The 57,671-nt window shown below is 68.3% G+C and carries 47 protein-coding genes (2 of these 47 cut by a window edge); 22 read left to right on the top strand and 25 right to left on the bottom strand.

What is annotated here, in order from left to right; genetic code table 11:
- The 5 genes from DIE17_RS08300 to DIE17_RS08275 all read right to left on the bottom strand — a co-directional run.
- Nucleotides 1-1,568 carry the 5' portion of a site-specific recombinase gene (locus tag DIE17_RS08300; protein WP_124487983.1) on the bottom strand. 556 nt of this gene lie to the left of the window's left edge, so the window shows 1,568 of its 2,124 coding nt (coding positions 1-1,568); it begins with the start codon at nt 1,566-1,568; the stop codon falls past the left edge of the window.
- Nucleotides 1,569-2,081: 513 nt separating this feature from the next.
- Complete coding sequence (locus DIE17_RS08290) at nt 2,082-2,819, bottom strand: membrane integrity-associated transporter subunit PqiC (protein WP_044844013.1); 738 nt, start codon at nt 2,817-2,819, stop codon at nt 2,082-2,084.
- Entirely contained in the window at nt 2,819-4,435 is a 1,617-nt protein-coding gene (locus DIE17_RS08285; RefSeq protein ID WP_044844014.1) for an intermembrane transport protein PqiB, read from the bottom strand. The genes DIE17_RS08290 and DIE17_RS08285 overlap by 1 nt, the downstream gene beginning before the upstream one ends.
- A complete protein-coding gene (locus tag DIE17_RS08280) occupies nt 4,428-5,057 on the bottom strand; it encodes a paraquat-inducible protein A (RefSeq protein WP_124487981.1) in 630 nt (209 codons plus the stop codon). Before DIE17_RS08280 ends, DIE17_RS08285 begins: the two co-directional genes overlap by 8 nt.
- Nucleotides 5,054-5,719, bottom strand: coding sequence for a paraquat-inducible protein A (locus DIE17_RS08275; protein WP_124487980.1), 666 nt, complete (start codon nt 5,717-5,719; stop codon nt 5,054-5,056). Before DIE17_RS08275 ends, DIE17_RS08280 begins: the two co-directional genes overlap by 4 nt.
- Before the next feature lie 258 nt (nt 5,720-5,977).
- Between DIE17_RS08275 and DIE17_RS08270 the strand changes: the two genes are divergently transcribed.
- The 4 genes from DIE17_RS08270 (at nt 5,978) to DIE17_RS08250 (ending at nt 9,209) form a co-directional block, all read left to right on the top strand.
- Nucleotides 5,978-6,538, top strand: a complete 561-nt coding sequence (locus DIE17_RS08270; protein WP_044844017.1) for a cytochrome b — start codon at nt 5,978-5,980, stop codon at nt 6,536-6,538.
- An 8-nt stretch (nt 6,539-6,546) separates the two neighbouring features.
- Nucleotides 6,547-7,107, top strand: a complete 561-nt coding sequence (locus DIE17_RS08265) for a YceI family protein (protein WP_124487979.1) — start codon at nt 6,547-6,549, stop codon at nt 7,105-7,107.
- A gap of 66 nt (nt 7,108-7,173) precedes the next feature.
- A complete protein-coding gene (locus tag DIE17_RS08260) occupies nt 7,174-7,755 on the top strand; it encodes a YceI family protein (protein WP_044844018.1) in 582 nt (193 codons plus the stop codon).
- Nucleotides 7,756-7,931: 176 nt separating this feature from the next.
- The gene (locus DIE17_RS08250) at nt 7,932-9,209 is read left to right on the top strand and encodes an MFS transporter (protein WP_124487978.1); all 1,278 of its coding nucleotides are present in this window, start codon (nt 7,932-7,934) and stop codon (nt 9,207-9,209) included.
- Nucleotides 9,210-9,229: 20 nt separating this feature from the next.
- On the opposite strand, the gene DIE17_RS08245 is transcribed toward DIE17_RS08250, so the two are convergent.
- The 7 genes from DIE17_RS08245 to queA all read right to left on the bottom strand — a co-directional run bounded on the left by DIE17_RS08245 (nt 9,230) and on the right by queA (nt 17,656).
- On the bottom strand, nt 9,230-9,718 hold the full coding sequence (locus DIE17_RS08245; RefSeq protein ID WP_124487977.1) for a hypothetical protein: 489 nt from the start codon (nt 9,716-9,718) through the stop codon (nt 9,230-9,232).
- Between the two features lie 70 nt (nt 9,719-9,788).
- Complete coding sequence (locus DIE17_RS08240) at nt 9,789-11,360, bottom strand: S41 family peptidase (protein ID WP_185500315.1); 1,572 nt, start codon at nt 11,358-11,360, stop codon at nt 9,789-9,791.
- 160 nt (nt 11,361-11,520) lie between these two features.
- Nucleotides 11,521-12,471: a protein translocase subunit SecF gene (gene secF, locus DIE17_RS08235; RefSeq protein ID WP_044844020.1), complete on the bottom strand. Its 951-nt coding sequence runs from the start codon at nt 12,469-12,471 to the stop codon at nt 11,521-11,523.
- An 18-nt stretch (nt 12,472-12,489) separates the two neighbouring features.
- A complete protein-coding gene (gene secD, locus DIE17_RS08230; protein ID WP_124487976.1) occupies nt 12,490-14,520 on the bottom strand; it encodes a protein translocase subunit SecD in 2,031 nt (676 codons plus the stop codon).
- A gap of 106 nt (nt 14,521-14,626) precedes the next feature.
- Nucleotides 14,627-14,950: a preprotein translocase subunit YajC gene (gene yajC, locus DIE17_RS08225; protein ID WP_006476868.1), complete on the bottom strand. Its 324-nt coding sequence runs from the start codon at nt 14,948-14,950 to the stop codon at nt 14,627-14,629.
- Between the two features lie 231 nt (nt 14,951-15,181).
- Entirely contained in the window at nt 15,182-16,381 is a 1,200-nt protein-coding gene (tgt, locus tag DIE17_RS08220) for a tRNA guanosine(34) transglycosylase Tgt (RefSeq protein WP_124487975.1), read from the bottom strand.
- A gap of 207 nt (nt 16,382-16,588) precedes the next feature.
- Nucleotides 16,589-17,656: a tRNA preQ1(34) S-adenosylmethionine ribosyltransferase-isomerase QueA gene (queA, locus tag DIE17_RS08215; protein ID WP_124487974.1), complete on the bottom strand. Its 1,068-nt coding sequence runs from the start codon at nt 17,654-17,656 to the stop codon at nt 16,589-16,591.
- 167 nt (nt 17,657-17,823) lie between these two features.
- On the opposite strand from queA, the gene recG reads away from it, so the two are divergent.
- The 6 genes from recG (at nt 17,824) to ubiA (ending at nt 26,056) form a co-directional block, all read left to right on the top strand.
- Nucleotides 17,824-20,181, top strand: coding sequence for an ATP-dependent DNA helicase RecG (recG, locus tag DIE17_RS08210; RefSeq protein ID WP_124487973.1), 2,358 nt, complete (start codon nt 17,824-17,826; stop codon nt 20,179-20,181).
- A gap of 137 nt (nt 20,182-20,318) precedes the next feature.
- Nucleotides 20,319-21,278, top strand: coding sequence for a hydrogen peroxide-inducible genes activator (locus DIE17_RS08205; protein ID WP_044844025.1), 960 nt, complete (start codon nt 20,319-20,321; stop codon nt 21,276-21,278).
- A gap of 552 nt (nt 21,279-21,830) precedes the next feature.
- Entirely contained in the window at nt 21,831-24,017 is a 2,187-nt protein-coding gene (katG, locus tag DIE17_RS08200; RefSeq protein WP_124487972.1) for a catalase/peroxidase HPI, read from the top strand.
- Nucleotides 24,018-24,121: 104 nt separating this feature from the next.
- The gene (locus DIE17_RS37325; RefSeq protein WP_185500316.1) at nt 24,122-24,277 is read left to right on the top strand and encodes a hypothetical protein; all 156 of its coding nucleotides are present in this window, start codon (nt 24,122-24,124) and stop codon (nt 24,275-24,277) included.
- 120 nt (nt 24,278-24,397) lie between these two features.
- Entirely contained in the window at nt 24,398-24,886 is a 489-nt protein-coding gene (gene dpsA, locus DIE17_RS08195; protein WP_044844027.1) for a non-specific DNA-binding protein DpsA, read from the top strand.
- A 297-nt stretch (nt 24,887-25,183) separates the two neighbouring features.
- On the top strand, nt 25,184-26,056 hold the full coding sequence (gene ubiA, locus DIE17_RS08190) for a 4-hydroxybenzoate octaprenyltransferase (protein WP_124487971.1): 873 nt from the start codon (nt 25,184-25,186) through the stop codon (nt 26,054-26,056).
- Nucleotides 26,057-26,158: 102 nt separating this feature from the next.
- Here the strand turns inward: ubiA and proC are convergent, their stop codons facing one another.
- The 6 genes from proC to DIE17_RS08160 all read right to left on the bottom strand — a co-directional run bounded on the left by proC (nt 26,159) and on the right by DIE17_RS08160 (nt 33,583).
- Nucleotides 26,159-26,971: a pyrroline-5-carboxylate reductase gene (proC, locus tag DIE17_RS08185; protein ID WP_124487970.1), complete on the bottom strand. Its 813-nt coding sequence runs from the start codon at nt 26,969-26,971 to the stop codon at nt 26,159-26,161.
- A gap of 50 nt (nt 26,972-27,021) precedes the next feature.
- Nucleotides 27,022-27,720, bottom strand: a complete 699-nt coding sequence (locus DIE17_RS08180) for a YggS family pyridoxal phosphate-dependent enzyme (protein ID WP_124487969.1) — start codon at nt 27,718-27,720, stop codon at nt 27,022-27,024.
- Nucleotides 27,721-27,856: 136 nt separating this feature from the next.
- Entirely contained in the window at nt 27,857-29,083 is a 1,227-nt protein-coding gene (gene glcF / locus DIE17_RS08175; protein ID WP_044844030.1) for a glycolate oxidase subunit GlcF, read from the bottom strand.
- A gap of 290 nt (nt 29,084-29,373) precedes the next feature.
- The gene (gene glcE / locus DIE17_RS08170; RefSeq protein ID WP_124487968.1) at nt 29,374-30,462 is read right to left on the bottom strand and encodes a glycolate oxidase subunit GlcE; all 1,089 of its coding nucleotides are present in this window, start codon (nt 30,460-30,462) and stop codon (nt 29,374-29,376) included.
- A 180-nt stretch (nt 30,463-30,642) separates the two neighbouring features.
- Entirely contained in the window at nt 30,643-32,136 is a 1,494-nt protein-coding gene (locus DIE17_RS08165; protein WP_044844032.1) for an FAD-linked oxidase C-terminal domain-containing protein, read from the bottom strand.
- Nucleotides 32,137-32,173: 37 nt separating this feature from the next.
- Nucleotides 32,174-33,583 carry an FAD-binding oxidoreductase gene (locus tag DIE17_RS08160; protein ID WP_124487967.1) on the bottom strand — a complete coding sequence of 470 codons (1,410 nt, stop codon included), beginning with the start codon at nt 33,581-33,583 and terminating at the stop codon, nt 32,174-32,176.
- A gap of 140 nt (nt 33,584-33,723) precedes the next feature.
- Here DIE17_RS08160 and DIE17_RS08155 point away from each other — a divergent pair, with 140 nt between their 5' ends.
- Nucleotides 33,724-34,275: a cob(I)yrinic acid a,c-diamide adenosyltransferase gene (locus tag DIE17_RS08155; RefSeq protein ID WP_044844034.1), complete on the top strand. Its 552-nt coding sequence runs from the start codon at nt 33,724-33,726 to the stop codon at nt 34,273-34,275.
- Between the two features lie 93 nt (nt 34,276-34,368).
- A complete protein-coding gene (hmpA, locus tag DIE17_RS08150) occupies nt 34,369-35,577 on the top strand; it encodes an NO-inducible flavohemoprotein (protein ID WP_124487966.1) in 1,209 nt (402 codons plus the stop codon).
- 114 nt (nt 35,578-35,691) lie between these two features.
- On the opposite strand, the gene aroG is transcribed toward hmpA, so the two are convergent.
- A complete protein-coding gene (gene aroG, locus DIE17_RS08145; RefSeq protein WP_059465445.1) occupies nt 35,692-36,765 on the bottom strand; it encodes a 3-deoxy-7-phosphoheptulonate synthase AroG in 1,074 nt (357 codons plus the stop codon).
- 42 nt (nt 36,766-36,807) lie between these two features.
- Between aroG and DIE17_RS08140 the strand changes: the two genes are divergently transcribed.
- Nucleotides 36,808-37,053: a hypothetical protein gene (locus tag DIE17_RS08140; protein ID WP_185725004.1), complete on the top strand. Its 246-nt coding sequence runs from the start codon at nt 36,808-36,810 to the stop codon at nt 37,051-37,053.
- Nucleotides 37,054-37,163: 110 nt separating this feature from the next.
- Here the strand turns inward: DIE17_RS08140 and tldD are convergent, their stop codons facing one another.
- From tldD to DIE17_RS08125, 3 genes are all read right to left on the bottom strand, one after another.
- Nucleotides 37,164-38,630: a metalloprotease TldD gene (tldD, locus tag DIE17_RS08135; RefSeq protein WP_059451318.1), complete on the bottom strand. Its 1,467-nt coding sequence runs from the start codon at nt 38,628-38,630 to the stop codon at nt 37,164-37,166.
- A gap of 92 nt (nt 38,631-38,722) precedes the next feature.
- Nucleotides 38,723-39,550, bottom strand: a complete 828-nt coding sequence (locus DIE17_RS08130; protein ID WP_124487965.1) for a carbon-nitrogen hydrolase family protein — start codon at nt 39,548-39,550, stop codon at nt 38,723-38,725.
- A gap of 51 nt (nt 39,551-39,601) precedes the next feature.
- The gene (locus tag DIE17_RS08125; protein ID WP_124487964.1) at nt 39,602-43,801 is read right to left on the bottom strand and encodes a YhdP family protein; all 4,200 of its coding nucleotides are present in this window, start codon (nt 43,799-43,801) and stop codon (nt 39,602-39,604) included.
- A 227-nt stretch (nt 43,802-44,028) separates the two neighbouring features.
- On the opposite strand from DIE17_RS08125, the gene glnE reads away from it, so the two are divergent.
- A complete protein-coding gene (gene glnE / locus DIE17_RS08120) occupies nt 44,029-46,830 on the top strand; it encodes a bifunctional [glutamate--ammonia ligase]-adenylyl-L-tyrosine phosphorylase/[glutamate--ammonia-ligase] adenylyltransferase (protein ID WP_124487963.1) in 2,802 nt (933 codons plus the stop codon).
- A gap of 261 nt (nt 46,831-47,091) precedes the next feature.
- Here the strand turns inward: glnE and recN are convergent, their stop codons facing one another.
- Both recN and DIE17_RS08110 read right to left on the bottom strand, forming a co-directional pair.
- A complete protein-coding gene (gene recN, locus DIE17_RS08115; RefSeq protein WP_124520278.1) occupies nt 47,092-48,741 on the bottom strand; it encodes a DNA repair protein RecN in 1,650 nt (549 codons plus the stop codon).
- A 19-nt stretch (nt 48,742-48,760) separates the two neighbouring features.
- Complete coding sequence (locus DIE17_RS08110) at nt 48,761-49,663, bottom strand: NAD kinase (RefSeq protein ID WP_124487961.1); 903 nt, start codon at nt 49,661-49,663, stop codon at nt 48,761-48,763.
- Between the two features lie 130 nt (nt 49,664-49,793).
- On the opposite strand from DIE17_RS08110, the gene hrcA reads away from it, so the two are divergent.
- From hrcA to DIE17_RS08095, 3 genes are all read left to right on the top strand, one after another.
- On the top strand, nt 49,794-50,816 hold the full coding sequence (hrcA, locus tag DIE17_RS08105; protein WP_011544637.1) for a heat-inducible transcriptional repressor HrcA: 1,023 nt from the start codon (nt 49,794-49,796) through the stop codon (nt 50,814-50,816).
- Between the two features lie 137 nt (nt 50,817-50,953).
- A complete protein-coding gene (gene hemH, locus DIE17_RS08100) occupies nt 50,954-52,018 on the top strand; it encodes a ferrochelatase (RefSeq protein WP_044844045.1) in 1,065 nt (354 codons plus the stop codon).
- Between the two features lie 5 nt (nt 52,019-52,023).
- Nucleotides 52,024-52,431 (top strand): RNA-binding S4 domain-containing protein, encoded by a 408-nt coding sequence (locus DIE17_RS08095; RefSeq protein ID WP_124487960.1) that lies wholly within the window; start codon nt 52,024-52,026, stop codon nt 52,429-52,431.
- Here the strand turns inward: DIE17_RS08095 and DIE17_RS37320 are convergent.
- Complete coding sequence (locus DIE17_RS37320) at nt 52,403-52,564, bottom strand: hypothetical protein (RefSeq protein WP_006476841.1); 162 nt, start codon at nt 52,562-52,564, stop codon at nt 52,403-52,405. The genes DIE17_RS08095 and DIE17_RS37320 overlap by 29 nt on opposite strands.
- Before the next feature lie 350 nt (nt 52,565-52,914).
- On the opposite strand from DIE17_RS37320, the gene grpE reads away from it, so the two are divergent.
- The 5 genes from grpE to DIE17_RS08065 form a co-directional block, all read left to right on the top strand.
- Nucleotides 52,915-53,460: a nucleotide exchange factor GrpE gene (grpE, locus tag DIE17_RS08085; protein WP_044844047.1), complete on the top strand. Its 546-nt coding sequence runs from the start codon at nt 52,915-52,917 to the stop codon at nt 53,458-53,460.
- Nucleotides 53,461-53,470: 10 nt separating this feature from the next.
- On the top strand, nt 53,471-53,911 hold the full coding sequence (locus DIE17_RS08080; RefSeq protein WP_124487958.1) for a thioredoxin family protein: 441 nt from the start codon (nt 53,471-53,473) through the stop codon (nt 53,909-53,911).
- Between the two features lie 147 nt (nt 53,912-54,058).
- Nucleotides 54,059-56,002: a molecular chaperone DnaK gene (gene dnaK, locus DIE17_RS08075; protein ID WP_044844049.1), complete on the top strand. Its 1,944-nt coding sequence runs from the start codon at nt 54,059-54,061 to the stop codon at nt 56,000-56,002.
- A 264-nt stretch (nt 56,003-56,266) separates the two neighbouring features.
- Nucleotides 56,267-57,403 (top strand): molecular chaperone DnaJ, encoded by a 1,137-nt coding sequence (dnaJ, locus tag DIE17_RS08070; RefSeq protein WP_044844050.1) that lies wholly within the window; start codon nt 56,267-56,269, stop codon nt 57,401-57,403.
- Nucleotides 57,404-57,407: 4 nt separating this feature from the next.
- On the top strand, nt 57,408-57,671 hold the 5' portion of the coding sequence (locus tag DIE17_RS08065) for a chorismate-binding protein (protein ID WP_124487957.1). It continues 1,674 nt past the right edge of the window; only the first 264 of its 1,938 coding nucleotides appear in the window; the start codon lies at nt 57,408-57,410; its stop codon lies beyond the right edge, outside the window.

The raw sequence follows: 57,671 nt of genomic DNA, 5'->3' as shown, positions 1-57,671 counted from the left end.
GCATAGAACGGGGTCGGGCCCAGCAGCGAGAACGAATGCAGCGTCGCATGCGCCTTTTCCGGCGAGATCAGGTTCGCGTGCAGCAGGTTGCCCGCGAACAGCTGCACGAGCAGACAGACGGGCAGCACGACGAGCACGTTGCCGGAGATCGCCGCGGCCTGTGTGCGGATCAGCGCGATCACCGACGCGACGAACGCCTTCACGCCTTCCTCGTGACCGGTGTCGTCGAGCTCGCGCGCGAGCGTCGGCGCGGTCATCGCGGGCTGCTTGGTCGCGAGCGTGAAGTGCAGGAAGTGCATCAGCATGAAGCTCGCCGCGTAGTTGACGCCCGCGAGCAGCCCTTCGAGCATCGACTGCAGGTGCGCGCCCGTGATCGCGAACTTCACGCACACGGTCACGACGGTGACGAGCCCGCCGCCCGCGGCCATCCGCAGCATCTTCAGGTACTCGGCGCGGCCGCGCGAGATGTAGTGCTCGCCGGTGTCCGCGTTGGTCTCGACGAGCTTGCGCGCGAACAGCGAGAAGTTGCTGCGCACGAGGTGCGACACGCTCTGGCTGTTCTGGTTCGCGTCGACGAGTTCGGCCGTCAGGCGCGCCATCCCGCGCAGGTCGTCGCGTGCCATCCACGCGTTGAGCAGCAGTTCCGCGCGCAGGATGCGCATGCGCATCCGTTCGACCTGGAACACGATGTCGACCGACACGCCGTTGCGGTACAGGTGCGCGAACACGTCGTCGACCGCGATCCGGCATTCGTCGAGCAGCACGCGCAGGTAATTCACTTCGTGCAGCAGCTTGCTCGGGTCGCCGCCGTCCTCGACGGCCGCGTGGGCGGTCTCGACCGCGAGCATCGCACGCGTGAGGCGGTAGAACGGCTGCGTTTCGAGCGGCTTGCGCGCGTCGTCGTCGGACAGGCGGCTGCGCACCGTCTGCGACAGGCCGGTCGAGCTGATCTGGCAGGTCAGGTTGTGCAGCGCGGCCAGCAGGTCGCGCGAGAACGAGCCGGGCTCGTGGCGTTCTTCGTCGGTGACGTCGAACGAGATCAGCTCGGCGAGGCGGGCGAGCAGGTCGTCGGGCAGTGCGTCGATCCATTGCGCGTCTTCCGGCGTCGGGAACATCAGCGTGAACAGCGCCGTCAGCTCGCGGCGGTTCGGCGCCGGCGGGATCAGCGACGAGTCGATGCGCTCGAACAGCGCGCCGAAGAAACCGGAATGCACGGGCATCCCCGCGTCGCACAGCAGCGAGATGCCGTCGCATTCGCGCAGGATCCCGCGCAGGATGCGCGCCGCGTGCGATTTCCATGCCGGGTTGCGGTCGAGCACGTGGAACAGGTAGCGCAGCCGCGCGTGCGCCGGATACGCGCGTGCGTCGGCATCGCGTGCGGCCGGCGTGTCGTGCGCGGCCTGCATCGCGCCGTTGCGGCGCAGCCAGTGCGCGAGCTCGATCAGCCATTCGCTGCGCTCGGCGTACGGCGCGTCCGCGTCGGCATGCGCGAGCAGCGCATCGAGCTGGTGGCCCGCATTGCGCGACGCGCGCCACTTCTTGATCAGGGTCGTCAGGGAATGAAACATAAACGGAATAGCGATAGCCCTGGACGGGCGGGTTCGGGATGCCGGCCGGGAACAGACGGCGCGGCGCCGGCGAGAACGGTGAAGCTGGTCGGGATGCCGGACGATGCGCGGCGACCCGCGATGCGGCTGCCCCGATGCGGTGCACGCGAACACGCGTGCGAGCCCCGGGAGACGCGGCGGCCGGACCGGACACAACGGGCGGATCGCCGCCGGCTGGCGCGCGCGACAGGCGGCACGCGGCACGCGCCGGAAAGTGCGTAGGATCGTCAATCGGGCGCGAAAACGCAAGCCGACCGCATTGCATGGCGCCGGTTCCGGCGGATTTTGACAAACACTGCAAAGCGGCCGTCCGGCCGATGGATGCCGTGCTGCGTCGGCCGTGGCGACGAGGGCGGCGGGTTCGCGTGCGCGGCGGCGCGCGCACGCGGATCGATGCCGACGAGGACTATCGGGCGGCGCGTGCCGAATCCGGTCGCGGGCGCGCAGGCACCGGACGCCGGCCGCGCGCCGCGCTTACGCGCCGGACTTGACGCTCGCGCTCGCGTCGCCGCCGGGCGTCGGATTGGCCGGGCAGGGTATGACGGGCGCGGCGGCCGCTGCCTTGCCGGACGCGGTCGTCGACGGGGTCGAGGCAGCCGTCGAGCCGCGCCGCGCGGCGAGCGCGCGCACGCCGGACGCGGCCTGCGATGCAATCACGTCGAGCGCGCGCCGGTGACCGGCGACGAGCGCGTCGTAGCCGTCGGCGACCGGTTCCGCGACGCTCGTGCGGCAGGTCATCAGTGCCTGCGTGCCGACCGCGCGCACGCTCCACACCGCATCGATCGCCGCACGCTTGCCGGGCCACGACTCGAAGCGCTGCACGTTCACGCTGATCCGATAGACGGGCACGCCGGCCGGATACGCGGAATTCGCGACGTCGATCGTGCCGAGCTGTGCGGCGAGGTCGTCGGACAGCGCGCGGCGAATCTCGTCGGCGGGCGGCGCGGCCCAGCGTTCCTGCTCGAGCACGTCGACCTGCGCGGCGTTCTTCTGCACGACGAGCTGGTTCTTCGCGACCTGTTCGGGCACGCCGACGGACGGCACCTCGATCAGGAACGGCGGGTTGGCGGGTGCAGTGCGCACGGGCGCCGCGGCGTCGGCCGGGCTCAGCGTATAGAACCGCGCGGGCGGCGAGCTGCACGCGGCGAGCGCGAGTGCGGCGAACACTGCCGCCGCGCCGCTCGCGAGGACGTTCACGCGTGTCGTCGTCATTATCGATCTCCTGATTTGCCCTTGAGCAGCGATTCGGGATGGCGCTCCAGATAGTCGGCGAGCGCGTTCAGCGATTGCAGCGTGCGCGTGAGTTCCTTCAGCGCACCGCGCACGTCGGACTGCAGCGGCGAATCCTGCTGCAGCGTCACCTCGGCGGTCGAGAAGGTCTGCCGCGCGGCCGACAGCGTGTCGCGCGCTTCCGGCGCGACCTGCGTGTCGAGCTGCTTGAACAGCTTGTCGGCATTCGACAGCGCGCTGTTCAGGTTCGCACCGATCTGGTCGAACGGCACCTTGTCGAGCTTCTTCGCGATGTCGGCGACCTGCAGCTGCAGTTCGTCGAGCGTGTTCGGCACTGTCGGCAGCTCGAGCGGCTGGCGCGCTGTGTCGATCTTCACGGCCGGCGCCTTCGGGAAGAAGTCGAGCGCGACGTACAGCTGGCTCGTCAGCAGGTTGCCCGTGCGCAGCTGGCCGCGCAGCCCGTGCTGGACCAGGCGCTCGACGATCTCGCGGCGGGCCGGTTCGCCCTTGCTTTCGATCGTTTCGCGGAAGCGCGGTCCGAGCCGCTCCGGATATACGTTCATCGTCACCGGCATCAGGAAGTTCTTGGTCTTCGGATCGAAGTCGATGCCGATGTTCGTGACTTCGCCGAGCACGATGCCGCGGAAGTCGACCGGCGCGCCGACCGCGAGCCCGCGCAGCGACTGGTTGAAGTTCATCACGACCTGCAGCGGCTGGCCGTCCGGATCGCGCATCGCGTCGGCCTCGTCGGAGCCGAGGCGGAAGGTCGTGTTGTTCGGCGCCGTCGCGCCGCTGTCCTGGTTCGGCGGCGTCTGGAACGCGATGCCGCCGAGGATCACCGTCGCGAGCGACTGCGTATTCAGCTTCAGGCCGCTCGAATCGAGCCGCAGGTCGACGCCGCTCGCCTGCCACCAGCGCGAGTTCACGCCGACGTACTGGTTGTACGGCGCATTGACGAACACGTTGAACGTGACGCCGGTGCCGTCCTTGTCGAGCGAGAAGCCGACCACCTGGCCGACCTGCACGCGGCGGTAGTAGACGGGCGAGCCGATGTCGACCGAGCCGAGCGAATCGCCGCGCAGCACGTACTGCGTGCCCTTCTGGTCGCCGGTCACGGGCGGCGGCGTCTCGAGGCCGGTGAAGTCGGTCTGCGTGTCCTGCCCGTGGCCGGCATCGACGCCGATGTACGCGCCCGACAGCAGCGTGCCGAGCCCCGACACGCCCGTCGCGCCGATGCGCGGACGCACGATCCAGAAGCGCGAGCCCTTGATCGCGAAGTCCTCGGCTTCCTTCTTCAGCTGCACCTGCACCAGCACGCGCGACAGGTCTTTCGACAGCTTGATCGTCTTGACCGTGCCGATCTCGACGTCCTTGTACCTGACCTGCGTCTTGCCCGGCTCGAGCCCTTCCGCGCTGTGGAAGCTGATCGAGATTTCCGGGCCGCGCTCGCGCACGGACTTGATCACGAGGCCGATGCCGATCAGCGCGGCGATCAGCGGCACGAGCCAGACGAGCGACGGCAGCCAGCCGCTTTTCGTCGAGATCGCGGGATCGGGCGGCCGGGACGCATCGTGCTGCGGGCCTTGCGGACTATTCATGGTGTTTCCCTGAGGTTTCGACTGGATCCCAGATCAGGCGGGGATCGAACTGCATCGACGCGAGCATCGTCAGGATCACGACCGAGCCGAACGCGAGCGCGCCGGGGCCGGCCGTGATGACGGCGAGCGAACGGAAATGGACGAGCGCGACGGTGAGCGTCACGACGAAGATGTCGAGCATCGACCAGCGGCCGATCCGCTCGACGATCCGGAACAGGCGCGTGCGCTGCAGCGGCCGCCACGTGGCGCGCCGCTGCGCGCTGGTGACGAGGATCGTCAGCACGCCGAGCTTGAGCATCGGCACGAGGATGCTGGCGACGAACACGACGACCGCGAGCGGCCAGTCGCCGGACGTCCAGAAATAGATGACGCCGCTCATGATCGTGTCTTCCTGCGAGCCGACGATCGACGACGTGTGCAGGATCGGCAGCAGGTTCGCCGGGATATAGAGGATCGCGGCCGCGATCAGCAGCGCCCACGTACGCATGATGCTGTTCGGCTTGCGGATGTGCAGCGCGCTGCCGCAGCGGGCGCAATGCGCGTGCGGATGGTCGATCGTCTGCACGAGCCCGCATGCGTGGCAGCTGGCATAGCCCTCGCGGGCGGCGGTCGGCGTCGTCATCGGCGGGGGGCTTCCGGTCGCGGCGGGGCGTTGTCGGGCCGCACGGGCGAGCGCCCGGCGCGCAGGTCGTCGGCCATGTCCCACAGCGTGCGCGGATCGAACATCAGCACGACGGCGGTCATCAGCGTGAGTGCGGCGAACGCGAACAGCGCCGCGTCGGGCACGACGCGCGCGAGGCTCACCATCTTCACGATCGTCACGAGGATCCCGAGCATGAACACCTCGATCATCCCCCACGGCCGCACGAACTGGATCATGCGCAGCACGAAGTTCAGGCCCGGCGGCACGACGCCACGCCGGATCGGCAGCAGCACGTAAAGCAGCGCGGCCATCTCGACGAGCGGGAACAGCACGGTCGAACAGAACACCATCACGCCGACGATCTCCATGTCCTGATGCCACAGCGCGTCGATCGCGCCGATCAGCGTCGTCTGCACGCGGGTGCCGTTCAGGTCCATTTCGAGGATCGGGAACCCCTGCGCGATGATGAACGTGACGAGCGCCGCGACCGCCAGCGCGCTGATTCGCTCGATCTGCGTGGTGCTGTCGCGATAGAGCAGCGCGTCGCAGCGCGGGCAGCGTGCGATTTCGCGGCGCGCGAGGTGCGGTTTATGCAACAGTGCGTCGCATTCGTGGCAGGCAATCAGGTCGTGTCGTTGCATGGGAAAAGCGGTTGTGCGACGGGCGGGAGACGCGTCGACGGGGCCGGAACCCGCGCCAATCTTACCAAAACGGCTTTTTCGACGTGTCAACGCCCGGTTGCCGCGTGACCGGTCGGTAACATGGCGTAAACCTGGCAGCCGGCTGGCGCGCGTGTCCTCAGAGTCCGCGCGTGGCAAAAGGTTGCGGTAGCATGGCGGCCTTGACAAGCGTCGGACGAATGGGCCGGCGCAGCCGTTCGCTCAACTGAGGAATCCAAGATGGCATCGAAATCGCCGCCGGCCGGGCCGGCACGCTACGCGCACACCGCGATCGCGCTGCACTGGCTGATCGCGCTGCTGATCGTCTGCGGCTTCGCACTCGGCTGGGTCATGACCGACATCCCCGGCTTCACGCCGACGAAGCTGAAGTACTTCTCGTGGCACAAGTGGATCGGCGTGACGGTGTTCGCACTGGCCGTCGTGCGCGTGCTGTGGCGCGCGACCCACGTGCCGCCGCCGCTGCCGGGCGACACGCCGGCGTGGCAGCGCGCGGTGTCGCACGGCGTGCACATGCTGCTGTACGTGCTGATGATCGTGATCCCGGTAACGGGCTACCTGTACAGCTCGGCGTCGAACATCCCGGTCGTCTACCTCGGCATCGTGCCGCTGCCGCGCCTGATCGATCCCGATCCGGTGCTGAAGGAAACCTTCAAGACGCTGCACGTGTCCTTGAATTACATTCTGCTTGCGCTCGTCGCCATGCACGTGCTCGCGGCGCTCAAGCACCAGTTGTTGGACCGCGACGGCCTGCTGTCGCGGATGCTTCCCTCCGCCAAATGAAGGATCCCATGAAAGTGTCTTTCTCCCGCTCCATGCTGACCGCGTTCGCCGCGGCGTCACTTGTCGCGTCGGCCGCGGCGCATGCCGACGTCGATCTCTCGAAGAGCAAGGTGTCCGCCGTGTCGAAGCAGATGAACGTGCCGACCGAAGGCGCGTTCAAGAAGTTCTCCGCGCAGGTGAAGTTCGACCCCGCGAAGGCGGCGCAGGGCAGCGCGCAAATGTCGATCGACATCGCGAGCTTCGACCTCGGCGACAAGATGTACAACGAGCAGGTCACGGGCAAGGACTGGTTCGACGCGAAGGCGTATCCGCAGGCGACCTTCGCGTCGTCGGCGATCGCGCCGGCCGGCGGCAACAAGTACAACGTGACCGGCAAGCTGACGATCAAGGGCAAGTCCGAGACCGTCACCGTGCCCGTCACGGTCACGCAGAGCGGCGCGACGCAGACCTTCGACGGCGTGCTGCCGATCAAGCGTTCGGCGTTCAACGTCGGCACCGGCGAGTGGAAGGACACGTCGATCGTCGCCGACGAAGTGCAGATCAAGTTCCATCTCGTCGCCACGAAGTAAGCGGCGGGCTGTCGCATCACCCCGAATGCCGCGCGAGGGCGCGGCGCTGTTCCAAGGAGAAAGCATTTGAAAAAGCATCTGATCATCGCCGCGGGCGCGCTGGCCGCCTCGCTGTCGTTCTCGGCATTCGCCGACAGCGCGACGTACCAGTTCGACCCGAGCCACACGTACCCGAGCTTCGAGGCCGACCACTTCGGCGGCCTGTCGGTCTGGCGCGGCAAGTTCGACAAGTCGAGCGGCAGCGTGACGCTCGACCGCGCGGCGAAGACCGGCACGGTCGACGTGACGACCGACGTCGCGTCGATCCAGACGGGCAGCGCGAAGCTCGACGAGCACCTGCAGACGGCCGAGTTCTTCGACGTCTCCAAGTTCCCGCAGGCGAACTACAAGGGCACCATCAAGTTCGACGGCGACAAGCCGGTGTCGGTGGTCGGCAACCTGACGCTGCACGGCGTCACGAAGCCGCTCACGCTGAAGATCGATTCGTTCAAGTGCATGCCGCATCCGATGCTCAAGCGTGAAGTGTGCGGCGTCGACGCGGTCGGCGAATTCAGCCGCGACGATTTCGGCCTCGACTACGGCAAGCAGTACGGCTTCAAGATGAAGACGAAGCTGCTGATCACGGCCGAAGCCGTCAAGCAGCAGTAACGCGCCCGGCCGGGCCGGCCGCCGCGTCACGCTCGCCGGCCCGTCGCGTGCCAGCCGCCGCGCTCCCGTTGTTCGGGGGCGCGGCGGTTTTTTTTGCGCGCCTATAATCGTGCGCACAGCTCGCGGCGCGAGAACGGACGCGTCGGACAGAACGTACAACGACAAGGAGATCGCCGATGCACGCCGTCACGCAGTCCAGCTCCATTGCTTCGTCGTCGCGCGTATGGCGCGCGGTGGTCGCCGCGTCGATCGGCAACGCGCTCGAATGGTTCGACCTCGTCGTCTACGGCTTCTTCGCGGTGACGATCTCGAAGCTGTTCTTTCCGGCCGGCAACGACACCGTGTCGCTGCTGCTCACGCTCGGCACGTTCGGCGTGTCGTTCTTCATGCGCCCGCTCGGCGCGATCGTGCTCGGCGCGTACGCCGACCGCGCGGGCCGCAAGGCCGCGCTCACGCTGTCGATCCTGCTGATGATGGCCGGCACGCTGGTCATCGCGGTACTGCCGACCTACCGGACGATCGGCGTCGCGGCGCCGCTGATCCTCGTCGCCGCGCGATTGATGCAGGGCTTTTCGGCCGGCGGCGAATTCGGCAGCGCGACCGCGTTCCTGGCCGAGCATGTGCCCGGGCGGCGCGGTTTCTTCGCGAGCTGGCAGGTCGCGAGCCAGGGGCTCACGACGCTGCTCGCGGCGGGTTTCGGCACCGTGCTGAACGCGCAGCTCACGGCCGAGCAGATGGCCGCGTGGGGCTGGCGCATCCCGTTCTTTTTCGGACTGCTGCTCGGGCCCGTCGCGTACTACATCCGCTCGAAGGTCGACGAGACGCCCGAATTCCTCGCGGCGGAAAGCACCGCGAGCCCGCTGCGCGACACGTTCGCGTCGCACAAGGCGCGGCTCGTCGCCGCGATGGGCGTGGTGGTGCTCGGCACCGTCGCGACCTATCTCGTGCTGTTCATGCCGACCTACGGCGTGAAGCAGCTCGGCCTCGCGCCGTCGGCCGCGTTCGCGGCGATCCTCGTCGTCGGCGTGATCCAGATGGCGTTCGCGCCGCTCGTCGGCCACTGGTCGGATCGTTACGGCCGCGTGCGCGTGATGCTCGCGCCGGCCGTCGGCATTCTCGTGCTGATCTATCCGGCGTTCGCGTATCTCGTCGCGCATCCGGGCTTCGGCACGCTGATCGCGCTGCAGGTACTGCTCGCGTTCCTGATGACCGGCTATTTCGCGGCGCTGCCGGGGCTGCTGTCCGAAGTGTTTCCGGTGCAGACGCGCACGACCGGGATGTCGCTTGCGTATAACGTCGCGGTGACGATCTTCGGCGGCTTCGGGCCGTTCATCATCGCATGGCTGATCCGCGCGACCGGGATGAAGACCGCGCCGAGCTTCTACCTGATGTTCGCGGCCGTGCTGAGCCTCGCGGCGCTGGTGGTGTTGCGGCGGCGGTTCGGGTTCCGGTGATCGGGAAGGGCGGCCGTCGATCAGCCGTCGGTATCGCGCAGCGTCTTTGCCGTCGCGCGCAGCGTTTCGAGATCGGCCGGGATGTTCTGCCGGCCGGCCGGGTTCGTCGCGGATACCGTTTCGATGAAGCGGTGAGTGGCGTCGTACTGTGGTTTCGAGAGCAGCAGGCGCCGAGTGGCCAGTGCATCGCGTGCGTCGTCTCGAGCACGTTGCGCATCGGCACCGAGCGCGCGATAGTGCTTCCGGAGGAGCGCCGACACCGGGTTTTGCGGCATCTCTGCCGCCAGCGCGTCGAGTGCCGCGACATCGTCGTACCGTGCCTGCTTCTCGGCGAAAAGCTCGGCTCGACCCCACGCTTCATCGAAGGCCTTGCGCTGCTCGTCGGCGCGCGCCATCTCGTGGTTGACGATCCAGGTGCTGGCGCTGCCGATCAGTGCACAGGCGATTCCCACGGCGAGCGGATGTTCGAGGAATGCGCGGATGGAGCGGCGTGGTCTGGCGTGTGTCATCGGCTTCGGTCCGGAGGTGACGGAGCGTTCAATCTACCACCGCGGCCGACGCGGTCGGTCCGACGGCACGTCAGTGCTCGCCGCGCTCGCATACCGGCTGCGCCGGCATCAGTTGCGCCGGTGCAGCGACGGTCTGCACCGGGCGGCCGGCGAGCGCGTCGAGCGCTTGCCGGAGCTGCCAGTCACTTGCCGTGCCGAATTCGCGCTGCGGAAGCGCCGCGCTCTTCGCCGTATCGATCTTCGCGCGCACGCGGGCTTCGCGCAGTGCCTGCCGTGCCTTGCGGACCTGCGCGAACGGGTCGGGCGCGACCCGGTCCGCATACGGCGCGCGGGCGAGATCGACTTCGCGGTACCACAGCAGCACGCCGTCGACGTCCGAGTCGCGGCGCGGCGGCACGAGCCAGTCCGGCACGACGCCGTAGCCGTCCATCGGGCAGCCGTTCGGCCGCAGGTTGCGCGCGAACGTGAAAGCGAGGCGCGTGCCGTCGATCAGGTCGACGCCGGTCTGCGCGAGTCCCTTTCCGTAGGTCGGCATCCCGAGCAGCCGCGCGCGGTCGAGATCCTTCAGTGCCGCCGCCGTCGCTTCGGCGGCCGACGCGCTCTGTCCGTCGACGAGCACCACGAGCGGCACGGTGCGCCACCAGTCGTCGGCCTGCAGCGGCGCGAGCGGATCCTGGCCGCGCATGACCGGCAGTTCGTAGTCGGGCCAGTTGGTCGTGAAGCGGCGGCGCTTCGTGCCGTCGCGCTCGAGCGTGATCATCGCGGTACGGTCGCGCCCGGCGAACAGCGCGGTGATGCCGATCGCCGCATTCAGCGCGCCGCCGCCGTTGATGCGCAGGTCGAGGATCACGCCTTTCACCGGCGGCCCCGCGCGGCGCGCGGCCTGCACCGCGTCGATATAGCTGCCGACCGCGGGCTCCGGAAAGCTCGACAGCCGCGTGTACAGGATGTCGCCGGCGAGCCGCTTCGTCGTCGCCGGGTGTGGCCGGACGATCGCGCGGACCGGCGCGAAGGTCAGCGTCGCGTGGTTCGGACCGCGCCGGACCGTGAGCTTCAGCGGCACGCCCGCGTCGCCCTTCGCGAATTTCACGACCTCGCTGCTGTCGATGCCGACGACGCTCCGGTCGTTCATCGCGACGACGAGATCGTCGGGCCGCACGCCGGCCTGTTCGGCGGGCGCGTCGGGGATGACGTCGAGGATGTGCAGCCCGTCGGGCCGTGTCTCGAACACGATGCCGATGCCCGGCGTGCCGTCGCGCGCGCGGCGCTCGTCGTCGCGCCGTTCCTGCTCCTCCTTCGCGTTGAAGAAGCGCGCGTGCGGCAGCGTCTTGATCCCGTCGTGCACGGTGGCGTCGAGCAGCGCGCCGATGTCGACGTCGGTCAGGTGCTGCTTCTTCAGCACGTCGACCGCGGCCTTCAGTTCGCAGAGCTGCGGTTCCCAGTCGGGCGGGCAGGGTGACGGTTGCGACGCGGCGGCAGCAGCGGCCGCCGCGGCCGCGGACGGGGCCGCAGGCGGGACGGCAGGCGGCGCGGACGCGGATTGCGCGCGCGCGGCCGATGCGCATGCAACGAACGCAGCCGCGGCGGCTGCGCCGGTACTCCAGGCGACGATGCGATGAACGACACGCGTGGCTGGCATCATGAGGACCGCGGCTTCGGCGGGTGGCGGGGCGGGACGGTGACGCGATTGTAGCCGACGGTCCGTGCAGTCGCGACGGACGAGGAGGGCGGCGGCTCGCCCATGAAAAAAGGCCGGTCCACGAGGGACCGGCCTTCCGGTATCAGCCGAAGCGATACAGCGCTTAAACCTGCGCGCCCGCGTTCGGATCGTCCGGATCGTGCGCGGTCTTCTTTTCCTTGATCAGGTCTTCGCGCTTGATGCCGAGCCACATCGCGAGCGAGCCCGCGACGAACACCGACGAGTAGATGCCGAACATGATGCCGACCGTCAGCGCGAGCGCGAAGTAGTGCAGCGTCGGGCCGCCGAAGAAGAACATCGAAAGCACCATCATTTCGGTCGACGTGTGCGTGATGATCGTCCGCGACATCGTGGTCGTGATCGCGTGGTTGATCACTTCCTGCACGCTCATCTTGCGTTCGCGGCGGAACGTTTCGCGGATCCGGTCGAAGATGACGACCGACTCGTTGACCGAGTAGCCGAGCACCGCGAGGATCGCCGCGAGCACCGCCAGCGAGAACTCCCACTGGAAGAACGCGAAGAAGCCGAGAATGATCACGACGTCGTGCAGGTTCGCGATGATACCGGCGACCGCGTACTTCCATTCGAAGCGGATCGACAGGTAGATCACGATGCCGATCACCACGCACGCGAGCGCGAGGAGACCGTCGGTCGCAAGCTCGCGGCCGACCTGCGGGCCGACGAACTCGACGCGCTGCAGCGTCACGTCGGGGCTTTGCGCCTTCAGCGCGGTCATCACCTGGTCGCTCTGCTGCGCGGACGTCAGGCCTTCCTTCAGCTGCAGGCGGATCAGCACGTTGCGCGACGTGCCGAAGTTCTGCACCTGCGCATCGGCATAGCCGAGCTTGCCGAGCGTGTCGCGCACGGGTTCGAGCTGCGCGGCCTGCTGGTACTGGACCTCGATCACCGTGCCGCCGGTGAATTCGACGGACAGGTGCAGCCCGCGGTGGAACAGGAAGAACACGGCGGCGAGGAACGTGACCAGCGAGATCACGTTGAACACCAGCGCGTGCCGCATGAACGGAATGTCTTTACGGATGCGGAAAAATTCCATGGCTTCGTCTCCGGGGCCTTATTGGGTCGAGCCCGGTTTCTTCGGCGACACGCCTTGCTGCGCGCGGTTGCGCAGCTGCGGCTTGCCGGCGCGCGGTGCGTCGCCCTTCGCGGGTGCGGCGAGCTTCGCGGCGCGCGCGGTGTCGGTCGATTCGTCGGCCGCGCCGAACGCTGCACCTGCGGCACCGGCCGTGGCGCCTTCCGGCTTCCACACCTGGCCGATCGCGAGCGACTTCAGCTTCTTGCGGCCGCCGTACCAGAGGTTGACGATCCCGCGCGAGAAGAACACCGCGGAGAACATCGACGTCAGGATGCCGAGGCAGTGCACGATCGCGAATGCGCGAACCGGGCCCGAGCCGAACGCGAGCAGCGCGAGGCCGGCGATCAGCGTCGTGACGTTCGAGTCGAGAATCGTCGCCCACGCATGCGCGTAACCGGCCTGGATCGCGAGCTGCGGCGGCTGGCCGGCGCGCAGTTCTTCACGCACGCGCTCGTTGATCAGCACGTTCGAGTCGATCGCCATGCCGAGCGCGAGCGCGATGGCCGCGATACCCGGCAGCGTCAGCGTCGCCTGCATCAGCGACAGCACCGCGACGAGCAGCAGCAGGTTCACCGACAGGCCGATCACCGAGATCACGCCGAACAGCATGTAGTACGCGATCATGAACACGGCGATCGCGCAGAAGCCCCAGATCACCGAGTGGACGCCCATCTTGATGTTGTCCGCGCCGAGGCTCGGGCCGATCGTGCGTTCCTCGATGATGTCCATCGGTGCGGCGAGCGAACCGGCGCGCAGCAGCAGCGCGAGGTCGGCCGCTGCCTGCGGCGTCGGCTGGCCCGTGATCTGGAAGCGGTCGCCGAGTTCGGACTGGATCGTCGCGACCGTCAGCACTTCGCCCTTGCCCTTCTCGAACAGCACCATCGCCATCGGCTTGCCGATGTTCTCGCGCGACACCGCGCGCACCGAGCGGCCGCCCGCCGAGTCGAGGCGGATGTTGACCGACGGACGCTGGTGTTCGTCGAAGCCGGCCGACGCATCGATGATGCGGTCGCCGGTGAAGATCACTTCCTTCTTCAGCAGCACGGGCGCCTGGTTGCCCTGCGTGAACAGCTCCTCGCCCGGCGGCACGGGGTCGTTCGGGTTCGGGTGCGTGTTGAGCGGATCGGCGAGGCGCGCCTCGAGCGTCGCGGTGCGGCCGATGATGTCCTTCGCCTTCGCGGTGTCCTGCACGCCCGGCAGTTCGACGACGATACGGTCGCTGCCCTGCTGCTGCAGGATCGGCTCGGACACGCCGAGTTCGTTCACGCGGTTGTGGAGCGTGGTCAGGTTCTGCTTGAGCGCGGCGTCCTCGACGGCCTTCTGCACGGCCGGCGTGAACGTGCCGACGACTTGCGTGCCGCCGCCGCCGGGCTGGGTCGCCCATTGCAGTTCGGTGACCGACGCGGCGAGCACCTTGCGGGCGTCTTCGGCCGTTTGCGCGTCGCTGAAGTTGACGACGACGGACTGGTCGACGCGGCTCACGCCGCCGTCGCGGATGTTCTTGTCACGCAGCAGCGCACGGGCGTCGGACGCGTCGGAGTCGAGCTTCTTGGTGAGCGCGCCCGTCATGTCGACCTGGAGCAGGAAATGCACACCGCCGCGCAGGTCGAGGCCGAGATACATCGGCAGGGCGTGCAGCGCGGTCAGCCAGCGCGGCGACGCGCTCTGCAGGTTCAGTGCGACGACGTACTGCGGATCGTTCGGGTCGGTGTTCAGCGATTTCTGCAGCAGGTCCTTGACGCGCAGCTGCGTATCGGTGTCCTTCAGGCGCACGCGGATGTTCGCGTTGGACGCCGTGTTCTCGAAGGTGACGTCGTCCGGCGTGATCTGCGCGGACGCGAGCGCGGATTCGACCTGGGTCAGCGTGGTCGAGTCGAGCTTGACCGTGGCCTTGCCGCTCGACACCTGCACCGCCGGCGCTTCACCGAAGAAGTTGGGCAATGTGTACAGAAGGCCGATGGCGAGCGCCACGACCATCACGACATATTTCCAGAGTGGATAACGATTCATGAGGGGGCCGAACGGGTGGTTGGCGTGAAAGCGTCGCGTCCGGCGCCGGGCCGGCCCGCGCTGTCAGGCGGGCACGGCGCGGGGAGCCGGACGCTCGGTGAAAACCTTACAGCGACTTGATCGTGCCCTTCGGCAGAATGGTCGTGACCGCAGCCTTCTGCACGGTGATTTCGGTGCCTTCGGCGATTTCGACGCCGATGTAGCCTTCGGTGACCTTCGTCACCTTGCCGACGAGGCCGCCGCTCGTGACGACTTCGTCGCCCTTCGCCATGGCCGCGAGCATGTTGCGGTGTTCCTTCTGGCGCTTCATCTGCGGACGGATCATGATGAAGTACAGCACCGCGAACATCAGGATGAGCGGCAGGAAGCTCATCAGGCTCGATTCGGCGCCACCGGCGCCTTGCGCGAAGGCATTGGAAATGAACGGCACGTTGGTCTCTCCGTAGGGGAAGATCGAAAAATAAGCCGGTTATTCTACCACCGGCCCCATGCGCGAACGGCTCGGCAAATGCGCTTTCGGATCAAGCTGTTAAGCGTGAAACGACGCCGTTGCGACTCGTTTGGAAAGGCGATTGTAATGTTTGGCGGTCGCGACGGGCACCCGGAACGCATTATTTAGTACGTGTCCTATGTGACGGGCGCGCTGCGGGCCGCCGGCCCGTCAGTCGACCCCTCTCGCGCGATCCTCCGCGAAGCGCTGGCGGAATGCGTCGAACGTATGGGTCTCGATCGCGTCGCGGATCTCGCTCATCAGCTGCAGGTAGTAGTGCAGGTTGTGGATCGTGTTGAGCTGCGCGCCGAGGATTTCGCCGACGCGGTGCAGGTGATGCAGGTAGCCGCGCGAGAAATTCTGGCACGTGTAGCACGTGCAGCTCGCGTCGAGCGGCTTCAGCGAGTTCTTGTGCGTCGCGTTGCGGATCTTCACGTCGCCGAAGCGCGTGAAGAGCCAGCCGTTGCGCGCGTTGCGGGTCGGCATCACGCAGTCGAACATGTCGATGCCGTTCGCGACGCCCTCGACCAGGTCCTCCGGCGTGCCGACGCCCATCAGGTAGTGCGGCTTGTGGGCCGGCAGCTTCGGGCCGACGTGCCGCAGCACCCGCATCATGTCTTCCTTCGGCTCGCCGACCGACAGCCCGCCGATCGCGAGGCCGTGGAAGCCGAGCTCCGCGAGGCCCGCGAGCGATTCGTCGCGCAGGTCCTCGAACATCCCGCCCTGGACGATCCCGAAGAGGGCGTTCGGGTTGCCGAGCCGGTCGAACTCGTCGAGCGAGCGCTTCGCCCAGCGCAGCGACATCCGCATCGACTCGGCCGCTTCCTTGTGCGTGGTCGGCACGCCGTTGGTCGCGTACGGCGTGCACTCGTCGAACTGCATCACGATGTCCGAGTTCAGCACCTTCTGGATCTGCATCGACACTTCCGGCGACAGGAACAGCTTGTCGCCGTTGATCGGCGATGCGAACGTCACGCCGTCCTCGGTGATCTTGCGCAGGTCGCCGAGCGAGAACACCTGGAAGCCGCCCGAGTCCGTCAGGATCGGCTTGTTCCAGCCCATGAAGCCGTGCAGGCCGCCGTGCGCGTCGATCGTGTCGAGGCCCGGGCGCAGCCACAGGTGGAACGTGTTGCCGAGGATGATCTGGGCCTTGATCTCGTGCAGCTCGCGCGGCTGGATCGCCTTCACGGTGCCGTACGTGCCGACCGGCATGAAGATCGGCGTCTCGACCACGCCGTGGTTGAGCTTCACGCGGCCGCGGCGCGCATGGCCGTCGGTCGTCAGCAGTTCGAATTCGAGCCCGTTCGCGGGGCGGTCCTGCACGGGGGCGTGCGGATGAGCGTGCGTATCGTGGGATGAACCTTCGGTCATCGCGTCATTCTCCTTGCCACCGGAGAACAGTCCGGCGCATGTTGGAAACGCCGCCGGGCAACCGGCGGCGGGGAAAAGCGGGTGCGCGCCATCGTAGCGCGTACCGCAGCAAAACGGGGGCGACGGCGCGGGGACAACGGCGCGACGGCGCGACGCGCAGCGGCCGCAGCGCGGTCGCGGGCCGGCGTGTCTTCGCACCTGCCGCGCTTACGCGCGCGGCGCCTCCGGCGTGTCGCGCCGCGTGAGCAGCATCGCGTCGCCGTAGCTGAAGAAGCGGTAGCGTGCGTCGATCGCGTGCCGGTACGCGGCGCGGATCGTCTCGACGCCCGCGAACGCCGACACCAGCATCAGCAGTGTCGACTTCGGCAGGTGGAAGTTCGTGACGAGCCGGTCGACGATCCGGAAAGCGTAGCCGGGCGTGATGAAGATGTCGGTCTCGGCCTGCGTCGCCGCGAGCGGGCGGCCGGCTTCGTCGGCGCTGCGCGCCGCGGCTTCGAGCGCGCGCATCGAGGTCGTGCCGACCGCGATCACGTTGCCGCCGCGCGCGCGGGTCGCGGCGATCTTGTCGACGAGCGACTGCGGCAGGTCGTACCACTCGCTGTGCATCTTGTGCTCGGCGAGGTTCTCGACGCGCACCGGCTGGAACGTGCCGGCGCCCACGTGCAGCGTCAGCGTCGCGCGCTCGACGCCCATCGCGTCGAGCTGCTCGAGCAGCGGCTGGTCGAAATGGAGCCCGGCCGTGGGCGCGGCGACCGCGCCCGGATTGCTCGCATAGACGGTCTGGTAGCGCGTTTCGTCGGTCGCGTCCGGATCGTGCTCGATATAGGGCGGCAGCGGCAGGCGGCCGAACTGCTCGATCAGGTCGAGGCACGGCTCGGGGAAGATCAGCGTGAAGAACGGCTCGACGCGCTCGCCGACCGTCACGTCGAACGCGTCGGCGAGGCGCAGCGTCGTGCCGGCGCCCGGCGACTTGCTCGCGCGGATCTGCGCGAGCGCGGTGTGCGTGCCGGTCACGCGCTCGATCAGTACCTCGATCTTGCCGCCGCTGGCCTTCTGGCCGAAGAAGCGTGCCTTCAGGACCTTGGTATCGTTGAACACGAGCAGGTCGCCGGGCGCGATGCACGACGGCAGCTCGGCGAAGCGGCGGTCGACGAGGCGCGCGGGCTCGACGGTGCCGTCGACCTCGAGCAGGCGGCTCGCGGTACGGTCGGGCAGCGCGGTTTGCGCAATCAGCTCGGGAGGCAGATTGAAATCGAAATCGGAAAGCGTGAACATGCGGGCTGGTTCGAAACGGCCGGCGGGCGCCGCCGACAAGGCGGAAACGCATGAATGGGGCGCGCGAGCCGCTATGATGGCGGGATGCGCGGCCTGGCCGGCGTCGTTCGTTCGGACGACGTGAAAGCCGCTATTGTACTTGCCTTGCGAAGCACCCAGACGATCCGATGCCTGTGTCACCACGCCGTTCCACCGCCGCCGTTGCCGATTCCGCCGATCCGTTCGACGCGGACGATGCCGCGTTGCCCGCGCGCAGCGCGGGGGAGCACGAGTCACCGCGCGGTATCGCGCCGCGGCGCACGGGCCCGAAGCGCGGTGCCGACGGGCGGCTCGCGCAGCCGGCCGCTGCCGCACCCGACGCCGAACCGGGCGCGGGAGGCGACGAAGCGGGTGCAGCGGGTGCGGCGGGTGCAGCGGGACCATCCGGTGCGAAACGCAAGAAGAAGCCGGCCGCCGACAAACCCGTGAAGACCGTCGACAAGCTCGCGAAGCTCGGCCTCACGCGCTCGATCGATCTCGTGCTGCATCTGCCGATGCGCTACGAGGACGAAACCACGCTCACGCCGATCGGCGAACTGCTGCCGGGCGGCATCGCGCAGACCGAAGGCGTCGTGTTCGACAACGAGGTCGCGTACCGGCCGCGTCGGCAGCTCGTCGTGAAGATCCAGGACGACGACGGCGAGCAGCTCGTGCTGCGCTTCCTCAATTTCTACGGCTCGCAGGTCAAGCAGATGGCCGTCGGCCAGCGGCTGCGCGTGCGCGGCGACGTCCGCGGCGGCTTCTTCGGGATGGAGATGGTGCATCCGGCCGTGCGCGTCGTCGAGGCCGATGCGCCGCTGCCGCAGGTGCTCACGCCCGTCTATCCGAGCACGGCCGGCGTGTCGCAGGCGTATCTGCGCAAGGCGATCGAGAACGCGGTCGAGCGCACGCCGCTGCCCGAGCTGCTGCCGCCCGAGATCGAGCGCGACTACCTGAAGCCGCTCGGCGTGCCGACGCTCGCGCAGGCCGTGCGCATCCTGCACCACCCGGCCGTCGATTCCGACGAAGCCGCGCTGATGGACGGCTCGCATCCGGCGTGGACCCGCATCAAGTTCGAGGAGCTGCTCGCGCAGCAACTGTCGCTCAAGCGCGCGCACGAGGAGCGCCGCACGCGCGCGGCGCCCGCGATGCCGCGTCGCGCCGCGACCGATGCCGATGCGCTGACCACACGCCTTTACGCGGCGCTGCCGTTCACGCTGACGGGCGCGCAGTCGCGCGTCGTCGACGAGATCGCGCACGACCTCACGCTCGCGCACCCGATGCAGCGGCTGCTGCAGGGCGACGTCGGCAGCGGCAAGACGGTCGTCGCGGCGCTGGCGGCCGCGCAGGCGATCGACGCCGGCTACCAGGCCGCGCTGATGGCGCCGACCGAAATCCTCGCGGAACAGCACGCGCGCAAGCTGCGCGCGTGGCTCGAACCGCTCGGCGTCACGGTCGCATGGCTCGCGGGCAGCCTGAAGGCGAAGGAGAAGCGCGCGGCGATCGAGGCCGCGGCGCTCGGCACCGCGCAGCTCGTGATCGGCACGCACGCGATCATCCAGGACACCGTCGAATTCGCGCGGCTCGGCCTCGTGATCGTCGACGAGCAGCACCGCTTCGGCGTCGAGCAGCGTCTCGCGCTGCGCGCGAAGGCCGCGAACGCGGCCAACGGCGCGCGCGATTTCCAGCCGCACCAGCTGATGATGTCGGCCACGCCGATCCCGCGCACGCTCGCGATGACGTATTACGCGGACCTCGAGGTGTCGACGATCGACGAGCTGCCGCCGGGCCGCACGCCGGTGCTGACGCGCCTCGTCGGCGACGCGCGGCGCGAGGAGGTGATCGCCCGCGTGCGCGAGGCCGCGCTGACCGGCCGCCAGGTGTACTGGGTGTGTCCGCTGATCGAGGAGAGCGAGACGCTGCAGCTGCAGACGGCCGTCGAAACCTATGAAACGCTGGCCGCGGCACTGCCCGAGCTGAAGGTCGGGCTCGTGCACGGGCGGCTGTCGCCGGCCGACAAGGCGGCCGTGATGGAGGCCTTCACGCGCAACGACGTGCAGCTGCTCGTCGCGACGACCGTGATCGAAGTCGGCGTCGACGTGCCGAATGCCTCGCTGATGGTGATCGAGCACGCGGAGCGCTTCGGCCTCGCGCAGCTGCACCAGCTGCGCGGCCGCGTCGGGCGCGGCACCGCGGCGTCGGTGTGCGTGCTGCTGTACACGGGCCCGCTGTCGCTGACCGGCCGCGAGCGGCTGAAGACGATGCGCGAGACGACCGACGGCTTCGAGATCGCGCGGCGCGACCTCGAGATCCGCGGCCCCGGCGAATTCCTCGGCGCGCGCCAGTCCGGCGCGGCGATGCTGCGCTTCGCGAACCTCGAGACCGACGGCTGGCTGATCGATCCGGCCCGCGACGCGGCGGCGCGGCTGATCGCCGCGTATCCCGACGTGGTCACGCAGCATCTCGCCCGCTGGCTCGGCGCGCGCGAGCAATATCTGAAGGCCTGATTCGCGCATTCAGGGTCGGATTTAAAACCGCCATTCAGCGCTGATTCGGCGCGTTGCGATACAGAGAAACTTGGCGAACCGGTGCCAACGGGTGTATAAATTAAACCTATCGCCTGTATATCCCTGATTGACCCACAATGACCCTGACTGAATTGAAATACATCGTCGCGGTCGCGCGCGAACGGCACTTCGGTCGCGCGGCCGAAGCGTGCTTCGTGAGCCAGCCGACGCTGTCGGTGGCGATCAAGAAGCTCGAAGACGAGCTCAACGTGCAGATTTTCGAGCGCGGCGCGAGCGAAGTGAGCGTGACCCCGATCGGCGACCAGATCGTCACGCAGGCGCAGCGCGTGCTCGAGCAGACCTTCGCGATCAAGGAGATCGCGAAGCAGGGCAAGGACCCGCTCGTCGGCCCGTTCCGGCTCGGCGTGATCTACACGATCGGGCCGTACCTGCTGCCGACGCTCGTCAAGCAGATGATCCAGCGCGTGCCGCAGATGCCGCTGATGCTGCAGGAAAACTACACGCTGAAGCTGCTCGAACTGCTGAAGCAGGGCGAGATCGACGCCGCGATCATGGCGCTGCCGTTCCCCGAAACCGGCCTGATGGTGCGGCCGCTGTACGACGAGCCGTTCGTCGTCGCGCTGCCGGCTGGCCATCCGTGGGAGAAGCGCGAGGAAATCGACGCCGAGGACCTGAAGCAGGAAACCATGCTGCTGCTCGGCAACGGCCATTGCTTCCGCGATCACGTGCTCGGCGTGTGCCCGGAGCTGATGCGCTTCTCGCAGACGGCCGACGGCATCCAGAAGACCTTCGAGGGCTCATCGCTCGAAACGATTCGCCATATGGTCGCGAGCGGCGTCGGCATCACGGTGCTGCCGCGGATGTCGGTCGCCGAGGTCGGCCCGCGCGCGAACGGCCCCGACGCCGAGTTGCTGTCGTACGTGCCGTTCAACGAACCGGTGCCGGACCGCCGCGTCGTGCTGGTATGGCGCAAGAGCTTCACGCGGATGCCCGCGATCGACGCGATCAGCGAGGCGATCGCCGCATGCGAGCTGCCGGGCGTCGCGAAGCTCGACATGCCGGCGACGATGAACTGAGTGAACTGATCAGGGAGCAGTGCTCCCGAGGCAGGCGGATGAACGGGGTCTGGCGACCCCGTTTATTTTTGCCTATCGAATAGATGAAATTTATTAAATTCAAATTATCGATAGACGTAATTAGAATCATTCCCATGGATTGCGTCGGATCGGCGGTTCGATTCGCACGTTGAATGCAAGCGTCAAAGGAGGATGTCATGATGCGGTCGGTACTGCAGCACGCGCAGCGGAACATCCCGTCGCGCGACGAGGTCGTCAATCGTGCGAGGGCCGCGGCCCGGAGCCTGTGCCCGATTGCGTTCGCGTACCTGGCGGACCGTACGTATGGCGGATGAGTGCCGTTGCATGCCGGTTCGGTGTTCCCCGACTCACCGCCGTTCAGCCATGAGGGAGCGTTGCATGTCCGAAGTCCCGCAACCCGCATCGAAGGCCACGCGGCCTGACACCCCGTAGTACGACAGGATCAACCTGTTCCGTTTCATCCCCCCGCAATGCTCCATGAACCGCGCCCGGCAAGTGGGGGCTTACGAGTCAAGCAAAGGAGAAAAAAGCATGTCGACCGAATCGAAGTGTCCGTTCAACCATACGGCGGCCGGCGGCACGTCGAACAGGGACTGGTGGCCGAACCAGCTCAATCTCAACATCCTGCACCGGCACTCGGCGCTGTCCGATCCGATGGACAAGGATTTCGACTACGCGGAAGCGTTCAAGAAGCTCGACCTCGCGGCGGTGAAGCGCGATCTGCAGGCGCTGATGACCACGTCGCAGGACTGGTGGCCGGCCGACTTCGGCCACTACGGCGGCCTGTTCATCCGGATGGCCTGGCACAGCGCCGGCACGTACCGGACCGCCGACGGCCGCGGCGGCGCGGGCGGCGGGCAACAGCGCTTCGCCCCGCTGAACAGCTGGCCGGACAACGGCAACCTCGACAAGGCGCGCCGGCTGTTGTGGCCGATCAAGCAGAAGTACGGCCGCAACATCTCGTGGGCCGACCTGCTGATCCTGACCGGCAACGTCGCGCTCGAATCGATGGGCTTCAAGACCTTCGGCTTCGCGGGCGGCCGCGTCGACACATGGGAACCGGACGACGTCTACTGGGGTTCGGAAAAGATCTGGCTGGAACTGAGCGGCGGCCCGAACAGCCGCTACTCGGGCGACCGTGATCTCGAGAACCCGCTCGCGGCCGTGCAGATGGGCCTCATCTACGTGAATCCGGAAGGCCCGGACGGCAACCCCGACCCGGTCGCGGCGGCCCGCGACATCCGCGAGACGTTCGCGCGGATGGCGATGAACGACGAAGAGACGGTCGCGCTGATCGCCGGCGGCCACACGTTCGGCAAGACGCACGGCGCCGGCCCCGCCACGAACGTCGGCCCCGAGCCGGAAGCGGCGGGCATCGAGCAGCAGGGCCTCGGCTGGAAGAGCACGTACGCATCGGGCAAGGGCCGCGACGCGATCACGAGCGGCCTCGAAGTCACGTGGACGTCGACGCCGACGAAGTGGAGCAACGACTTCTTCAAGCACCTGTTCGGCTATGAATGGGAACTGACGAAGAGCCCGGCCGGCGCGCACCAGTGGGTTGCGAAGGGCGCCGACGAGGTGATTCCCGATGCGTTCGATCCGGCGAAGAAGCATCGCCCGACGATGCTGACGACCGACCTGTCGCTGCGTTTCGACCCGGCCTACGAGAAGATCTCGCGCCGCTTCTACGAGAACCCGGCCGAGTTCGCCGACGCGTTCGCGCGCGCCTGGTTCAAGCTCACGCACCGCGACATGGGTCCGCGTGCGCGCTATCTGGGCCCGGAAGTGCCGGCCGAGCAACTGCTGTGGCAAGACCCGATCCCGGCCGTCGACCACCCACTGATCGACGCCGCCGACGTCGCGGCGCTGAAGGCGAAGGTGCTCGCGTCGGGGCTGTCGGTCGCGCAGCTCGTGTCGACCGCGTGGGCGTCGGCTTCCACGTTCCGCGGTTCGGACAAGCGCGGCGGCGCGAACGGCGCGCGCATCCGCCTCGCCCCGCAGAAGGACTGGGAAGTGAACCAGCCGGCGGCACTTGCCGCGGTGCTCGAAACGCTCGAAGGCGTGCAGAAGGCGTTCAACGATGCGCAGACGGGCGGCAAGAAGGTGTCGCTCGCCGACCTGATCGTGCTCGCCGGTGCAGCCGGCGTCGAGCAGGCCGCGAAGAACGCGGGTGTCGCGGTGACGGTGCCGTTCGCACCGGGCCGGATGGACGCGTCGCAAGAGCAGACCGACATCGAGGCGATGGCCGTGCTCGAGCCGGTTGCGGACGGTTTCCGCAACTACCTGAAGCACGCGTACAAGACGCCGGCCGAGGCGCTGCTGGTCGACAAGGCCCAGCTGCTGACGCTGAGCGGGCCGGAGCTGACGGTGCTCGTCGGCGGCCTGCGGGTGCTCGGCGCGAACGTCGGTGACGCAAAGCACGGCGTGTTCACCGATCGTCCGGGCGCGCTGACCAACGACTTCTTCGTGAACCTGCTCGACATGGGCACGGAGTGGAAGCCGGTGTCGGCCGCGAACGACGTGTTCGAAGGGCGCGACCGGGCGACGGGCCAGGTCAAGTGGACCGGCACGCGCGTCGACCTGATCTTCGGTTCGCACTCGCAGCTGCGGGCGCTGGCCGAGGTGTACGGCAGCGCCGACGCGCACGAGAAGTTCGTGCGCGATTTCGTCGCGGCCTGGAACAAGGTGATGAACCTCGACCGCTTCGACCTCGCGTGAAAGTCGCGATGCGCTGACGCAGTCACGCTGTAACGTGAAACGGCCGGTCGCACGACCGGCCGTTTTTTCTTCCGATTCAAGGTCTTGTCGAAGGAGTGACGACCATGACGCAAATGATGCTGAACATGCGCGCCGCGTTCACGCCGGCCGAGCTGGCGCGCCGTATCGTCGGTTTCGCGATCGTCATCGGCGGTGCGGCCGAGCTGGTCGCGCAGGCGCTGCACGCGCTCGCACCGCTCGTGTCGAGCGCCGGCGGCTGAGCGCAGCGAATCGCGCGCCGCGCTAGACTGGCACGTCGCGAACGGATGCCGCACGGCGCGGCATGCGGATTGCTCGACGCGTTTTCGCCGGTTCAACATTTCGAATGAGGAGTCCCGAAGATGGCCAGGAAAGGCAACGCCACGCAGATCAACATCGGCATCAGCGACAAGGACCGCAAGAAGATCGCGGACGGCCTGTCGCGTCTGCTCGCCGATACGTTTTCGCTGTACCTGAAGACCCACAACTTCCACTGGAACGTCACCGGGCCGATGTTCAACACGCTGCATCTGATGTTCGAAGAGCAGTACAACGAACTGTGGCTCGCGGTCGACCTGGTCGCCGAGCGCATTCGCACGCTCGGCGTCGTCGCGCCGGGCACGTTCGCGGATTTCGCGAAGCTGTCGTCGGTGCCGGAAGCGAACGGCGTGCCGGCGGCCGAAGAGATGATCCGCCAGCTCGTCGAAGGGCACGAGACGGTCGTGCGCACCGCGCGCGAAATCTTCCCGATCGCCGATGCGGCGAGCGACGAGCCGACCGCCGACCTGCTGACGCAGCGCCTGCAGACGCATGAAAAGACTGCGTGGATGCTGCGGTCGCTGCTTGCCTGAATCCGGGGTGACCGGCCGTGCGTCGTGCGGCCGGTGTCAGCGGGTGATCGGCAACCGGGCGGTGTCCCGAAGTCGAAGCGGGGTCGGATTGCCTGCATCGGCATCGAATGTCGGCAGGGCGGGCTGCGCACCGCCCATGCATCTGTCCCCTGATCGACGTATGCGGCTGCTCGGCCGCGTGCAGCGGGCCCGGGCAGCCTGCGCGCGCGCCGCCGCACCCGGCTGCGGGCCGTCCCGACATGACGCGAACCGCCGCTCGGCTCTAAAATGCCGGGATTCTCTTCCCGGTGGTTCGCCATGCTCGCCCGCTTTCCCCTGTACCTGCGGCTCGTCCGGATGGACAAGCCGATCGGCAGCCTGCTGCTGCTCTGGCCGACGCTCAACGCACTGTGGATCGCGTCGGACGGTCATCCGCGCTGGCCGCTGCTGGTGATCTTCGCGCTCGGCACGTTGCTGATGCGCTCGGCCGGCTGCGCGATGAACGACTATGCCGACCGCGATTTCGACCGTCACGTGAAGCGCACGGCCGACCGGCCGCTGACGTCGGGCAAGATCCGCGCATGGGAAGCCGTCGCGATCGCGGTGGTGCTGTCGTTCATCGCGTTCCTGCTGATCCTGCCGCTCAACACGCTGACGAAGGAGCTGTCGGTCGTCGCGCTGTTCGTCGCCGGCTCGTACCCGTTCATGAAGCGTTTCTTCGCGATTCCGCAGGCGTATCTCGGCATCGCGTTCGGCTTTGGCATCCCGATGGCGTTCGCGGCCGTGCAGGACACGGTGCCGATGCTCGCGTGGGTGATGCTGGTGGCGAACATCTTCTGGTCGGTCGCGTACGACACCGAATACGCGATGGTCGACCGCGACGACGACATCAAGATCGGCATTCGCACGTCCGCGCTGACGTTCGGCCGCTTCGACGTCGCGGCCGTGATGGCGTGCTATGCGGTGACGCTCGGCATCTATGTGTGGATCGGCGTGACGCTCGGCTTCGGTCTCGCGTACTGGGCCGGCTGGGCTGCGGCGGTCGGCTGCGCGCTGTATCACTACACGCTGATCAAGGATCGCGAGCGGATGCCGTGCTTCGCGGCGTTCCGGCACAACAACTGGCTCGGCGGCGTGCTGTTCGCGGGGATCGCCGTGCATTACCTGCTGGCGGGGCCGGCTGCCAACTGAAGCGGTACGGGCACCTCGCCGGTGCGCGATGCCAACAAAAAAGCGGCCGTGGCCGCTTTTTTTGTTGGCGCGGCCGGGCAAGCCCGGCCGACGACGCGGCGCTTACGCGCGACCGAGCTCGTCGCCCATTTCCTTCGCGCGTGCCTCGGCCGCGAGCGCGCCGCGCACGATCGCTTCCTTCACGCCTTGCGCGTCGAACGACGCGAGCGCGGCGGCCGTCGTGCCGCCCTTCGACGTCACGCGCTCGCGCAGCACGCTCGCCGGTTCGCCCGACTGAGCGGCGAGTTGCGCGGCGCCCGCGAACGTCGCGACCGCGAGCGCGCGGCCCTGTTCGTCGTTCATGCCGAGGCGGCGCGCGGCTTCCTGCAGCGCTTCGATGAAATAGAACACGTACGCCGGGCCGCTGCCCGAGATCGCCGTGACCGCGTCGAGCTGCGCTTCATCGTCGAACCAGACGATCTCGCCGACCGCCCCGAGCACGTTCGACGCGAGCTCGCGACCGGCCGCGTCGACGCCCGGCAGCGCGGCGAGGCCCGTCACGCCCATGCCGACCAGCGCCGGCGTGTTCGGCATCGTGCGCACGACGCGTGCGTAGTCGCCGAGCCAGCGGGCGAGGTCGGTGCCGCGGATGCCGGCCGCGATGCTGATCACGAGCTGCGACTTCAGGTGCGGCGCGAGCGCCTGCGCGACGTCCTTCAGCACCTGCGGTTTCACCGCGAGCACGATCGCGTCGTAGTCCGCGAGCGTCGCGTCGACGGCCGCGCCGGTGCGGATGCCGAACTGCTGCGCGGTGCGCGCGCGGGCGTCTTCGTTGACGTCGATGGCATACAGGCCGTCAGCGGCGACGCCGCGCTTGATCAGGCCGCCGATCAGGGCCGCGGCCATGTTGCCGCCGCCGATGAATGCGATTTTCATGGTGTCGAATTGAGCAAGTGAGTGAACGGGAAGGCGGAAAAGGGCGGCGCTCAGTGCGAATATTCGCGGGCGCCGAAGATCGCGGTGCCGACGCGCACGATGGTCGCGCCTTCGAGCACCGCGGCCTCGAGATCGGCGGACATGCCCATCGACAACGTGTCGAGCGGCAGGCCGTCGGCGCGCAATGCGTCGTACAGCGCGCGCAGCGCGCGATGCGGCACGCGTTGCGCATCGATATCGCCGGCCGGCTCGGGAATCGCCATCAGGCCGCGCAGGCGCAGCGCCGGCAGCGCGGCGACCGCGCGCGCGACGTCGGCCACGTCGGCCGGCGCGACACCGCTCTTCGACGCCTCGCCGCTGATGTTCACCTGCACGCATACGTTGAGCGGCGGCAGGTGCGCGGGGCGCTGTTCGGCGAGGCGCTGCGCGATCTTCAGCCGGTCGACCGAATGGACCCAGTCGAACCGTTCGGCGACCGGGCGCGTCTTGTTCGATTGCAGCGGCCCGATGAAATGCCATTCGAGCGCGGCGCGCAGATCCGCGAGCGCGTCGATCTTGTCGATCGATTCCTGCACGTAGTTCTCGCCGAACGCGCGTTGGCCGGCCGCATGCGCGGCGCGCACGTCGTCGGCGGGAAACGTCTTCGACACGGCGAGCAGCGAGACGGTGGCGGGATCGCGGCCGGCCGCGCGGGCGGCGTCGGCGATGCGGCGGTGAACGGAATCGAGACGGACGGCGAAATCGGACATGACGGGCACGGAAGCAGGCACGGGAAGCGAGTACGGCGGCGAATGGCGACGAATGCGGCAGCGGGTGCGGCACGGCACGCGCCGCATCGGTTCGCCCATTATACGGACGGGGCGCCGGCGGGGCCGGCCATCCGCGTCAGCCGTACAGCAGATGTTCGACGAGCTGGATCCAGTGCGCGACCGGAATCTGCGTGCCGCTTTGCAGGTGCGCGATGCAGCCGACGTTGCCGGACACGATCATCTGCGGCTCGAGTGCCTGCAGCTTCAGCAGCTTCTGCTTGCGCAGCCGGTACGACAGCGACGGCTGCGTCAGCGAATAGGTGCCGGCCGAGCCGCAGCACAGATGGCTGTCGGCCGGCAGCCGGACGTCGATGCCGAGCGTCTCGAGCAGGCGCTCGACCTTGCCGCGCGACTGCTGGCCGTGCTGCAGCGTGCACGGCGGGTGGTACGCGACGGTATGGATCGCGCGGCGCCGCGCGAGCGTCGCGATCTCGGCCTCGAACGCGAGCAGCACGTCGGAGATGTCGCGCGTCAGCGCGACGATGCGCTGCGCCTTCTCCGCATAGGCCGGATCGTCGCGCAGCAGGTGCGCGTATTCGAGCACCGTCGCGCCGCAGCCCGTTGCGTTCATCACGATCGCTTCGGCGCCTTGCTCGACGTACGGCCACCACGCGTCGATGTTGCGGCGCGCGTCGTCGAGCGCCTCGTCGTGATAGTTCAGGTGCAGGCGGATCGCGCCGCAGCAGCCCGCGTCGGGCGCGACGATCGTCTCGACCCCGAGCGCGTCGAGCACGCGCGCGGTCGCGATGTTGATGTTCGGCAGCATCGACGGCTGCACGCAGCCGGCGAGCATCAGCATCTTGCGCGAATGGGGGCGCTGCGGCCATTCGAGCAGCCGCGTGCGCGGCGGCACCTTGTCGCGCAGCCGTTTCGGCAAGAGCGGCCGCATGTGCTGGCCGAGCCGCATGAGCGGCGAGAACAGCGCCGCGTTCGGCACGAGGCTGGCGAGCACGCGGCGCACGAGCCGTTGCTGCACGGGGCGCTGCACTTGCGCCTCGACGTGCTTGCGGCCGATTTCGACGAGCCGGCCGTACTGGACACCCGACGGGCAGGTCGTCTCGCAGCTGCGGCAGGTGAGGCAGCGGTCGAGGTGCTGCTGCGTGCTGCGCGTGACGGGCGCGCCTTCGACCATCTGCTTGATCAGGTAGATGCGGCCGCGCGGGCCGTCGAGTTCGTCGCCGAGCAGCTGATAGGTCGGGCACGTCGCGGTGCAGAAGCCGCAATGCACGCACTTGCGCAGGATCGCGTCGGCCTCGTCGCCGTCGGGCGTATTGCGGATGAAATCGGCGAGGTTCGTTTGCATCGATCTTAGGGTCTGTTTATATATGGAACGCGCATGCGTTGCCACGAGAACGGCCGCTCGCGAGGCGCGTGACGCCGCGAATACTGGCGTATTCGCAAGGAGCGCAACGCGGCGAGCGGCCGTTCTCGTGGCAACCCCTAATCAAAAGATTCATTCCACGGGAATGCCCGAAATCGCCCGTATGGCGGCGTCGCTCGTCGCTTGTTTGGCTCGGCCAAACGGCGCTCCTCACTTCTTGCCCTACGCGCGATTTCGGGCATTCGCATGTGCGTTCCATATATAAACAGACCCTAAAGATCAGGGTAAAGCCGGCCGCGATTGAAGATGCGCGCGGGATCGAACGCAGCCTTCAGCCCGCGGTGAATCTTCATCAGCGGCGCGGGCAGCGGCGTGAACACGCCCGCGCTGCGGTCGTACGACTCGCCCGCGCGGAACAGCGTCGCATGGCCGCCGGCCTGCTTTGCGCTCATGCGCACCGTCTGCGCGTCGGCGTCGGTGATCCACCAGCGCTGCGCGCCGCCCCATTCCATCAGCTGGGTGCCGGGCAGGTGCATCGGTTCGGTGATCGACGGCAGCGCGAGCCGCCACAGCGCATAGCCGGGCGGGATGCCGTTGAAGAACGGGTCGGTGTGCTCGCGCACGCCGGCCCAGAAGCGCTCGGCCTCGACCGCGTCGACGACTTCGCCGCCGAGCAGCGTCTTCGCCGATTTCACGGCCGCCTCGGCGCCCGACAGCCGCAGCACGAGCGTGCCGTTGCGCCACGCGCTCGCGCTGACGGGCAGCGGATGGCCGCCCCATTCGTTGAGCTTGCGCACCGCGTCGGTCGCGGTCATCTCGAACTTCAGCGTGACTTCGGCGACGGGCACCGGCAGCACCTTGATCGACAGCTCGAGCATCAGCCCGAGCGTGCCGAGCGAGCCGGCCATCAGCCGCGACACGTCGTAGCCGGCGACGTTCTTCACGACCTGCCCGCCGAAGCGCAGCGCTTCGCCGCGGCCGTTCATCAGCGTGACGCCGAGCACGAAATCGCGCGGCGCGCCGCAGGTCGCGCGGCGCGGCCCCGCGAGGCCCGCCGCGACGCAGCCGCCGACGGTGGCCGCGCGGCCGAAGTGAGGCGGCTCGAACGGCAGCATCTGGCCGCACTCGGCGAGGACGGCTTCAAGCTGCGCGAGCGGCGTGCCCGCGCGGACCGTGACGACGAGTTCGGCCGGGTCGTACGACACGACGCCCTGAAACGCACGCGTGTCGAGTATTTCGCCGTCCAGCGTCTGGCCGTACCAGTCCTTGGTGCCGCCGCCGCGAATCCGCAGCGGCCGGCCGTCGGCACTGGCGGCACGGATGCGCTCGGCCCATCCGGCGACGATGTCGTCCTCTTCCATGTTGTATTGCTGCCTCGTTGTTGTCCGGTCGATTGTACCGGGGTGGCGCGAATCCACATCGCGACTATCCCTAAGCCACGCATGACGAATGCATGCGGGCGTCGCCGCGCGCACGGCCGGCGCGGGCAGGGCGGCACATCGCGGCCCGCGCGGCGGCACGGGCCGCGCACCGCGCGGCGCTCAGAAACGCGGCAGGTCGGGGTGCGGCAGCAGCCCTCCGCGCACGTGCTGGCGGCCGTATTCGGCGCAGCGCGCGCGGGTCGGGATGCCCTTGTCGGGATTGAGCAGCCCGGCCGGATCGAACGCGCGCTTGACCGCGAAGAACGCATCGCGCTCCTGCGGCGAGAACTGCACGCACATCGAATTCAGCTTTTCGATGCCGACGCCGTGCTCGCCCGTCACGCTGCCGCCGAATTCCACGCAGCATTCGAGTATTTCCGCGCCGAACTGCTCGGCGCGGTGCAGCTCGTCCGGATCGTTCGCGTTGTAGAGAATCAGCGGATGCATGTTGCCGTCGCCGGCATGGAACACGTTGATGCAGCGCAGCCCGTAGCGTGTCTCGAGCTGCTCGATGCGGGCGAGCAGCGGGCCGATCGCACGGCGCGGCACGGTGCCGTCCATGCAGTAATAGTCGGCGGAAATGCGCCCGGCGGCCGGGAACGCGTTCTTGCGGCCGGACCAGAAGCGCAGCCGCTCGCTTTCGTTGCGGGACACCTGGATGCGCGTCGCGCCATGCTCGCGCAGCACGGCCGTCATGCGGACGATTTCCTCCGCGACTTCTTCGGGCGTGCCGTCCGATTCGCACAGCAGGATCGCCTTCGCGTCGAGGTCGTAGCCCGCGTGCGTGAATGCCTCGACGGCCTGGGTGGCCGGCTTGTCCATCATTTCCAGCCCCGCCGGGATGATGCCCGACGCGATGATCGCGGCGACAGCCTCTCCGCCCTTCACGACATCGTCGAAGCTCGCCATGACGAGCTGTGCGGTCTGCGGTTTCGGGATCAGCTTCACCGTGATTTCGGTGACGATCGCGAACATCCCTTCGCTGCCGATCATCACCGCGAGCAGGTCGAGGCCCGGCGCGTCGAGACCGAGCGAGCCGAATTCGACGACCTCGCCGTCGATCGTGACCGCGCGCACGCGCATCACGTTGTGCACCGTCAGCCCGTATTTCAGGCAATGGACGCCGCCGGAATTTTCGGCGACGTTGCCGCCGATCGTGCAGGCGATCTGCGACGAAGGATCGGGGGCGTAGTACAGCCCGTAAGGCGCGGCGGCTTCCGAAATCGCGAGGTTGCGCACGCCGGGCTGCACGGTGGCCGTGCGCGCGTACGGATCGACCTCGACGATGCGCGTGAAGCGCGCGAGCGACAGCACGACGCCGTTCGCGATCGGCAGCGCGCCGCCGGACAGGCTCGTGCCGGCGCCGCGCGGCACGATCGGCACTTCCATGCGGCGGCAGATCTGCACGATCCGCTGCACCTGCGATTCGGTTTCGGGTAGCGCGACCGCGAGCGGCAGCCGGCGGTACGCCGACAGGCCGTCGCATTCGTACGGCGCGGTGTCTTCGTCGCGGAACAGCAGGCAATGCGTCGGCAGCACGGCCATCAGCGCCTGCACGACTTCGCGCTGGCGCTGCGCGCGGGTCGCGCTCGACAGTTCGACGGAAGCGTTCATTGGGTCTCCAGCCGGGGCGCGGCGGCGCGCCGCCGTGTCAGCACGTGAAGATCTTGCCGGGATTCATCAGGTTGCGCGGATCGAGCGCCAGCTTGATCGCGCGCATCGCATCGATCGCGTTGTCGCCGTGCTCCTTCGGCAGGAAGCGCATCTTGTGCAGCCCGACGCCGTGTTCGCCGGTGCAGGTGCCGCCGAGGCGCAGCGCGCGCTCGACGATCCGGTCGTTGATGCGTTCGGCTTCGTCGATTTCCTCGGGCCTGTCGGGATCGATCAGGATCGCGACGTGGAAATTGCCGTCGCCGACGTGGCCGACGATCGGGCAGGGCAGCGACGATGCGCGCAGGTCGATCTCGGTTTCCTCGACGCACGCGGCGAGCTGCGAGATCGGCACGCACACGTCGGTCGTCACCGCGCGGCAGCCGGGCTTCAGCTGCAGCATCGCGAAGTACGCGTTGTGGCGCGCGGCCCAGAGCCGCGTGCGGTCCTCGGGGCGGGTCGCCCATTCGAAGCCCTGGCCGTTGTTCTGGCCCGCGAGCGCCTGCACGAGCTCGGCCTGTTCCTTCACGCCGGCCTCGGTGCCGTGGAATTCGAAGAACAGCGTCGGCGCTTCGGCGAGCGTCAGGTTCGAATGGCGGTTGATCGAGCGCACCGCGAGCGCGTCGACGAATTCGACGCGCGCGATCGGCACGCCGATCTGGATCGTTTCGATCACCGTGCGCACCGCGTCGCCCATCGACGGGAACGTGCAGATCGCGGCCGACACGGCTTCGGGCAGCGGATGCAGGCGCAGCGTGATCTCGGTGATCACGCCGAGCGTGCCTTCGGAGCCGACGAACAGGCGCGTGAGGTCGTAGCCGGCGGACGACTTGCGCGCGCGCGAGCCCGTCTTCACGACGCGGCCGTCGGCGAGCACGGCGGTCAGGCCGAGCACGTTCTCGCGCATGGTTCCGTAGCGCACGGCGTTGGTGCCCGATGCGCGGGTCGCGGTCATCCCGCCGATGCTGGCGTCGGCGCCCGGATCGATCGGGAAGAACAGGCCGGTGTCGCGCAGCGCTTCGTTGAGCGCCTTGCGCGTGATGCCCGGTTCGACCGTGACCGTCAGGTCTTCCGCGTTGATCGACAGCACACGGTTCATTTCCGACAGGTCGAGCGAGACGCCGCCGCGCACCGCGAGCAGATGGCCTTCGAGCGACGAGCCGGCGCCGTACGGGATCAGCGGCACGCTGTAGAGCGCGCACAGCGACACGACTTGGCGGACTTCATCGGCGTTGCGGGCGAACACGACGGCGTCGGGCAGTTGCGGATCGAACGGCGATTCGTCGCGGCCGTGATGGGCGCGGACGGCGTCGGCGGTCGACACGCGCTCGCCGAAGGCGGCGCGCAGCGCATCGAGCATGGCGGGGGGCAGCGGGCGGCGCGTGGTGGCCGGCGGGGCAGGGTGATTCACGAATGTCTCCTGACGACTGCTTGTCAAACCTTCGGCCCATTCTACGCTGGAACGCCCGCTGCGCCCGCCGCCGCGGGCTGCGATAATCGCGTACCAACCCAACCGGGCCGCATCGCGGCCGCGCACGAGAGGACATTCGCATGGGCAACCGCTTGAGCAAGATCGCGACGCGCACGGGCGACGACGGCACCACCGGCCTCGGCGACGGCCGGCGCATCGGCAAGGACGACGCGCGGATCGCCGCGATCGGCGACGTCGACGAACTGAACTCGAATCTCGGCGTGCTGCTCGCCGAGACGCTGCCGGACGACGTGCGCACGGCGCTCGTCACGATCCAGCACGACCTGTTCGATCTCGGCGGCGAGCTGTGCATTCCCGGCCATGCGGTGCTCGACGACACGCACCTCGCGCGCCTCGACACGTGGCTGGCCGACTACAACGCGACGCTGCCGCCGCTGAAGGAATTCATTCTGCCGGCCGGCTCGCGCGCGGCGTCGCTCGCGCACGTCTGCCGGACGGTGTGCCGCCGCGCGGAGCGCTCGATCGTCGCGCTCGGGCGCACCGATACGCTCAATGACGCGCCGCGGCGTTACGTGAACCGGCTGTCGGACCTGCTGTTCGTGCTGGCGCGTGTGCTGAACCGCGCGGATGGCGGCTCGGACGTGCTGTGGGAGCGCGGGCGCGTCCGCTGACCCCCGGCGTCGTGTTTCCGCACTGCGACAATTTGCCCGACGGACGTCTGTTTTTAAAGATGTATCGTAAGCGCATGTTTAACGGAGAACGACATGACCCACATCACCGCTGACCAGATGGCTCGCGTGAAGGCCACTGCCCCTGTCCTCGCCGTGCACGGCGCGACGATCACGAAGCATTTCTACCAGCGCATGTTCGCGCGGCATCCGGAACTGAAGAACCTGTTCAACCAGACGCACCAGAAGACCGGCAGCCAGCCGGAAACGCTCGCGAAGGCGGTCTATGCGTATGCGGCGAACATCGACAACCTCGGCGCGCTCGGCGGGGCGGTGTCGCACATCGCGCACAAGCACGCGAGCCTGAACATCCGCCCCGAGCATTACCCGATCGTCGGCGAGAACCTGCTCGCGTCGATCGTCGAAGTGCTCGGCGATGCGGTCGACGCCGAGACGCTCGAGGCATGGCGCGTCGCGTACGGCCAGCTCGCGCAGATCCTGATCGGCGCCGAGGCCGACCTGTACGCGGGCGCCGCGTGGAGCGGCTTCCGTCCGTTCAAGGTTGCCCGCAAGGTGCGTGAGAGCGACGAGATCACGTCGTTCTACCTGACGCCCGCCGACGGCGGCGACGCGCCGACCTTCGCGCCCGGCCAGTACGTCACGGTGAAGCGCTTCGTCGGCGATCTCGGCGTCGATCAGCCGCGCCAGTACAGCCTGTCCGACGCGCCGCACGGCAAGTGGCTGCGCATCTCGGTGAAGCGCGAGGCCGGCCAGCCGGAAGCGATCCCGGCCGGCAAGGTGTCGACGCTGATGCATGACGGCGTGGAGGAGGGCGCAATCGTCGAGGTGACCTCGCCGATGGGCGAATTCTCGCTGAAGCGCGGCGTCGATACGCCGGTCGTGCTGATCTCGGGCGGCGTCGGGCTCACGCCGATGGTGTCGATGGCCTCGACGCTGGTCGGCGAAGGCAGCACGCGTGAAGTACGGTTCGTCCACGCATGCCGGTCGGGCGCGGTGCATGCGTTCCGCGACTGGCTGAACGATACGGTGCGCGAACACGCGAACGTCAAGCGCACGGTGCTGTACGAGCTGGTCGGCCCGAACGATCGCGTCGGCATCGATCACGACCTCGAAGGGCGCCTGACGCCGGAACGCGTGAAGCAATACGCGCTGGTTGCGGATGCCGACTACTACATTTGCGGCCCGATCGCGTTCATGAAGGCGCAACGCGATGCGCTGGTCGCGCTCGGCGTCGCGCCGGAACGCATCAACACCGAGATCTTCGGCTCGGGCGCGCTCGAATGAGGATCCGACGGCGGCTGCTCGCACATGAAGAAGCCCGGCGCAAGCCGGGCTTCGTTTCTTGCGGCGCAGGCCGGAGCCCGCAGGCGGCATGTGCCGCCTCGGGCCCGCCGGCGATCAGTTCCCGCTGCCGCGCGCGACGCGGCGTGCCTTCACCGATTCCGCGAGGCCTTCGAGCACCTTCACGCTGTCGTCCCACGCGATGCACGCGTCGGTGATGCTCTGGCCGTAGGTCAGCGGGCAGCCTTCCTTCAGGTCCTGGCGCCCCTCGACGAGGTGCGACTCGATCATCACGCCGACGATGCGCTCGTCGCCGGCCGCGACCTGGCGGCCGATGTCCGCGCACACGGGAATCTGGTTCTCGTGCTTCTTCGAGCTGTTCGCGTGGCTCGCGTCGATCATCAGGCGCGCGGCGAGGCCGGCCTTGCCGATGTCCGCGCACGCGGCGTTCACGCTGTCCGCGTCGTAGTTCGGCGTCTTGCCGCCGCGCAGGATCACGTGGCAGTCCTCGTTGCCGGCCGTCGACACGATCGCCGAATGGCCGCCCTTCGTCACCGACAGGAAATGGTGCGGCTGCGATGCGGCCTTGATCGCGTCGACCGCGATCTTCACGTTGCCGTCGGTGCCGTTCTTGAAGCCGACCGGGCACGACAGCCCCGACGCCAGCTCGCGGTGCACCTGCGACTCGGTCGTGCGCGCGCCGATCGCGCCCCACGAGATCAGGTCGGCGATGTACTGCGGGCTGATCATGTCGAGGTATTCGGTCGCGGCCGGCAGCCCCATCTCGTTGATCTGCAGCAGCAGCTCGCGCGCGGTGCGCAGCCCTTCGTTGATCTTGAAGCTGTTGTCGAGGTGCGGATCGTTGATGAGCCCCTTCCAGCCGACCGTCGTGCGCGGCTTCTCGAAGTACACGCGCATCACGATTTCCAGTTCGCCCTTGAAGCGCTCGCGCTCCTTCACGAGCCGCCCCGCGTACTCGATCGCCGCCTTCGTATCGTGGATCGAGCACGGCCCGATCACGACGATCAGCCGGTCGTCCATCCCGTGCAGGATGCGGTGCATCGACTGGCGCGAGTTGTAGATCAGCTCGGACGCGGCCTCGGAGCACGCGAATTCGCGGATCAGGTGGGCGGGCGGCGTCAGTTCCTTGAGTTCGCGGATGCGGACGTCGTCGGTGTTGTGCGGGGGCATGCTGTTTCTCCTGGTTTTGCGGGCGCCGTTCGGTCAGTGCGCGTGCGGCAGATTCATCGATTCAAGCGATTCAGTGATTTCGGTCGGGGCCGCGGGATCCGCTGCGGCGGCGACCGGGTGGCGAAGGGCGAAAAAAAACCGCCGGGTTCGCCGGCGGTTTTTTCGGGAATTTCGGTTGCGCTTCACGCGCCATCAACCCTCTCGATCCGCCAGCGGTCTGAGATGCCAAAAAAAGTAAAAATAAAACTTGGCGGACATGACGGAGATTCGGTTCGTCAAAAAAGTTGATTCGGAATTTATACCCGGTCGCCGCGTCGCTGGCAACCGGGGGTGCTCAAAAATGCGGAGAATCCGCGCGCTTTTGCCAAAATGCGCGGATTGTATGCGCCGCGATGCGGTTATGCCGTACCGCCGACCGTCATCTTGTCGATCCGCAGGGTCGGCTGGCCGACGCCCACCGGCACGCTCTGGCCTTCCTTGCCGCACACGCCGACGCCCGAGTCGAGCGACATGTCGTTGCCGATCATGCTCACGTACTTCAGCGATTCCGGGCCGCTGCCGATCAGCGTCGCGCCCTTCACCGGGTAGGTGATCTTGCCGTTCTCGATCATGTACGCCTCGGACGCCGAGAACACGAACTTGCCGTTCGTGATGTCGACCTGGCCGCCGCCGAAGTTCACCGCGTACAGGCCGTTCTTCACCGACGCGATGATTTCCTGCGGATCCTTGTCGCCGTTCAGCATGTACGTGTTGGTCATGCGCGGCATCGGCAGCGCCGCGTACGACTCGCGCCGCGCGTTGCCGGTGACGGGCATCTTCATCAGGCGCGCGTTCAGCGTGTCCTGGATGTAGCCCTTCAGGATGCCGTCCTCGATCAGCGTCGTGCACTGCGTCGGGTTGCCTTCGTCGTCGATGTTCAGCGAGCCGCGGCGGTTCGGCAGCGTGCCGTCGTCGACCACCGTCACGCCCTTCGCGGCGACCTGCTCGCCGATCCGGCCGGCGAACGCCGACGAACCCTTGCGGTTGAAGTCGCCCTCGAGGCCGTGGCCGATCGCCTCGTGCAGCAGCACGCCCGGCCAGCCCGGCCCGAGCACGACGGTCATCGCGCCGGCCGGCGCGGGGCGCGCGTCGAGGTTGACGAGCGCCGCGTGCACGGCGTCGTCGACGTAGCGCGACAGCACTTCGTCGGTGAAGTAGCCGTAGTCGAAGCGGCCGCCGCCGCCGCCGGAGCCGATCTCGCGGCGGCCGTTCTGTTCGGCGATCACCGTGACCGACACGCGCACGAGCGGGCGGATGTCGGCCGCGAGCGCGCCGTCGCTGCGCGCGACCAGCACGACGTCGTATTCGCCGGCGAGGCCCGCCATCACCTGCGTGACGCGCGGGTCGCGCCCGCGCGCCATCTGCTCGATGCGCTCGAGCAGCTTGACCTTCGCGGTCGCGTCGAGCGACGCGAGCGGATCGGACGGCAGGTACAGGTCGCGGCCCGAGATGCCCTTCAGGGACGTCGCCGCCTTGATCTTCTGGCGGCCGCCGCCGGCCGCCGCGATCGCCTTGGTGGCCGCGGCCGCCTGCGCGATGGCTTCCGGCGACAGGTCGTCCGAGTAGGCGAACGCGGTGCGGTCGCCCGCGACCGCGCGCACGCCGACGCCCTGGTCGATGCTGAAGCTGCCCGACTTCACGATGCCTTCCTCGAGGCTCCACGCTTCGCTGCGGGTCGCCTGGAAGTACAGGTCGGCGTAGTCGACGCGATGCGTGAAGATGTCGGCGATCGTGCGCGTGAGCAGGCTCTCGTCGAGGCCGTACGGCGTGAGGAGGATGTCCTTCGCCAGCGCAAGATTGCGGATGCCGGGTTCGATGATGTTCATGCGGGTATCGAGGGTTCTCAAAAAGTTGTCGGGTGCGTTCTGGGCAGATGGGTTGGCCGGGCGGCGTTTCAAGCGCCGGGCGGTTCAGCGGTTCAGGCCAGCACGCGATGCCGCCACGCGGGCAGGCTCTGGCGCACGTCGGCGATGCGCTGCGGATCGAGCGCGCCGGTCACGACGCTCGCGCCTTCGTCGCGGACCGCGACGATCTCGCCCCACGGGTCGATCAGCATGCTGTGGCCCCAGGTGCGCCGGCCGTTCTCGTGCTTGCCGCCTTGCGCGGCCGCGAGCACGTAGCACTGGTTCTCCACGGCCCGCGCGCGCAGCAGCATTTCCCAGTGCGCGCGGCCCGTCGTATACGTAAACGCCGACGGCACGACGATCAGCGCGCAGTCGCCCATCCTGCGATACAGCTCCGGAAAGCGCAGATCGTAACAGACCGACAGGCCGACCCGCCCGAACGGCGCGTCGAACGCGACGACCGTGTCGCCCGCGCGGATCGTGCGCGCCTCGTCGAACGATTCGTCGCCTTTCTCGAAGTTGAACAGGTGGATCTTGTCGTAGCGGGCGGCTTCCTGGCCGTTCGGGTCGAACACGAGCGTCGTGTTCAGCACGCGATCGGGCTCCGGCGCCTTCAGCGGCAGCGTGCCGCCGATCACCCAGATGCCGTGACGGTGCGCGGCCTCCGACAGGAAGCGCTGGATCGGGCCGTCGCGGTAGGGTTCGGCGAGCGCGAGCTTGTCGGTGTCGCGATGGCCCATGAAGCAGAAATACTCGGGCAGCAGTACGAGCTGCGCGCCGTCGCCGGCCGCTTCCGCGATCAGGCGGCCGGCTTCGGCGAGATTGCGTGCGACGTCCGGCGTGCTCACCATCTGCAGCGCGGCGACCCGAAAGGGCGTGGCGAAACGGGTGTGATCGGTCATCGCTGGATCGGTTGCGTCATAAATGGGGTGCGGCCCGGCACCCTGCGCGCGTCAGTGGCTCGCCGCATCGGCCGGACCGTGATTCATCTTACCCTGATCGCCTCGCACCCGCTCGATGTGCGGATGCGCCCACGAGCCCGTGATCGCGTAGTCGAGCGCGAACGCGTGCGACAGCGTCTCCGACAGCGCGTAGTTCGCGGCGAGCACGCCGACACCCAGCAGCGGATTGATGATCGCGGCCGCGATTGCCGCCGTGCCGGCGCCGATCTTCGGCGCGACGTGCGCGTGCAGGTCCTGCGTCTCGGCGCCGAGGTCGACCGCGCCACGCACCGTCACGTTCGCCGGTGCCGTCGTCATCGAGAAGTCGTCGGTGCGCGCGATCCCGTTCGAGATCCGGCTGGTGCCCGTGATCTTGTCGAACGGCAGTCCCTTGCCGATCACGTCACGGAAATTCAGCGTCAGGAAGCGGGCGAGGCTCTGCAGGCTCAGCACGCCGAGCAGTTTCGCGGCACCCGGATCGACCTTCAGGATCTGGCCGTGTTCCAGGTCGAGCGCGACCTGGCCGCCGAGCGACGGCAGATCGACCGCGGTCGGGCCGCCGCGCCAGCCGACCTTGCCGGTCACGGTGCCGTGGCCGTTTGCAAGCGTGCGCGGCAGGCCGACGAGGTCGAGCAGCGCGCCCGCGTTGCCGACGTCGAGCTTGAAGTCGAACACGCTGCGGCGCGGCGCATCGTTTTCGTCGACGCCGCGGGCCAGCGCGCGGCGCGACGTGCGCCAGTTGCCGGTCGCCGTCAGCTTCGCGGCCGGGTTCGCCAGCTCGAACTTGTCGAGCTGCCACACCGGCGCGCCGTCTTCCTCGAGGTTGCGCGCGTTGACGACGAGCCTGCCGATGTCGTGATCGCGCGCGACGACCTGGTCGACGATCAGGTCGACCGACGGCATCGGCCGGTCGGTCGGCGTCGGCAGGTTCATCGCGCGGCCGACGAGGTCGTGCTGCGCGCTCTGCGGGATCACGAGCTTCGCGAGCCGCGCGTTCAGCACGCCCGCACCGTTGTGGCCGCCGCCCGGCGCCCACGACAGGTAGCCCGATACCTGGTTCGACGCGATGTTCGCCTGCCACAGCTCGTCGACGTGCGACGCGCCGATGATCACGTTTTCCCAGTTGCGCTTGAGCAGCTTCAGCGTGCCGAAGTGGAGCGCGAAGCGCTTCGGCGTGAAGCTCGCGACGTCGACGCGCGGCGCGGCCTGCGGCTCCGGCGCGCGCGGCGTGTCGTGCTGCAGCGTGCGGGCGAGCGCGAGCCAGGCGTCGGCATCCAGTTCGTCGACGTCGACGGCGGCGCTCACGCCGTCCTGCGGCAGATCGGGCATCCGGTGGATGCCCATCGCGCCGCGCACCGCGCGCAGCGGCTGGCCCGACGTGGCGTCGAGCAGGTAGGTCGCAGACACGGGCCCGAGCGTCAGGTCGGCATGCTCGAGGCGCTTGCCGCCGGCCTGGGCGGCCGGCTGCAGTGTGAAGCGGAACGGCATCGGCGTGCCGGCCGGTTTCGCGAACGGCGCCGGGAAATTCAGCGCGACGCCCGTCAGGTCGGAATGCGCGGTGACCTCCGGCAGGCGGCCCGGCGCGCCGCGCACGGCGAGCTGGTACGGCGCGTCGCCGACCACGTGCTCGAGCAGCGCCGCGGCCGTGCCGCGCAGGTTCAGGCCGCGCGCGGCGTCGAGCGCGAGCTTGCCGTCGACGTCCACCGCGTATGGGCCGTGCGACTGGAAGTTGCCGTTCGCGCGCACCGGGCCGCCGAGGAAGCGCCCCGACAGCTCGTGCAGCGCCGCGCCGGCCTCGCTGAAGCGCACGCTGCCGCGCAGCGCGGACAGCGGCGGCACGCCGTCGGTCGACAGCGTGTTGCCGCCGAACGCGAGCGTGCCCTCGACGTGCGTATGCGGATGCGGAACGTGCTGCGGAATCGTGATCTTGAGCGCGAGCGCCGCGGGCCCCTGCGCATCGATCCGCTGGCCGATGTGCCCGCTCATCGCGCCGAGCGAGCTGTTGTCCGCGTAGTCGATCAGGTCCGCGAGCGGGCCTTGCGCATGGCCGTCGATGACGAGCGGCGACTTCGATGGATTGCCGAGATCGTCGATCCGGCCGGCGACCTTCGTCAGCGCGACGCGCTTGTAGTGCGCGCGCGCGATGTCGAAGCGCAGCTTGTTCTGCGCGAGCTCGAACACGCCGTCGATTCCGTCGAGTGCGGGCCAGATGCTCGGCGTGCCGTTCGCGAGCTTGCGCGGCGGGTACGGCGTCGGCTCGAAGCGCCCGCCGGTGAACGGCGCGACGATGTGGAACACGCCGGCGTCCGGCTCGTGTTCGAACGGGAATTTCTCGAGCGGGCCGCGGGCGACGATCGAGGCTCCCTTGGTCACCTGGCCGTCCTGCAGCGCATGGCCGAGATAGTCGCGCAGGTGCTCGGACATCCCGGTCGGCAGGTAGCGCGGAATGCGCGCAACCGACGCGCGCGCGAAATCCGCGCGCAGGTCGAGCGAGCCGCGGCCGTGGCCGGGGTTCGTGTACGTCCCCGACACCGCGATTTCCGCGTCGGGGTTCGCGACGAACAGGTCGGGCAACGTCACGTCGACGCGCGCGTGCTTCTCGCCCGGCGCCGGCGTGATCACCCATTTCGCGTTGCCGCGCAGCCGGTCGAAGGTCAGGCGCGGCTCGTCGAATTCGCCGGGCACCGTGACCGCCGCATTGACCGTGTCGAAGTGCGCGCTGCCGCCGGTTTCGTTCGCGTCGATGTGGCCCCACAAATTCTCGACGCCCGGCCAGCCGGCGCGCGGGTGACCGCGCGGGGAAAGACCCGGCGGCGGCTCCTGCGCGGCGACGCTGATGCCCTGCAGATCGCCGAGGAAGCGGTAGCGGACGATCGGCGCGGCGCCCATGCGCCGCTCTTCGTCGGCCAGGTCGGGCCGCGCCGGCTTCGCGCGTTCGACCTCGATGTGATAGTTCGACACCATCCCGCGCGGGTCGAGCTTGATCAGCTCGTTGCGCAGCCGCGCGGGCAGCGGCAGCCCGCGGATGAACTCGCTGAGGATGCCGAGATCGACGCGGTCGCCGACGACGCTGAGCAGCTGCCCCTGGTCGGCGGTCGGCACGCGGTAGCGGGCGGTCAGCGTCGACAGCGCGAGCGAACGGGCGAGCGGCGTGCCGTCCGGCAGCGGCGGCTGGCCGAGCTCCGCGTTGAAGCGCGTCAGGTGCAGCGTGTAGTCGTGGCCGGCGTCCAGCGCCATGTCCCAGCCGAACCCGACCGTCGGCACGTCGAGGCGCGGCTGGGTCGGCCGGACGCGCAGCACGACGTCGGCGCCCTGCAGGTCGCCGCCCGCGGAGCGCAGGTGGCCGTCCTGGAAGGTCGCCCAGATCGCGTTGTCGATCCGGCCCGCGTGGATCGTGAGCGGAATGTCGAGATAGCGGCCGAGCGTCTGCAGGTCGACCGGGCCGGTCGACAGGTACGCGTCGCCGGTCCAGTTCGTCGGCTTGCCGATCGGCGCGAGCGGCTTGTGGCGGAAACGCGCGCGGAAATCGAGCGGGCCGAGCAGCAGCGTGCCGTTCGCGGGCGCCTGCAGCGCGGCCTTGTGCTCGCGGCCGTGGTTGAGCACCGCGAGGCGGATGCCGGACAGCGCGAGTTCCGGTGCGTCGTGCTGCGCGTCGCGCCAGCGCAGCGTGCCGTTGCGCAGCACGATCGCTTCCTGCTTCAGCAGCCACGTGCCGAACGTGTCGTTGCCGCCATGGGTGGTCGCGACGCCGACGCCCGCGACGCTCAGCGAGCCGTCGGCGGCGCGCGCGACGACGAGGTCGGGATGGTCGACGATCAGGCTCGACAGCGCAGGCGACAGCCGCAGCAGCGACATCCACGACAGCGCTGCCGTCGCGTGCGGGACCGACAGCGCGATCTGGCCGTCACGGCCGCGAATGGTGAGGTTGGCGACTTCGACGCCCGGCTGCATGCCGGACCAGTGCGGAGACAGCTTGCCGATCGAAAGCTGTGCGTGCAGCTTGTCGGACACCGCGCGCTCGATGCGCGGGCGGTACTCGTCGATGCGCGGCAGCAGCACGTAGCGCATCCCGAGGAACACGCCGGACGCGACGAAGTACGTGCCGATCCCGACTGCCAGCGTCACCCTGAACACGCGACGCAGGACCGGATGATCGTGCTTCGGAGGTCCCGCTTCGGGCTCAGCTACGGCGGATTCCTGACGGTCGGACATGCGGCGGAAGGGCGGCGATATGGTAGTTTTGCAGACTGACGTTGAAATGTATCACACGGGTTCGTGCCGGCGGCCGTTGAGGCCGCACGGCACGGGCTTTCCGGCGCGCGGTTGTCGCGGCGGCGCACCCGCGTCGCGACACCGCGCCGAGTCCAAGGGGCCTGTCGGCAGCGGGGCGCGCACGCGTTGTTCCCGCAGCGGGGCCATACTGCCAGGCCCGCTTTTCGATGACCGACGCTTCCGCCCTGATCAGCACGTCCTATTCCCGCTATCTCGCCCGCGCGGCCGCCGCGCGTCCCGCGCTGTCCGACCAGATCGCCGCGTGGGCCGCCGCGCCGCTCACGCGCGCGCAGCTCGACGCGCGCCTGACCGAACTGCTCGCCACGCCGGCCGGCGCGGCCGCGCCGGGCGACGAGCAACTGAAGCGTGCGCTGCGGCAGTTGCGTATCGAGGTGTTCGGCGCGGTCGCGGAGCGCGACCTGCGCGGCGTCGCGAGCGTCGCCGAGGTGACGGGCGCGATGACCGATCTCGCCGAAGTGGCCGTGCAGCGCTCGCTCGCGCTGCTGTCGGCCGAACTCGACGCGATGTACGGCGAGCCGCGCGGCGCCGACGGCCAGCGCGTCGTGCTCGGCGTGGTCGGGATGGGCAAGCTCGGCGGCCGCGAGCTGAACGTGTCGTCGGACATCGACCTGATCTTCGTCTACGAGGACGACGGCGAAACGGCCGGCGGCACGCGCTCGCCGCTGTCCACCCAGGAATATTTCACGCGGCTCGGCCGCCGCCTGATCGGCGTGCTGTCCGAGGTCACGGCCGACGGCTACGTGTTTCGCGTCGACATGCGGCTGCGCCCGAACGGCGATTCGGGGCCGCTCGTCTGCAGTCTCGGGATGCTCGAGGAGTATTTCTACGTGCAGGGGCGCGAATGGGAGCGCTACGCGTGGATCAAGGGGCGGCTCGTATCCGAAGGCGACAGCGACGCGGCGCGGCGGCTGGCGGCGCAGCTCGAATCGATCGTCAAGCCGTTCGTATACCGCCGCTATCTCGACTTCGGCGTGATCGGCGCGATCCGTGCGCTGCACCAGCAGATTCGCCAGGAAGCCGCGCGCCGCGCATCGATGCGGCCCGACAAGGCCGACGACATCAAGCTCGGGCGCGGCGGGATCCGCGAAATCGAATTCAGCGCGCAGGTGTTCCAGCTGATCCGCGGCGGCCAGGATGCGGAATTCCGCGTGCGGCCGACGCTCGCGGTGCTGCGCCATGCGCAGGCGCGCGGGCTGATCGGCGAGGACGTGCGCGAGCGCCTGACCGACGCCTACAACTTCCTGCGCACGCTCGAGCACCGGCTGCAGTACCGCGACGACGCGCAGACGCACGCGATGCCGGTCGATGCGGGCGAGCGGGCGGTGCTGGCCGCGTCGCTCGGCTTTGCCGACTATGCGGCGCTGATGACGGTGCTCGACGGTCACCGGACGTTCGTCGAGGCGCAGTTCGACCAGATCTTTGCCGACAAGGTGAACGGCGGCCCCTGCGCGGCGGGCGAGGACACGGCCGCCACGTGGATCTGGAGCGGGGCGCTCGCCGACGACGGCGAAGACGACGCGCTGCTCGCGCGCCTCGACGGCGTGGGCTTCACCGATCCGGCGGCCGTACTCGCGCGGCTGCGCGCGATCTGGCAGTCGTCGCGCTACGCGGGCCTGCCGGAAAAGAGCCGGCAGCGTTTCGACAGCGTCGCGCAGCGCGCGCTCGAGGCCGCGCCACGGATCGACGCCGCGCGCCGCGACGACACCATCGTGCGGCTGTTCGACCTGCTCGAGACGGTCAGCCGGCGCGGCGTTTATCTCGCGCTGCTGACCGAATATCCGGCCGCGCTCGACCGCGTGCTGTCGGTGCTCGGCGCGACGCGCTGGGGCGGCGGCTACCTGATCCGCCATCCGCAGCTGCTGGATGAACTGCTCGACGACGAAGCGATCGCGAGCCCGTTCGACTGGCCTGCGTTCAAGGACGCATTGCGTGCGCGCCTCGCGGCCGCCGACGGCCCCGAGCAGCAGATGGACCTGCTGCGGCACGCGCAGCACGCGGAAGTGTTCCGCATCCTGCTGATCGACCTGGCCGGCCAGCTGTCGGTCGAGCATGTGAGCGACCGCCTGTCCGAGCTCGCCGACGCGGTGCTCGACGTGACGATCGAAGTCGTCTGGTCGCAGCTCGCGAAGCGCCACCGCGACGTGCCGAAGTTTGCGGTGATCGCATACGGCAAGCTCGGCGGCAAGGAGCTCGGCTACGCATCCGATCTCGACCTGATCTTCCTGTACGACGACCCCGACGAGCGCTCGGCGGACGTCTACACGACGTTCACGCGCCGGCTGATCACGTGGCTCACGACCGCGACCGGCGCGGGCGCCCTGTTCGACATCGACCTGCGGCTGCGGCCGAACGGCGAGGCCGGGCTGCTCGTGACCGATCTCGACGCGTTCCGCCGCTACCAGCTGCGCGAGGGCGACGCGGCCAACACCGCGTGGGTGTGGGAACACCAGGCGCTGACGCGCGCCCGCTACAGCGCGGGCGACCCGCAGATCGGCACGGACTTCGAGGCGATCCGCCAGCAGGTGCTGACGACGCCGCGCGACGGGGCGGTGCTCGCGAAGGAAATCGTCGACATGCGCGGCAAGGTGTTCGCCGGCCATCCGAACCAGACCGAGCTGTTCGACCTGAAGCACGATCGCGGCGGGATGGTCGACATCGAGTTCATCGTCCAGTACTGGGTGCTGCTGCATGCGTCGAGCGACGCCGAGCTGATCCGCAACACCGGCAACATCGCGCTGCTGCGCGAGGTCGCGCGGTTCGGGCTGATGGGCGAGGACGAGGCCGAGCGCGTCGGCGCCGCGTACCGCAAGTACCGGAAGCTGCAGCACAAGCTGCGGCTCGACGGGATGGAGAAGGCGCGGGTCGATCCGGCGCTCGTGGCCGACGAGCGGGCGGCCGTGACGGCGTTGTGGGAGCGTGTGTTCGGCGCGGTCGAAACGGGCGTTTGAGGCGGACGTTTGAATCCCGCGTTCGCGGCAGGACGCTCGAATCCGCGGGGTAGGGCGGGCGGCGCTCGGGCGGCGCCCGTCCATCGAAAAACTGCGCCGTGCGAGCGGTTCGACCGGCAGATCGGTCTGCCTGCTCGCCGTGCCGCTGCAGGCCTGTTCCGGGAAAGGCGACACGCCGCGTTCCGAAAAACGTGGGGTTCGTCGGCGGTCCGGGACCGGCGCATGCGCCGATCTTCTGCATTTCGGCCGACGAAGCCGGCGTCAGGCCGCCAGCATTTCCTTCGCGTGCTTGCGCGTGGTGGCGGTGATCTCGAGCCCGCCGAGCATCCGCGCGACTTCCTCGACCCGGCTCGCCTTGTCGAGCGGGACGACCGACGAGACGGTGCCGCCGCGCTCGTCGGCGCCTTTCGCGACCTGGAAGTGATGGTCGCCGCGCGCGGCGACCTGCGGCAGGTGCGTCACGCACAGCACCTGGCGGTCGCGCCCGAGCTGGTGCAGCAGGCGGCCGACCACCTCGGCGACGCCGCCGCCGATCCCCGTGTCGACTTCGTCGAAAATCAGCGTCGGCGTCGGGCTGGCGGCGCTTGCGATCACGGCTAGCGCGAGGCTGATCCGTGCGAGTTCGCCGCCCGACGCGACTTTCGCGAGCGGCCGCAGCGGCACGCCGGGGTGCCCGGCGACCCTGAATTCGACCTGTTCGAGCCCGTGCGGGCCGCCGTCGGCGAGCGGCACGAGCGCGACTTCGAAGCTGCCGCCCGCCATCGACAGTTCCTGCATGCCGGCCGTGACGGCCGTGCCGAGCGCCTTCGCAGCCTGCGCGCGGGCCGCCGACAGGTGTTTCGCGTCGGCGAGATAGGCTTCCCGTGCCTTCGCCTGCGCGGCTTCGAGCGCGCCGAGATCGGCGGCCGCGTCGAGCGCGGCGAGCTGCGCGCGGCGTGCCGCATGTTCCTCGTGCAGCGTGTCGGGCGGCAGCCGGAACTTGCGGGCGGTCGAGTGCAGCGCGTCGAGGCGCGTTTCGACCTGCGCGAGCCGGGCCGGGTCGAGATCGAGGCGCTGCGCGTAGTGCGACAGCGAATAGACGGCTTCCTGCAGCTGGATTTCGGCCGGTTCGAGCGACGCGAGCGCATCGCCGAGCCCCGTGTCGTAGTCGGCCAGGCTGCGCAGCTTCGACACGATCGCGCCGAGCTGCGGGAGCATCGCGTCGTCGGCCTCGGACAGCGCGTTGAGCGCGCCCTGCACCCCGGCGATCAGGTTCGCCGAATGCGACAGGCGCTTGTGCTCGCTGCCGACTTCGTCCCATTCGCCGGGTTGCGGTGCGAGCTTGTCGAGCTCGGCGAGCTGCCAGGCGAGCTTCTCGCGTTCGAGCTGCAGTTCGCGCTCATGCGCCTTCGCGGCGTCGATCGCCTGCGTTGCGTCGCGCCAGACGCGCCACGCGCGTGCGACGTTCGCGGCATCGGCCACGAGCCCCGCGTGCGTGTCGAACAGCTCGCGCTGCGCGTCGGGCCGCATCAGCAGCTGGTGCGCGTGCTGACCATGGATGTCGACCAGCATCTCGCCGAGCTCGCGCAGCTGCGCGAGCGTCGCGCTGGTGCCGTTGATGAACGCACGCGAGCGGCCGTTCGCGTCGATCACGCGGCGCAGCATCACGGTGTCCTCGGCGTCGAACGCGTGTTCGTCGAGCCAGCGCGCGACGCGGTCGTGCGGCGTGAATTCGGCGGTGATGTCGGCGCGGCCGCAGCCGGCGCGCACGACGCTCGCGTCGGCGCGTTCGCCGAGCGCGAGGGCCAGGGCGTCGATCAGGATCGATTTGCCGGCGCCGGTTTCGCCGGAAAAGACGGTAAAGCCGCTGTCGAATTCGAGATCGAGCGCGGCGACGATGACGAAGTCGCGAATCGAGAGGTGGCGGAGCATGGTGTCGGGCGTGGGTGCGTCAGGACGCCTTGTCGTCTTCGTTCGATGCGTGTTCGTTCCAGTGCAGCTTCTTGCGCAGCGTCGCGTAGTAGCTGTAGCCGACCGGGTGCAGGAACGGCACCGTGTGCTTCGAGCGGCGCACCTCGATCGTGTCGTTCAGTTCGAGCGAGGTGAACGACTGCATGTCGAAGTTCACGTTGACGTCGCGGCCGCCGACGATCTGGATCGCGATCTTCGAATCGTCGGGCAGCACGATCGGCCGGTTCGACAGCGCGTGCGGCGCGATCGGCACGAGCACGATGCCCTGGAGCTGCGGATGCAGGATCGGGCCGGCCGACGACAGCGCGTAGGCGGTCGAGCCGGTCGGCGTGGCGACGATAAGGCCGTCCGAACGCTGGTTGTACATGTACCGGCCGTCGACCGACGCGCGCAGCTCGACCATCCCGGAAAAGCCGCTGCGGTTCACGACGACGTCGTTGAACGCGAGCGCGTGGTAGATCGGTTCGCCGTCACGCACGATCCGGGCCTCGAGCAGCGAGCGCTCCTCGCGCTCGAACTTGCCCGACAGGATCACCGGGACGCGCGCCTGCATGTCGGCCGCCGCGATGTCGGTGATGAAGCCGAGCCGCCCGTGGTTGATCCCGATCAGCGGCGTCTTGTACGGCGCGAGCTGGCGGCCGATGCCGAGCATCGTGCCGTCGCCGCCGAGCACGACCGCCACGTCCGCGCGCGCGCCGATCTCCGCCGGGGTGAGCGCCGGATAGCCGGAGATGCCGATCTCGCGCGCCGTTTCGGCTTCGAACACGACCTCGAAGCCGAGCTTCGCGATGCAGCCAGCCAGCGTGGCGAGCGGCTCGGCGATGCCGGGCGTGTTGCTCCGGCCGACGAGCGCGACGGTGTTGAACTGATTACCGGTTTTCATGCCGGCATTACACCATAGCTCGTTGACGAAAAGAACCGGCTGTGCGCGAACGGGGCCGGATCGGTCGGCCCGGGCGACAGTGGCCGCGGCCACTCGCCGTGCTCGCGCGGTTGCGCTAAAATTTTCCACCATGCTAGATCCTCGCGCACGAACCCTCCTGAAAACCCTGATCGAACGGTATATCGCCGACGGTCAGCCGGTCGGCTCGCGCACGTTGTCCCGTTATTCCGGGCTTGAACTGAGCCCGGCAACGATCCGCAACGTGATGTCCGACCTGGAGGAGCTCGGCCTCGTGTCGAGCCCGCATACGTCGGCCGGCCGCGTGCCGACGCCGCGCGGCTACCGGCTGTTCGTCGACACGATGCTGACGGTCGAGGCGCCGATCGACGCCGAGGCCGTCGCGCGCCAGGTGCAGAACACGCTGCAGGCCGGCGAACCGCAGCAGCGGGTCGTGGCGGCCGCGGCGAGCGTGCTGTCGAACCTGTCGCAGTTCGCGGGTGTCGTGCTGACGCCGCGCCGCAGCCACGTGTTCAAGCAGATCGAGTTCATGCGGCTGTCGGACAAGCGCATCCTGCTGATCATCGTCACGCCCGAGGGCGACGTGCAGAACCGGATGCTCGCGACGCCGCGCGACTATTCGCCGTCGCAGCTCACCGAGGCGTCCAACTACATCAACGCGCATTTCGCCGGGCTGTCGTTCGACGAGGTGCGCCGCCGCCTGCGCGACGAGATCGACCAGCTGCGCGGCGACATGACCACGCTGATGCATGCGGCCGTGACGGCCAGCACCGAGGTGCCCGACACCGAGGACACCGTGCTCATTTCCGGCGAGCGCAACCTGCTCGAAGTGGCGGATCTGTCGTCCGACATGGCGCGGCTGCGCAAGCTGTTCGACGTGTTCGACCAAAAGACGGGCCTCCTGCAATTGCTCGACGTGTCGAGCCACGCCCAGGGCGTGCAGATCTTCATCGGCGGCGAATCGACGCTCGTGCCGATCGAGGAAATGAGCGTCGTGACCGCGCCCTACGAGGTGAACGGCCAGATCGTCGGCACGCTCGGCGTGATCGGCCCGACCCGCATGGCGTACAACCGCGTGATCCCGATCGTCGACATCACCGCGCGGCTGCTGTCGCTCACGCTGAGCCAGCAGTAACCCGACCGATACCGTCCCGCCATCGTGCCGCGGCGCCGTGCGCACCGCCAGTCGGCCGAACGGCCAGCCGACCCGGGCGAGACGGCCCGCTATAATTGAGGGCCGTCCGACTGCGTGCCCCGAGCACGTTCCTGCCCATGCGTTTCGATCTTGAGCCGCCTTCGAGCGTCGCAGCTGCCCATCGCATCGGCGTGCTGCTGATCAATCTCGGCACGCCCGACGCCCCGACGCCGCGCGCGGTGCGGCGCTATCTGGCCGAGTTCCTGTCGGATCCGCGTGTCGTCGAAATCCCGCAGGTCGTCTGGCAGGTGCTGCTGCGCACGCTGATCCTGCCGCTGCGCGGTCGCGCGTCCGCGAAGAAGTACGCGGCCGTCTGGATGCCCGAAGGCTCGCCGCTGCGCGTATACACCGAGCGCCAGACCGACGGCGTGCGCCACCTGCTCGCGTCGAACGGCTATCAGGTGACGGTCGACTACGCGATGCGCTACGGCAGCCCGGGCATTGCGCAGGCGCTCGCGCAATTCAAGCGTGCTGGCGTCGAGCGCGTGCTGCTGATGCCGATGTACCCGCAATACTCGGCGTCCACCACCGCGACGGCATTCGATGCCGCGTTCGCCGCGCTCGCGCGGATGCGCAACCAGCCGGAAGTGCGCACGGTGCGGCACTACGCCGACCATCCGGCCTACATCCACGCGCTCGCCGAGCAGGTGCGCCAGTACTGGGCGCAGCATGGCCGGCCCGACTTCGCGGCCGGCGACAAGCTCGTGCTGAGTTTCCACGGCGTGCCGAAGCGCACGCTCGATCTGGGCGACCCCTATCACGACCAGTGCCAGCAGACGGGCGCGCTGCTGATGGCCGCGCTCGGGCTGTCGACGCTCGAATGCCGCGTGACGTTCCAGTCGCGCTTCGGCAAGGCCGAGTGGCTGCAGCCCTACACGGCGCCGACGCTGCGCGAACTCGGCGAGGCGGGCGTGCGGCGGGCCGACGTGTTCTGTCCCGGTTTTACGGCCGATTGTCTGGAGACGATCGAGGAGATCGGGATGGAGGTGCGCGACGAGTTCATCGCGGGCGGCGGCCAGGCGTTCCACCGGATTCCGTGCCTGAACGGCGCGCCCGCGTGGATCGGCGCGTTGGGCGAGATCGTCGCCGAGAATCTGCAGGGCTGGCCGGTGAAGGCCGCGCAGCCCGAAACGGTGAGTTGAACGCGATGAACTACAGGATTTCGACTGAACCCGGCGCAAAGCTGCGCATCGACAAATGGCTGTGGGCGGCCCGCTTCTTCAAGACGCGCTCGCTCGCGTCCGACGCGGTCGACAAGGGCCACGTGAAGATCGGCGGCGCGGCGGTGAAGCCGGCCAAGGACGTGCGCGTCGGCGACGAGGTCGAGATTGCGATCGACGGTGTCGTCTGGCACATTGCCGTGCTGGGAATTTGCGACGTGCGCGGGCCCGCGAGCATCGCGCAGACGCTTTACGAGGAAACGGAAGCGGGGCGCGTCGCGCGGCTCGCCGAACTGGAACGGCGCCGCACCTATCGCGAGCCGGCGGCGGAACTGCACGGCCGGCCGACCAAGCGCGACCGGCGCATCATCGACAGATTTTCTGGTGGGAGCTGAACATCTGGTCGAACGTCGCCCGCGCGCTCCCGTATTCGGTCGTGCGGTCGGTGACGGCTCCGGACAGGCAGATGGTGGTGGTGCCGGCAATCAGTACCAGCGCGACCACCGATATGGCAAAGGTCAGTTTCACGGTACGCGCCTCGATGGGACTGTGAATGCAGCGCCAGGTGGATGTCAGGCGCCGGTAAGCTAGGGTAAACGCGCTTTTTCGACGCTTGAATGGAGTGTAGTGCACCCCCCTGTGCCGAGCTAGTACTTGCCTGGTAAGCGTTGTTACCGGTCGTTTCGTCCGATCCGGCGACAAATGCACGTAATCGGCGGTGCGCAGCGCGGTTGTTTCACGGCATTGGCGAATGCCGGTGAATAACCCCCTTGAAATCGCAGTTTTCGCCCTTATTTGCACCAACAATGTGCGGTGCCGCCGACATACGGTCCGGCGGTTGCCGATTTGGCTTCAACCTCTAATCGACTTTCAGCGACATGGAAAACACGCAAGAGAACCCGGCTACCCAATCGGCCGAAGACATCGGCAGCGAGAAGCAGGCGGCGCAAGGCGCGGCGCCCGCCGCCGAAGCAGCCGACGCGGCGCTCGCGGAGGCTCAAGCCAAGGTCGCCGAGCTGCAGGAGAGCTTCCTGCGGGCGAAGGCCGAGACCGAGAACGTCCGCCGCCGCGCGCAGGAAGATGTCTCGAAGGCGCACAAGTTCGCGATCGAGGGCTTCGCGGAGCACCTGCTGCCCGTGCTGGACAGCCTCGAGGCTGCCGTCGGCGATACGTCCGGCGACATCACGAAGGTGCGCGAAGGCGTCGAACTGACGCTGCGCCAGCTGACGAGCGCGCTCGAGAAGGGCCGCGTCGTCGCGATCAACCCGGTCGGCGAGAAGTTCGATCCGCACCAGCACCAGGCGATTTCGATGGTGCCGGCCGAGCAGGAGCCGAACACCGTCGTGACCGTCCTGCAAAAGGGTTACATGATCGCCGACCGCGTGCTGCGCCCGGCGCTCGTCACGGTCGCCCAGCCGAAGTAAGGCCGACGCGATGGTTCCCGCCGGCGTCGATCCGGCCGCGTTCGAAGCGTTCGACATGCAGGCGCTGGCGGCCGACACGTTCGACGCCGCGATCGCCGGCGCCGGTGATGTGCTCGCCGTGGTGTTCTTCTGGGGCGTCGACTGCTTCAACTGCGAGATCGCCAAGAAGGCGATGCTCGCCCAGCCGGACGCGATCCGCGCGCTGGATCTGAAGTGGTTCCATTGCAACGTGTACGAACATCATGAGCTGGGGCGCCGCTTCGGCCTGCACGGCGTGCCGACGTGGTTCTTCTTCCACCGCGGCAAGCGGCTCGGCCGCGCGACCGGCTGGCATGGCCTCGCGCAGTTCCAGGCGGCGGTGTCGGCGGCGCGCGCGAAGATCGCCGCGGCGGCCGGCGCGCCGTCGGACCGCGACGCCGGTTCGTACGATCCGGCTACCGGCGGCGATTGAAAAAATTTAATATCCGCATCGCTTGGCGGGTCTTGAAAACGGATCGGCCGGACGCATTTCGGGAACAGAGTTGAATTCTGGCGCACGAAACTGCCCAAAAACGCGGGGTTTCGCGCAGCAAACAAGCATTTCTGGAGATTAGGAAAAATGGGAAAGATCATCGGTATTGACCTCGGCACCACGAACTCGTGCGTCGCCATCATGGAAGGCAACCAGGTCAAGGTCATCGAGAACTCGGAAGGCACGCGCACGACGCCGTCGATCATCGCCTACATGGACGACAACGAAGTGCTCGTCGGCGCGCCGGCCAAGCGTCAGTCCGTGACCAACCCGAAGAACACGCTGTTCGCCGTGAAGCGCCTGATCGGCCGCCGCTTCGAAGAGAAGGAAGTCCAGAAGGACATCGGCCTGATGCCGTACGCGATCATCAAGGCCGACAACGGCGACGCATGGGTCGAAGCGCACGGCGAGAAGCTCGCGCCGCCGCAGGTTTCGGCCGAAGTGCTGCGCAAGATGAAGAAGACGGCCGAAGACTACCTCGGCGAGCCGGTCACGGAAGCCGTGATCACGGTGCCGGCGTACTTCAACGACAGCCAGCGCCAGGCAACCAAGGATGCCGGCCGCATCGCGGGCCTCGAAGTCAAGCGGATCATCAACGAGCCGACGGCAGCCGCGCTCGCGTTCGGCCTCGACAAGGCCGAGAAGGGCGACCGCAAGATCGCCGTGTATGACCTCGGCGGCGGTACGTTCGACGTGTCGATCATCGAGATCGCGGACGTCGACGGCGAAATGCAGTTCGAAGTGCTGTCGACCAACGGCGACACGTTCCTCGGCGGCGAGGACTTCGACCAGCGCATCATCGATTACATCATCGGCGAGTTCAAGAAGGAGCAGGGCGTCGACCTGTCGAAGGACGTGCTCGCGCTGCAGCGCCTGAAGGAAGCCGCTGAAAAGGCGAAGATCGAGCTGTCGTCGAGCCAGCAGACCGAAATCAACCTGCCGTACATCACGGCCGACGCATCGGGTCCGAAGCACTTGAACCTGAAGATCACCCGCGCGAAGCTGGAAGCGCTGGTCGAGGATCTGGTCGAGCGCACGATCGAACCGTGCCGCATCGCGATCAAGGACGCCGGCGTCAAGGTGTCGGACATCGACGACGTGATCCTGGTCGGCGGCCAGACCCGCATGCCGAAGGTGCAGGAGAAGGTGAAGGAGTTCTTCGGCAAGGATCCGCGCCGTGACGTGAACCCGGACGAAGCCGTCGCAGTCGGCGCGGCGATCCAGGGCCAGGTCCTGTCGGGCGACCGCAAGGACGTGCTGCTGCTCGACGTGACCCCGCTGTCGCTCGGTATCGAGACGCTCGGCGGCGTGATGACGAAGATGATCAACAAGAACACGACGATCCCGACGAAGCACGCTCAGGTGTATTCGACGGCGGACGACAACCAGTCGGCCGTGACGATCAAGGTGTTCCAGGGCGAACGCGAGATGGCGGCAGGCAACAAGCTGCTCGGCGAGTTCAACCTCGAAGGCATCCCGCCGTCGCCGCGCGGCGTGCCGCAGATCGAAGTGACCTTCGACATCGACGCGAACGGCATCCTGCACGTCGGCGCGAAGGACAAGGCGACCGGCAAGGAAAACAAGATCACGATCAAGGCGAACTCGGGCCTGTCCGACGCTGAAATCGACCAGATGATCAAGGACGCGGAGGCGAACGCAGCGGAAGACCACAAGCTGCGCGAGCTGGCTGATTCGCGCAACCAGGGCGACGCGCTGGTCCACAGCACGAAGAAGGCGCTCACCGAGTACGGCGACAAGCTGGACGCGGGCGAGAAGGAAAAGATCGAAGCGGCGCTGAAGTCGCTCGAGGACGTGCTGAAGGATACGTCGGCCGACAAGGCGGCGATCGACGCGAAGGTCGAGGAACTCGGTCAGGCTTCGCAGAAGCTCGGCGAAAAGATGTACGCCGACATGCAGGCGCAGCAAGCCGGCGCGGCGGGTGCAGCGGAAGGCGCGGCCCAGGCGGGCGGTGCGCAGCAGGCTGCCGATGACGTCGTCGACGCCGAGTTCAAGGAAGTGAAGAAGGACTAAGCCGGGTTGCAATGGCACCGTACGCCGCGCGTGAAAACGCGCGCGGCGCGGTTGACAAACGACTGAAAGCGGTCTGTCTTTCCTTCCGGATGGCCGGATCGACTCCACGCCTGGCGGGCTTCGCGGCCCTCCGGGCACATTTGTTTTTTGGCGGGTGCTGCGCGAGCCGTCCGCGGACGGCGCAGCGCCAGACGAGTCGAGAGACTTTACTGCGGGCGAAAGGAGCCGCCGCGTGCGTGACGCGCGACGGCACAGTGAATCGATATGGCGAAACGGGATTACTACGAGGTTCTGGGCGTCGCGAAGAACGCGAGCGACGACGAAATCAAGAAGGCGTATCGCAAGCTTGCGATGAAGTATCACCCTGACCGCAATCCGGACAACAAGGATGCGGAAGAGCATTTCAAGGAGGCGAAGGAAGCCTATGAAATGCTGTCGGACGACCAGAAGCGCGCGGCGTACGACCAGTACGGCCACGCGGGCGTCGATCCGAACATGGGCGGTGCGGGCGCACAGGGTTTCGGCGGCTTCGCGGATGCGTTCGGCGACATCTTCGGCGACATCTTCGGCCAGGCCGCGGGCGGTGCCGCGCGCGGCGGCCGCGGCGGTCCGCAGGTGTATCGCGGCGCCGACCTGCGCTACAGCATGGAAATCACGCTCGAGCAGGCCGCGCACGGCTACGACACGCAGATCCGCGTGCCGAGCTGGGTATCGTGCGAAGTCTGTCACGGGTCGGGCGCGAAGCCCGGCACGAAGCCCGAAACCTGCCCGACCTGTCACGGCCAGGGCACGGTGCGCATGTCGCAGGGCTTCTTCAGCATCCAGCAGACCTGCCCGAAGTGCCACGGCACCGGCACCTACATCCCGGAACCGTGCGTGCACTGCCACGGCTCGGGCAAGGTGAAGGAAACCAAGACGCTCGAAGTGAAGATCCCGGCCGGCATCGACGACGGGATGCGGATCCGCTCCGCCGGCAACGGCGAGCCGGGCATCAACGGCGGGCCGCCGGGCGACCTGTACGTCGAGATCCACATCAAGCCGCACTCGGTGTTCGAGCGCGACGGCGACGATCTCCACTGCCAGATGCCGATCCCGTTCACGACCGCCGCACTGGGCGGCGAGATCGAGGTGCCGACGCTGGCCGGCCGTGCGTCGTTCCCGGTGCCGGAAGGCACGCAGTCGGGCAAGACGTTCCGCCTGCGCGGCAAGGGGATCAAGGGTCTGCGTTCGAGCATCGCGGGCGATCTGTACGTACACGTGCAGGTCGAGACGCCCGTGAAGCTGACCGACCAGCAGCGCGATCTGCTCAAGCAGTTCGAGAAGTCGCTGGCCGAGGGCGGTGCGCGTCACAGCCCGCAGAGCAAGAGCTGGTTCGACCGGGTGAAGAGCTTCTTCGAGTAACGGCATGACTGAAGGCAACGAGAGCGCGTCGTTCGCGCTCTTGGACGATTGCGACTCGACCGCGTCCGCGCGGTCGAGTCGTTTGTATTCCGGTTTCGTGCGCGAACGCGTGTGCACGGATCCGGCACGGCTCGACGAAGTCGATGCGGCGGTGGCGCAGGATCTGCGCGACGGGCTGCATGCGATCGTCGTCGGCGACTACGAATTCGGACGCAATCTGGACAGAGCGCAGCCGGGCCATGCCCCGCTGCGCTTTTTGCTGTATGCG

The sequence above is a fragment of the Burkholderia sp. Bp9099 genome (assembly GCF_003857805.1).
Taxonomy (GTDB): domain Bacteria; phylum Pseudomonadota; class Gammaproteobacteria; order Burkholderiales; family Burkholderiaceae; genus Burkholderia.
The sequence above is the reverse complement of the archived record's forward strand: the minus strand, read 5'-3'. Positions and strand labels throughout refer to the sequence as shown.

Excerpts from the sequence above, each read along its gene's own strand:
- tgt (WP_124487975.1), bottom strand. The coding sequence starts at position 16,381 with ATGACCGAAGGTTCATCCCACGATACGCACGCTCATCCGCACGCCCCC.
- hemH (WP_044844045.1), top strand. The coding sequence starts at position 50,954 with ATGCGTTTCGATCTTGAGCCGCCTTCGAGCGTCGCAGCTGCCCATCGC.
- DIE17_RS08080 (WP_124487958.1), top strand. The coding sequence starts at position 53,471 with ATGGTTCCCGCCGGCGTCGATCCGGCCGCGTTCGAAGCGTTCGACATG.
- DIE17_RS37325 (WP_185500316.1), top strand. The coding sequence starts at position 24,122 with ATGACGCAAATGATGCTGAACATGCGCGCCGCGTTCACGCCGGCCGAG.
- DIE17_RS08275 (WP_124487980.1), bottom strand. The coding sequence starts at position 5,719 with ATGCAACGACACGACCTGATTGCCTGCCACGAATGCGACGCACTGTTG.
- aroG (WP_059465445.1), bottom strand. The coding sequence starts at position 36,765 with ATGCCCCCGCACAACACCGACGACGTCCGCATCCGCGAACTCAAGGAA.
- hmpA (WP_124487966.1), top strand. The coding sequence starts at position 34,369 with ATGACCCACATCACCGCTGACCAGATGGCTCGCGTGAAGGCCACTGCC.
- recN (WP_124520278.1), bottom strand. The coding sequence starts at position 48,741 with ATGCTCCGCCACCTCTCGATTCGCGACTTCGTCATCGTCGCCGCGCTC.
- DIE17_RS08265 (WP_124487979.1), top strand. The coding sequence starts at position 6,547 with ATGAAAGTGTCTTTCTCCCGCTCCATGCTGACCGCGTTCGCCGCGGCG.
- DIE17_RS08270 (WP_044844017.1), top strand. The coding sequence starts at position 5,978 with ATGGCATCGAAATCGCCGCCGGCCGGGCCGGCACGCTACGCGCACACC.
- katG (WP_124487972.1), top strand. The coding sequence starts at position 21,831 with ATGTCGACCGAATCGAAGTGTCCGTTCAACCATACGGCGGCCGGCGGC.
- secD (WP_124487976.1), bottom strand. The coding sequence starts at position 14,520 with ATGAATCGTTATCCACTCTGGAAATATGTCGTGATGGTCGTGGCGCTC.
- DIE17_RS08280 (WP_124487981.1), bottom strand. The coding sequence starts at position 5,057 with ATGACGACGCCGACCGCCGCCCGCGAGGGCTATGCCAGCTGCCACGCA.
- grpE (WP_044844047.1), top strand. The coding sequence starts at position 52,915 with ATGGAAAACACGCAAGAGAACCCGGCTACCCAATCGGCCGAAGACATC.
- queA (WP_124487974.1), bottom strand. The coding sequence starts at position 17,656 with ATGTTCACGCTTTCCGATTTCGATTTCAATCTGCCTCCCGAGCTGATT.
- DIE17_RS08165 (WP_044844032.1), bottom strand. The coding sequence starts at position 32,136 with ATGAACGCTTCCGTCGAACTGTCGAGCGCGACCCGCGCGCAGCGCCAG.
- dpsA (WP_044844027.1), top strand. The coding sequence starts at position 24,398 with ATGGCCAGGAAAGGCAACGCCACGCAGATCAACATCGGCATCAGCGAC.
- secF (WP_044844020.1), bottom strand. The coding sequence starts at position 12,471 with ATGGAATTTTTCCGCATCCGTAAAGACATTCCGTTCATGCGGCACGCG.
- hrcA (WP_011544637.1), top strand. The coding sequence starts at position 49,794 with ATGCTAGATCCTCGCGCACGAACCCTCCTGAAAACCCTGATCGAACGG.
- DIE17_RS08110 (WP_124487961.1), bottom strand. The coding sequence starts at position 49,663 with ATGAAAACCGGTAATCAGTTCAACACCGTCGCGCTCGTCGGCCGGAGC.
- DIE17_RS08240 (WP_185500315.1), bottom strand. The coding sequence starts at position 11,360 with ATGATGCCAGCCACGCGTGTCGTTCATCGCATCGTCGCCTGGAGTACC.
- DIE17_RS08290 (WP_044844013.1), bottom strand. The coding sequence starts at position 2,819 with ATGACGACGACACGCGTGAACGTCCTCGCGAGCGGCGCGGCGGCAGTG.
- DIE17_RS08285 (WP_044844014.1), bottom strand. The coding sequence starts at position 4,435 with ATGAATAGTCCGCAAGGCCCGCAGCACGATGCGTCCCGGCCGCCCGAT.
- tldD (WP_059451318.1), bottom strand. The coding sequence starts at position 38,630 with ATGAACATCATCGAACCCGGCATCCGCAATCTTGCGCTGGCGAAGGAC.
- proC (WP_124487970.1), bottom strand. The coding sequence starts at position 26,971 with ATGAAAATCGCATTCATCGGCGGCGGCAACATGGCCGCGGCCCTGATC.
- glcE (WP_124487968.1), bottom strand. The coding sequence starts at position 30,462 with ATGGAAGAGGACGACATCGTCGCCGGATGGGCCGAGCGCATCCGTGCC.
- DIE17_RS08130 (WP_124487965.1), bottom strand. The coding sequence starts at position 39,550 with ATGACCGATCACACCCGTTTCGCCACGCCCTTTCGGGTCGCCGCGCTG.
- ubiA (WP_124487971.1), top strand. The coding sequence starts at position 25,184 with ATGCTCGCCCGCTTTCCCCTGTACCTGCGGCTCGTCCGGATGGACAAG.
- dnaJ (WP_044844050.1), top strand. The coding sequence starts at position 56,267 with ATGGCGAAACGGGATTACTACGAGGTTCTGGGCGTCGCGAAGAACGCG.
- DIE17_RS08125 (WP_124487964.1), bottom strand. The coding sequence starts at position 43,801 with ATGTCCGACCGTCAGGAATCCGCCGTAGCTGAGCCCGAAGCGGGACCT.
- DIE17_RS08095 (WP_124487960.1), top strand. The coding sequence starts at position 52,024 with ATGAACTACAGGATTTCGACTGAACCCGGCGCAAAGCTGCGCATCGAC.
- recG (WP_124487973.1), top strand. The coding sequence starts at position 17,824 with ATGCCTGTGTCACCACGCCGTTCCACCGCCGCCGTTGCCGATTCCGCC.
- glnE (WP_124487963.1), top strand. The coding sequence starts at position 44,029 with ATGACCGACGCTTCCGCCCTGATCAGCACGTCCTATTCCCGCTATCTC.
- DIE17_RS08155 (WP_044844034.1), top strand. The coding sequence starts at position 33,724 with ATGGGCAACCGCTTGAGCAAGATCGCGACGCGCACGGGCGACGACGGC.
- glcF (WP_044844030.1), bottom strand. The coding sequence starts at position 29,083 with ATGCAAACGAACCTCGCCGATTTCATCCGCAATACGCCCGACGGCGAC.
- dnaK (WP_044844049.1), top strand. The coding sequence starts at position 54,059 with ATGGGAAAGATCATCGGTATTGACCTCGGCACCACGAACTCGTGCGTC.
- DIE17_RS08180 (WP_124487969.1), bottom strand. The coding sequence starts at position 27,720 with ATGTCCGATTTCGCCGTCCGTCTCGATTCCGTTCACCGCCGCATCGCC.
- DIE17_RS08250 (WP_124487978.1), top strand. The coding sequence starts at position 7,932 with ATGCACGCCGTCACGCAGTCCAGCTCCATTGCTTCGTCGTCGCGCGTA.
- DIE17_RS08245 (WP_124487977.1), bottom strand. The coding sequence starts at position 9,718 with ATGACACACGCCAGACCACGCCGCTCCATCCGCGCATTCCTCGAACAT.
- DIE17_RS08205 (WP_044844025.1), top strand. The coding sequence starts at position 20,319 with ATGACCCTGACTGAATTGAAATACATCGTCGCGGTCGCGCGCGAACGG.